Genomic DNA, 57,671 nt, shown 5'->3' with positions numbered 1-57,671 from the left:
GCGTTTTAACATAAGAATTCTCGATTTCGATGTTCAACTGCGACCGGGTTTGGTTTCGTAAAAGCCCAGCATATCCTTGCCACTAACAATGCTGAATTTCTCAGCTCGCACAAAACCATTAGTAGCATATGCCGTACCACTGGACTTGCGACACAAAGAACAATAACAGTGAATAATGCTGCTGACTTCTCCCTCAACAATGACTCGCACGGCGCCACATAAGCAACTCCCCTGGTACATTCCCTCTACCTTTTTATCCTTTAATTGTCGCGGTTTATCTTACCTAAAGCCTTATGACTTCACATGAAACATTCATTACTGGCAGGACCAATTAGGTAAGCAAATATTAACGGGGCGAGAATCCTTTCTCACAACTGGAAGGCAAGCATAAACCTATAGCATGTAAACTAGGACCCAATACCAAAATTCAGACTTTACATAAATCAATCCGATACTTAGTCGCAGAGTACCTTTGTAAGCGTTTGTTAATTTTAGTTTTTTATACTGATATGCAGGTACAATCGGCGGTTAGGAAGCATTCTCATATAAGGAGTAAACATGAGAAAATATCTAGCCGCGCTGTTGCCTATGGCATTACTGGGCTGCTCAGCCCCGCCATCAATTGATCCAGCCGCAACTATAGTCTTAGTGCACGGCGCCCATTTTAATGCCGCCGCCTGGCAACCACTGCAAAAAGAGTTAGAAAAACACGGCTTAGCCAGCAAGGCTGTTGATCTGCCAGGAAGAGGCAGTGACCCAGCCCCGGCAAGTGCCACATTGGAAAGTTCAGCAGCCGCGCTTTGCCAAAGCCTGACCGCGATTTCAGGCCCGATTGCCTTGGTGGTGCATAGTCAAGGTGGCGCCATAGCGCATCAGACCCTTAGCCAATGCCCTGCGGTTAGCATCACGGATATAGTGTATGTCTCGGCGGTCGCGCCCATAGAGGGTGCCAAGCCATTTGCTTTGCTAAGTGAAGCGGATGAAAAGCACTATTTTAGCGGCATAACCTATCAGGATGGCTGGATGAGGATCACCAACCCGCAGGCATTTGCTGAAACATTCACCGCAATCCCGGCCTATTATCCGCAAGTTATCAACTTAGCAGTGGATGAACCGGCGGCCACCGGCGACGGTCAGGTCAATCTTTCAGTCAGTAAGCTGGAGGCGATTCGTACCAGCTATATCTTTGCTGAGCAGGATCAAATCATCTCCCTTGCCAGCCAGCAAAAAATCGCTGCGTCTATTCAGCCTGATCAGCAATTTACCTTAGCCAGCGGTCACTTACCTATGCTGAGTATGCCAAAGGCTCTGGCAGAGAAAATTGTGCAAGCTATCCGTCAGGACGCTTAGCAACAGAGGCGAATTTGCCAATAAAAAACCCGGCCTTGGCCGGGTTTTATCATATCTAAACCAGTTACAGTTTACCCAGAATCTCATCACTAAGTTTCAGGTCATCATTCTTATTAACCTGCACCCCTGCGCCAATTACATCACGGGCAATATCCTGCGCTTCCAGTAAGGAATGCATCTCATAAGTACCGCACTGGTATTCGTTTAGTTCAGGTATTTCAGACTGGTTAGCTACCTCTAACACATCTTGCATGGCCGCCAGCCAGGCATCTGCTACGCGCTGCTCAGACGGTTCGCCAATCAGGCTCATATAAAAGCCGGTACGACAGCCCATAGGCGAAATATCAATAATTTCCACGCCGTTACCATTTAAGTGGTCACGCATAAAACCGGCGAACAGATGCTCCAGAGTGTGAATGCCCTTCTCGCTTAGAATATTCTGATTGGGAATACAAAAGCGCAGGTCGAATACCGTGATGGTGTCGCCTTTTGGGGTGCTCATGGTTTTGGCTACGCGCACTGCCGGAGCATGCATACGGGTATGGTCAACGGTAAAACTATCTAATAACGGCATGATACTCTCGCCTGAAAATTGTCTGGATTAGGTTAGGCGCAAGCATAGCATGCCACCGATTTTGCATAAACTCTGTCCTGCCTGAAGACTTACATTGCAGCCAAGTTTTGGCTAATCAGACAACAAACTTTGTGCTTCTAAAAAGAAGCGCCGATACATGGCACCAGCGTCCCCCATGGCATCAAGATCTTGTTCAAACTCAGCCAGCCGTTGCCTGGCCGCTTCTTTATCCTGGTCTGCCAGAAAGCGTATGGTCAACGCATGTAGCTTAAACTTCAGTAGAGGGTGTAGCTGCATGGTTTCCAGTCTGCTGCTCAGTGCAGAAAAACCCTCCGTTTGGTCTTTGCCTTGTTTCAGCCTGATATCCATTAATCCCATCTCGCTGGACAGACTCAACATGCCATCCTCACCTTCACTTTTTTGTGCCATCACCAGCGCACGCTGCATACCTTGTTCTGCTTCGTCCAACTGGCCCAACTTAGCCAGCAAAGTCGCATGATTGGCAAAGCTGGCGGCGGTGGCCGCGCCCTCGCCGACCAATGTCAGTTTCAATTGGGCAATTTCGCCAATTTCGCTGGCAGCACGCTGAATATCCCCTTGCCGTAAACTGATCTCGGCCAAAGCTTCCCGGCAGTTAAGCACATCCAAACTTGCACCCAACCCAATGGCCTCTGCGGTATTCACTGCATCGGTAAAAGCTTGTTGCGCCTGAGGCAACTGATCTAACTGCCTATGCGCTTGCCCCAGAGAGGCTTGCAACAGCATCCTAGTGCGACTGGGGTTGGGCCAGGATTGGCGAAGCTCAAGCAGCGTATCTTCAAGTAAGGTGATGGCTTGCTTAGGCTCATCACCTAAACGCAGTAACCTAGCCTCAAGGTCGCGGCTGCGTATCAATTCAATCTGATAGCGCTTGTCCTTTGACCAAAAGCGCTGAGCCTGCCCTAGCAACACAGCAGCTTCCGGCAGCTTGCCTGATAACTGCCATAAGGTGGCCAAACCAAAGGCCGCAGTGGCCTGAATATCTGCTGAAACCTGCGGGTTATCCAACAGCGCCTGATACATGCGCTGCGCCCCGTTGATATCTTTGACCAGGTTATATATTTCTCCTACCTGCAACACCATTGGCGCGGCGACATCCGGTTGTTGCTTGAGGCTGGTCAGTAATCTTTCCTCATGAGCCAGCAGCACTTCCTGGGGAGTAAGCTTAGTGTCAGGGCGACTGGCGAACAGACTAAGCAGAAACTCCATTACGCCAGCCTGCTTTTGCTCCTCAACACGCAATCTGTCGCGCTCAAGCGCCGCTTGGTACCCCTGATACAAACCATTGCCTAAAAACACCATAGCCAATAACGCCAGACCGCTGGAAAAGGGGTTGCGTCTGACAAAACAGCGAAACCTATAGCCCCAGCCACCAAATCCGCTGACCGGGCGCCCATCCAGCACTGCCGCCACGTCGGCTCTGAGGGCATGTACCGACTGATAACGTTGTCCCGGTGTCTGGCTGCAAGCCTTTTGCACTATAGCGCTAAGCTCACCAGGCAAGGCCGACAAGTCTGCCGGGCTTAATCTGGCTTTATCAAACAAAGTTTGCACCAATAAGCCGAGATTTGATTGCTGCTGACCCAGACACTTTCCGCTGAGCATGCTGAACAGCATCAATCCCAGACTATATACATCCTGATCGGCACAAGGTGCCCCCCCCTGCCAAACTTCAGGTGCGGCATAGGCGGGTGTGCCGCCCTCTTTACCAGTATGCTGACCCAGCTCGGCACTGATACCAAAGTCAATCAGCTTTAAATGCCCGCTGTTGGATACCACCACATTTTGCGGCTTGATATCCCGGTGGATGAGGCCAAAGCCGTGCAGATACGCCACTGCGTCGCAAAGTTGCAAAAACAACAGCATACGTGCACGCAAAGAGAGTTTATGGGAATTAATGTAGGCAATGGGATCTGTACCTTGCAGGTACTCAACCACCATATACAGGCTGCCGTCTGGCGCTTTGCCGCCATCAATAAGGCGGGCAATATTGGTATGGTTGAGTTTAGCCAGGCGTCGCCGTTCCAACGCAAAGTCCTGTTCCAGACCCTGCTGATCAAGCTTGACTAATTTCAGTGCGGCAGGTTCCTGATGAACCTCATCATCCCGTTTAACCAGAAACACCTGGCCGCTGCCGCCATCCCCAAGTAAGGACTCAAGACGCCAGACTCCCAGAACACTATAAGGTAATGAGGCAGGTAAATGCTCAGGATGCCGGTCTTCCGCCGCCAACATTCGTCGCACTCGAGCGATAATGTCCGGGCTTAAATCCTGTTGCTGTGACAGCCACTGCTCGCGCTCAGCAGAAGGCATATCTAAAAGTTTTTCAAACACGTCCATCAACTGAGCGACTTGCACAAACACATTCCATTGTTGTTTTTTTGTGCATGCATTGTGGAGCAAGTTCTGCGCAATTGACAAGCGTTTCCCGCCCCTCTGACCAATCACCATTCAACAATGTCCGCTTTTTTCCCTTTACCACGATTTAAGGCTTTGGAAAAAAATTCATGGAGTTGTAGAAATGAAAAAGCTACTTACCATCGGACTGGTCAGCTTGTTGAGCGCTTGTGGATCAGAATCAAGCCATTCTCCTGCCACCGAACCCGATGCAGCCAACAGCCCACCCATTGCCAGTCTGTCTGGACCAGAGCTAGCAGCATCCGGGCATAAGGTTGTCTTACAGTTGCAAGCTGAAGATAAAGACGGGCAGATAAGCGCAATTAAATGGGCACAAACTCAGGGGCCTCAGTTGGCTTTACAGTCAACCGAACTGACTATGCAGCAGCAACTGAACCTGCCCCAGTTAGCGCAGCAAACGGAATTTAGTTTTTCCGTCACTGTTCGTGATGACAAAAATGCCGAAGTCGTGGTAGCCCATAGTTTCACTGCGCTACCGGCAGCGCTCGCCATTACCTACCAACTGACGCTAACCACGCCGGATGGCACACCACTGAGCAACCAGGAAATATGGATTGGTCAGCCTCCCAGTTGGACTGCCTACCACACAGATGCTCAGGGTCAGTTACAAATTGACGATATGGCTGACACTCAGGCGCTAATAAAAATAGCCAAATCCGGATATAACACCTATCTGGCACCTCTTAAACAGGAGCTGAGCGAAGCATTCACCCTGATAAACATTGAGCTGCAACCGGTACAAACCCAACTCACCTTTTATGGCGGTCAGGCACAGCAATTGCGCGCTGAAAACGGCCTGAAGTTGAATATTCCGGCCAACGCCTGGCAGGTAGAAGGAACACCACGGGAAAACGAGCTGTTGGTGCTAAACATCAGCCAAAATCCCGACCTGCCAGCTCAGCAATTTGCTAATGCCCCCAGTCAGGTCACCAACCTCAGTTTTAGCACTCAGCAAGGTTCGCCTCTGAGCCTTAAGCCAGGCCAGTTTGTTAGCGTAACATTCCCTTATCCGGAAGGTGATGAGGCTTTACTTTCTTCTTTGGTTGAAGGTCAGCCTATTGTTCTTAGCAATCTGAACGAGCAAAACGGCCAGTGGCAGGAAGAAGTTACCGGTATCCTGCAACGAGATCCGCAAAGCCCTAGCGGCTGGTCAGTGACAGCAGACCTTCCCCACTTTAGCTATTGGGGTTTCGGTCAATTTAACCATTGGGTGATCGGACCGACGGATCCGGCCGGATTGTACTGCGTCGACTATCACAAACTATACGCTGGCGTGCAAAGTCTCTGCACCCGTGCCAATGGCGAGTGGCTGGTGCCCTTGATTGCCCCGCTCAAGGCCAGATACTGCATTGAACGTCGTATCAAGACCGGTTTAGATGCGAATGGCAATGCGATTTGGGGCACTGAAGTGGATTGTTACGGTGAGCACAGCTTCCAGTCCCAAGACATGCATGGACGCACTGGCTATGTATCCACAGTGGAAGCAGGCGTCACGGCTTTGGCCCCAGAGTCGAAACTCATCATCTCTCATCAAAAGCTGGCCAGGCTTGGCCAAACCTATTTCAACCGGCTGGAAACCCTGGGTATCAGCCAGCAAGGTCGCCAATACCAGGTATTAAATGGTAGCTTGCCGGCCGGTTTGCAATTTGAGCAAAACGCTATCCGCGGCACCCCGCAAACCCTGCAACCGGAACAGTCACTTTTAGTGCAGGTCAGCGACGCATTTGGCAATCAGGCCCAAGCCAGTCTGCAGTTGGGGGTGGCACCTCCTTTTGTCGCCAGTAACATACCGGCAGAGCATAAAATCCTCACCGGCAGTAACCTAAGTCTGAATCTGATGCCTTCCAGCGGCCTCTCTCCCTATCTGTTTACGCTGGTAAATCCAGACAATGGTATGCAGTTAGACCCCAGTTCCGGGCAATTCAGTTTCAGCACGGCACAAAAGGGCCAGTATCTGCCTTACATGGTGGTCTGCGAACAACAGGCCGATGCCTGCAGAGATGACCTTGGGCAGACGAACTACCGCCCAATGATCAGCGTTTATGAACCGGCCGTACTAGGGTTCAGCGAATTGCCAAGCGGACGATTAACGCAAAGTTATGAATTCACCTTGGTATACAACCAAAGCGACGACAGATTTATTTTTGCCGATCCGGTGCATAGTTGGCAGGTCAGTGGTTTACCGGCGGGATTAAGTCTGCAATCACGCACTAAACTGCAAAACTTCAAGCAGTTGGAATACTGGGTTATTGCCGGTACGCCCGAGCAAAGTGGTGAGTTTGAGGTGACGGTCAATCTAACCACCGAACTGGATGGCACCATTGCCCTGACCAGCCCTCTGCTCATTCGGTCGATAGCACCGGAAATCAGTGGCACCTTACCTGCCAGCCTGAATCTCGGCGAGCCGATGAGCCTGGCACTGCAAACCCTGCAGGGCAGCGTCTTAACCTGGCGCCTGGCCTCTGGCAGTATGCCAACCGGACTGATACTTAACAGCCAAACTGGCGTGATCAGCGGCACACCACAATCAGCGGGGTTTTACAGCTTTGTGGTGGAAGGTGAAGATGCCGCAGGGCAAGTGGCCAGCTTGTCATTGACCACCCAAGTTATTCAACCGCTTTTACCGCCCAGTTTAAGCGGCAGCCCTGGCAACGCTATGGTGAACCAGCCCTTTAGCTTCAGCCTGACCAATCAGGGAGGAGCTGTCAGCGCTTGGCAACTTCAAGGGACATTACCCAGCGGCTTGAATCATCAAAATGGCACCCTATCTGGTACACCAACGGTAAGTGGCAGTTATCCATTGCAGTTTACCGCCAGTAATGGTGCTGGCAGCAGCAGTCACAATGTCACTCTCGTTGTTCAGCCGACTCCCCCCGCTCTCGGTGGTCAGTTACCAGGCCAAATCCTGACTAACCAGATATTCAGTTTTGTCCCTTCCAACAGCGGCGGCCAGGCCGCGAGTTGGTCTGTAAGACAGGGCAGCTTGCCGACTGGCCTTAGCCTTAACACCCAAAGCGGTGAAATCAGCGGCACCCCCACTCAGCCAGGTAATCACTTTGTCGTGATTGCCGCAACTAATGGCGGAGGCAGCGACACCCTGGCACTGACCTTCACTATTGTGGATGGCAATCTTCCGCAACTGAGTTTGAGCATGGATCCGGTGTTCTTTATCAATCAGGCCATCGGTGTGCAAGCAATTAACAGCGGCGGCCATGTCGACACTTGGAGTATCAATGCCGCGCTGCCCGCTGGCTTGAGTTTCAACCCCAGCAACGGGCAAATTACCGGCAGCACAGCCACTGATGGGGATGTTCAGGTAGAGGTAAGCGCAGCCAATCAATTTGGCAGTGATACGCTTAGCTTTACCCTGCGCATTTTTGGCGTACCAGCGCAAATACAGCAGTTGTCAGCCGTCGGCTCGGATGGTGTGATTGATATCAACTGGCAAGCAGTGGCTCCCCGCCATGCGGCTGAAACTATAGGTTATAGGTTGTATCTGGCCGACGATGCCGGCCTCAACTCAAGCAACTATCAGGGACTGCCACAAGGCCAGATGCTGGATAACTTGACCGGTACCCACCAACAAATCTCGCTGGCGAACGGCAGTGCCCGCTACGCACTAGTAGTCGCCTATAACCTAGCCGGGCAGGGACAAGACAGTCCGCTGGCTTATGCCACCGCCCAGCAAACCCAGACCCTCAACCTGCGAGATAGCGGATATTTGTTATGTGCCAATGACGACGACAGCATGGCTGGCGGGCTGTCCCAACTGACATGTTCCACTGATCCCAACAGCAACGTGGTGCAAGGGCAGGATGGATTAACCGGGGCAGACGCCAAAGGCCAGCAAACACCGTCCCACAGTTTCACCAAGCTGGATAGCCAGGGCAATGCCCTCGCCCAGCAAAACCAGGCCTGGGACGACAATGGCTCTGAGGCAGCAGGCAGCCAATGGTCATGCTGGCGGGACGATGTCACCGGTCTTGTCTGGCAAGTTAAGCCAGGTGCAGACGGCATTGTGGGCAATGCCGGGTTACATGACGGCGATAATCTGTATGCAGTTAATGCAACGAACAGCGATCCACTGAATTGCCATTCAGACAGTCAGTGCAACCTGACGAGTTATATCAAGGTGACAAATCAGCAGAGCCTCTGCGGACTCAATAACTGGCGTTTACCGGCATTGAATGAGCTGATGAGCATCGCCGATATGCAGCATGGTAGCTTATTGTTCACCCCACCAGCCCTGGTAAACGGCAGTCCTCCTCCATTGCCAACCGGCAGTGACAGTCTGTTTGCTGTGGCCGATATCCCTTACTTCAGTCAGCAACCCAACAGCCAGGCACTAGACCTGAAAACCTTTGCACTGGAGCAAGATACTGACCTTAGCCAGCGCAGTGTATTGCTGGTTAGTGGCGCCCCTCCCAGCCTCTATGCTCAAACCACCAGTGCGCAGCCCCAAATAGATGGCAGTCAGGTCTGTGACAATCTACTGCCCAGCACGGCTGCCAGTGACAGGTTCCAAATAATCGGCGACGGCACCTTGCTGGACAGCTATACCAATTTGATGTGGCGCCGCTGTGCATTGGGGCATGACTTTGATGACGCCACGCAACAATGTGTTGTAAGTGGTGCCGCGCAAAGTTTCAGTTGGATTGAGGGACTGGCGCAGGTGGCCAACTTCAATGACCGTGTGGATGGCAGTAATCACAATCACAGTGACTGGCGCATGCCCAATGCCAAGGAAATGCAAAGCCTGACTGAATGGCGCTGCAATGTACGTATGAATCTGTCGGTATTTGCCAGCCCGGTTCAGACAATCTGGACCGCTACACCATGGTCGGGCATCGCGCCTTATACTCAAACCCATCAGTCACTGATGTTCGACAGCAGCGACGGCAGTCTCAAACGTGCTGACCGCACTGACATATTGGCAATGATGCTGGTGAGAGACAACGTGTCGCAAAACAACCTGCTGAACCAGTTGAACCTCCCCCTGTCAACTCAGGGTTTTGAGGCTGCCAATGTCAGTATTCAGGTACAGAGCCAGGTAGCAACCTGGCAGATGCTGCAACCAATGAGCCCGCAACCGGCTTCTACTGCGCTGCATTTTGACCCGCAGTCTTTAGGCGCACTGACCTGGAGCATAGGCAGTAATTTTACCCCACTACAGACCCCAGCAGAGAACCCGCTGCTGGGCACTATAGACTTTGATGGCCAGGGTAATCCCGTTGCCGGGCCCCCCATTACCCCCAACTTTATCCTGCGCCATGACAACACCGGCATCTTGTACAAATTGGCGTTGTACATCCAGTTGTCATCCAATGAGGATCCCTATCGGATCCTGGATGACAGCGTGATTTACCAATGCACCGGCAATGACATTGCCAGTTGCCCTTAACCCATGGGAGGCCGTCGCCTCCCTATAACTTTGGAGCTCATCCATGAAGAAAACCATCGCATCCGCGCTACTAGCCCTGTTAGCTGGCTGTAATCAGGCCACCAGTAGCCCCATAGACGAAAAATCAGCGTGTGAACTGCTGGACACTGGCAGTTTACAAAGTATTCTGGCTGCCAATATCGAATTGCAAACTACCCTGGTTGATGATTTTGAACGCCGCTTAAGCGGCGTGGCATCACGCTGTAAAGTGCTGTTTGTCGATGACCCGGCACCTACTACCTTTGCTGAACAGTTTAAGCAGCGCACCTTGGTTTTCAGCCTCTATACGCCGGAAAGCTTTGCTAAGGGCAACAGCCTGATGGAAGAAAAAGGTAAAAAACCAACACTGGACTTCGAACGCCACTGGAGCAATCTCAGTCGTAATCAAAAGGTTGACGATCTGGCCCGGGGCCAAGGCTTTATCCGTGAAGTGTCGGTAGGCAAAATGAAAGAAACTCAGGGGTTGCTGCGCCACGATGACCTGTTGGTGGTTATTTCAGTCGCCAATGCCCCTGCAGATACTGCCCAAAAGCTCCTCACCACTATCAGTGAACATGGCAAGTTCTAATGTCACGCAATCGCAGATATTGCTGCCTGACCCTGGCACTGGCGAGTAGCGCCGGTGCCTTGGAACAGCCTTATCAGGCCATCTCCCAGACAAAGTTACAGCAATGGCAGGGAGAGGGCTTTTTTACCCTGAACAAAGATTGGTTTAGCAACCATGATGGCAGTGGCTTTGATGCCAATGGTCAGTCCCTGGCTGCGCAGTTATCAGAGTTCAGTTATAGCTATCTGCTGTTTGCCAGCCAGGAAATTCCCCTGCCACGGGTTCGTTATCGCTTGCGTCTATGGCGCTACCCCGCTGAATCTATCCAATCTCCGGCCCTCAGCCGCATCGAACTAAGTCGCTTTAATCTGGGCCCTGCACTGCATAAACAGCTGGTGCTGGAACTGGGTGAAGCGCATGTCGCACCGCTTCAAGAGTTTGGTGAAGGGCCGCATATAAGCTGGCGCTTTGATATGATCAATTTGTATGGTGCGCCGCATGTAGTGGCGGCAAGTCGCAGGCAGTTTGGAGATGTGCAGGCCAGCACCGAGGATTGTTTGGGTTATTCATGCCTTACAATAACCCTGTCACCACCAAAAGCCATGCCAGATAAACCATTAGATCTACCAACATGGCAAGCCCCTTACCGGCAACAGCATGGCGTGAGCGAACCTTGGCTGCTGGATACCTTGTATCACACCCTGGCTCTGGCGAATTTAGAGCCGGGTGATTCACCAGATAAACCGCTACTGGAGATACTGCTTAGCACGGATGTTGAAGGGAATGATCCTGTCTGGCATGGTTTAGCCAGACAAACACAGTTGGGCGATGACAGCCTCAGTGAACGCTGGCGGGAACTATGGGTGTGGCCAGGTGGCGAGGTAGCCTTGCTCGGCTATGACCTGTGCCACCCGGACCGTCAGTCAGATTGCCAGCCTAAGGCAGACTGACGGTGACTCTTGCCAGTTCAGTCTGTACACCATAGTAATCGCTAACATACAGCACATCGTACTGCCCAGAAGAAGGTGCGGTAAGACTAAGCGGCGAGCGGCTGGGGAAGTCTCCGTCCAGGGCCCCGCCCCAACTGTCCTGACTATCTTTGGCCACCAGCACAATTTTATCCCCTTCGGCGCCCGGTCCCTGCCAGTCAATGCGGATTGTTTGTCCTTGAATTGATTGCACAGTCAGCGTGGTTTGCATGGGTACAATACTCAATGGCTGACGTAACATTTCCTCACTGTTTGCATGCCAGTTTGCCACTAATAGCAGATCATACTCGCCGCTGTCGTTCGCTAGCCGCAGCTCTCCTTGCCCATTGGTAAAACTGGCGCGAGATAAGGCTTGCGACATGGCTTGTCCTCGGCCAACCAACACCAGACTCAGTTCAGCATCGGTCTGAATATCACTGCTTATAATAAGATCACTGCCCGCCTTAGCCGGGTCCTGCCAGGTTAGGGTAGCGACCAGCGGCGTCACGGCCACATCCAGATGGGACAGACTTTCCCGCCTATTGTAACTGTCAAACAGATAATGCGCCTGATACTGGCCAGGCTCAGCAGGGGCCAGCAGCTCAACCTTGTCACGCCCGTAGGTTTTAGCTTCAGCCACTACATTACCCGGCGAAGGAGTGGCTCCTTGTTTAACCAACACCACCTTATCTTCAATCTGCGCCTGACCTTGCCAGCTTAGGCTGAACAGGCGTGTCGCCATGACCTCCTGCGCGCCGATTAGCATCATGCTTGGCGATGCGGGTAACTTAGCGGGTTGCTGAGCCTTATCAAGGGCCTCACGCAGAGCCTGCTCGTTGCCCGCATCAAAGTAACGCCCGCCAGTGCTGCTCGCCAGGCAGCTAAGCTGCGCTTTGTCGGCTTCCTTTTGTATATCAAACCCCACCACATGTGCGGTGAATTCAATGCCCTGGGCCTTTAGTGTGGCAGCCAGGCTACAAGGGTCGCGCTCGCAGCTTTCAATGCCATCGGTGAGCAGGATCACCGTACCGCCTTGCCCTTGCATGGCAGTAGCGGCTTGCTCCACCGCAGCGGTGAGCGGCGTGCGTCCTTTGGGCGTCAGACGATTAATCTTGTCTTTGAGCGCAGCGCTGTTCGGCTCATCAGGCGACGCAATTTGCTCGATGTCGTCACAGGAAGATTTCACTCGGTGACCATAGGCCCATAGCGAAAGCGGCCTATTCTGTGGCCAGCCTTCCAGCATACGTTGCAAGGCACTTCTGGCACTGTCAATTTTGGCCGTACCTTGCACTTGTCCCCACATGGAATTAGACACATCGATAACAATGGCGGTCGGTGCTTCTAAGGGTGGTTTGTCATCGGCGAAAGCCAGGGGTGACAAGAAAAGTGCAAACAGCGGGGCGGTTTTCATAAAGGCTATTCCTTGGCTGTGGACCGGTTACAACCGGCCGTATAAAAGTACTGTGCTAAACGCATACCGCTTTGAATCTCGTGCAGGCTGATGCCAACAAAAGGGCTTTCGAACGCAGCCGGGGCCTGATATCGCCAGTCATCACTTAACTGCGCTGTGCCATTTACTTTTAACACCAACATGGAGCGAAGCGCACTGTGCGTTGCGGGTAAATAAAAGTCGATGACCTGACCTGGCTTGATGCATTGCAGGCTTGGCAACAGCGGAATACTGTCATCGGGCAGCATGGCCGATTCAGGCGAAGGTGATGATGTGCTAAAAGGATCTGTATCAGTGTCATCCTGGCTGACATCCCCCTCTTCAGTCCCCCGCTGGCCATCAGGATCTGAGGGTTCCTGTGGGTTTACCTCATCTTCTGCAGTGCCTTCAGGGTAGTCATCTTCAGCGCCACGACGACGTCCGCGTTTTGCTTGTTCCCATTCAGGATCGGAGTCACAAGTTCCTACCCCAAGCATGGCACTGAGCTGAGCGAATTCTGCCAGGGTAGCTTCGGACGTATCTCCGGCAGACGAGACTAAGGCGCGGGCCAGTCCCAGATCTTGCGTATCAAAGCTGGCAGGTTTGGCGCGAAAGCGAAAACTGAACGGGGTAGAAGGCAAGATAGACTGCTGACCATTTAGCAGATGCCCTTCAATGGCCTGACCGGACATCACCCCCTCAATAAATCCCCCGGCTACTGAGGTGATGGTATAAGTCGGCGGGGGCGGCGCCACGGGCTCATCCTTTTTACGTTCAACGGCATCACACAGACCATCGCGATTCTCATCGGTACAACCACTGGTAAATAAGTACCGCTGACCTAAGGTCGCGTTCAGCACACCGCGCAGCGAACCTGGCCCTGGAGCCTGCTCAGAGTTAATCATCACGCTTGAATCTCCTTCACCCGCCTGAAGCATATGACCAACTGGTCTGCCCGGCTCATGAAAAGAGGTGATAGATACGTTATCTCCTTCCCATTGCTGTCCGTAAGCGTTAAAGCGCCACTCACAGCCACAGGACAAACGCATTTCCCGGCTTAGCACCAGCCCCTTTTGAGAGCGCACTTCAATCCGCACACTTTGCCCTTTTTGGGTTTTGGCCGGGGCTTGATAAACCCCCTGCCGGCTAATCTGACCTGGCCCCTCCAGCACCCGCCAACTCAATCCCTGCATGACTTTACCGCCGCTCACCGGTACCCGAAAAGTCACTGTACTGTCTGGCTCTATGCAGCCTTCTCCAGGCACAATTGCGGTTGGATCAATGCGGGCCTGCGTCTTAATTTCGGGGCGCTCTTTGAGCCAGGCAGACACATGGATAGGAAAAAGTTGTTCATTGGCCTTGGTGGACACATCCAGGGTATAGACCCACTGTGCATATCCATTGACGTTCATGCGTGTTGGCGTGCTGGACAACTTGTATTGATGAGTTGGCTGACTGGTTTGAAAATCGATGACAAACTGCGGCGGTAAGCTGGTCTCTTCGCCTCCCCAGGCAATAAACAGCCGGATAGTTTCACCAGGCATCACCACTGGGTTGCCAGGGTTGATATGCAGACCCTGACTTTCTCTTACCCGCACTTCATATTCTGCCGTGGCGTTGGTATTGCCGAACTTTCCGGAACGGGTATAAGCGTTAAGCAGCACACGCCCCGCAGCCATGGCACGATAGATCATCAGCCCTTCTTCGGGAAAATCCACCTCAACAACGCCAGTTCTGGACAGCTTGAGGTCAACGTAACCTCGCTGATAAATATTGACCGGCGGATAATCAAAAGGTGGGATCACGCCATTACCGGGCAGTTTTTCAATAATTTTGCCTAATATTGTCCATTTTGAGGTATCTAACAGACCTTCCAGCAGCCCGTCGTTACGCTGTGCTTTATACAGGGCTTTTTGAAACTGACTTTCGGCTGCGGCGCTAAGCCGACGGCCCATGCTGTCATTGGTGGCAATCCGGTTAACAGCCGATCCCGAACGCATACTAGCCAGCTTATTGACCGGTAGATACTGTAAAACAAAATCCAAGGCGATTTTGCTCATGTCCAGCCCTTTGGCCCTTGGTGTGACCCATATCGCGTTTACCACGCCCCCATCCGGCTTGGTATGCACATAAATAAGGTCGTTGGATGCGGCAATTTTCATATCCAGCAATTTATGCGGGTAAAGGCCGTCTCGCAGCTTGTCAAATATGGTCCATACGAATAGGCCCTGCCCGGCATAATCGTAAACCTTACCCAGCTTCTTATTGCCCGCCACCGTGGCCAAGGCACTACCCGCTGTGAATAAGGCACCAGCTGCATCACGGTAAATCTGCACATCCGGAAGCAAGCCCGTTTCAGAGTGAAACTGTCCATACATAGCCTCAGATAAGGACTTCGCATCAGGAAACACCGAAAAGTTAAACGACGGGGCAGGCCCTTTGCTGGTAGAGCCGACAGGCAAAAATGACCCGGCTTGTTCGGATGCTGGCTGATATAACAACGGCACTGGCGCCATCTCACTGCCATGCTGAGATTTTTCCAGCATGCGTAAAAGCTGTGTTTGTGGAGGTAGTGGCTCCGTGTTGTCTGGCATTCGCATTGCCGCCGCTCGGCTCGCCAAATCCTCATACATAGTTTCCAGCAGCCCGGTAGCGGCTAACAGCGCCTCCATCAGTGCCAGCGATTCACTCTGCTCGGGGTCGGCACGCATGCTCGCCAACAGATTGGCAAAACTCTGGGGATCGGCGTCATCGGCCAGTGACTGAGAAAAAGCCGATAAAATCTGCAAGGCGGGAATATCGCCATCCTCTTGCTCGCGCAGGCTGTCGACATTTTTACCCAGTGGCAAGGCTTCATTTTCCAATCCTTGGGTGAGCAGGGCCAACAACGCATCTAAGGCCCCATCAGCACGTTGCAGGGGGGCAATAGTTACACCAACCGCAGGGCAAGCCCATTCACCATCGGTGAGAATGATGTCGGCCTGCCCCCCTTGCCAGGGCGTATCCGGATGCCAAAGCAAATTAAAACGCAGGGCATCCGCATTGCCTTCCAGGGGTAACAGATAGCCTTCGCCTTGTTGCGCTTTTACCCAGGCAAACAATTGCTCAGGTTCGGATACTGGCACATCCACACTACCAATCACCTCGCCGGGCTCAAGTATTGGACCATTTTTGCCGGTAAAACTGCTGGGGCAACGCTCCGTGGCCAAACTCAGGTTTGACCAAGCAAGCAGCGAAACAAAGACAAGGCTAACTACGCGCATCTTCTCTTCCTTAGAACAGGTCTTTGAGGAAACCTTTTACTTTTTCCTTCACCTTTTCTTTGGCTTCTTGCTTCGCTTCGTTTTTGCTTTCATCTACCGCCTCACCGGTCGCCTCTTGCATCAAACACAGCGGGTTATACTCTGCTGCTTCTCCTTCACAATTCATGTTTTTGGTACCGCCGAGCATGCCCGAGACCATCGACAGATCCTGGATACGGGTATTGGCAGGCAGGGAATAGTAGTCGGCGCCTTTACTCACCTTGTTGACCTTCAGTAGGCGCATGTCATCGTCGAGCCTTAGCAAACCACCATAGCCGTCGAGCTGCTTTTCCATTTGGGCAAACTGCTTGGGCAGCACACCATCGGCCCCCACCATACTGGCCCACTTGGCGGTCATATCCAGCAGCGCGCGACGAATCTCAATCAGACGGGCATCTTTGGACAGCACCATCTCTGAGCGCACCTTCTTGCCGTTTTGCATATAGGTGGCAATAAAGATATTGCCGGGGAACCCCGCGACTTTCTCAGTTTTACCGGTATTTACAATCTCGGGTTTCATCTCAGTGGCAGCGGCTTCCGTACTTTGACCGCCGAAAGCCACACCGGCTATGTCCTTAAGTGATATGGCGATATAGCCTTGTTTGGGGTCGCCACTGACACTGTATACATCGTCGCCCTGACGCAATAAAAACTGACCTTGCGCAAAGTTCATGCGCATTTGCTGGTCGTTCTTTACCACGATATCCATTTGTTGCCCGGCGAAATCATATACCGCCTGAATATCAGCAAAAGCGCTACCGCTTAAGCAGCAAAGAGAGATGGCAAGAGTTTGATAAGCTTTCATGTTCTAGTCCCTTTTTTGGTTGTAACAGGGATAGATCGTGCTTAGGTGAAAAAAGCGGACACCACCGACAATAAATATTTTTGCCGGTGCGGGAAAAGGTCAGAAGCGATTAGAAGGGGTTTAGTGTATAGCCTTGTTGCTGCAACAGTGCATGCAAGGTCATAGCGGATAAGCCCAATTGCACCTCGGGCATTAGATTCTTTGCGCTAATCTCCATCGCAGCGGCAGACTGTCCGCAGAGCATCACTTGCACGCCTTGGTCTGCCAAGGCTTTAATTAAAGCGATATTAGCGTTGCTGTGGGAAAATTTCTGGCGATAGGCCTGCTCGCTAAGCAAATCAAACCCGGCTTTACCATGCACTACCAGCGCCAGTTGAATATTCTCTGCTTTAACACCATTGGCAACATGCATATTCACAAAGCGCGCCAGGGAATTAAAGCGCTTGTTGAGTTTACCCGGCTCAGCCTGTTCAGCCACATCAAAGGCAACCTTAAACTTTGCATCAGCCGGCAAAGGCAGCATGGCCTCAACTTTGGCATGCTGCCCAAAATCTGTGATTAGCGGTCCTTTATTAAAAACCGCTGGCTCGGCCAGTGTCAGAGAGGAAAATGCCAAGGCAGCCAGATATTTGTATTGCACGTTGCACCTTTTCAATGGCTTAAGCCCTTGATAAGTTCAAGGACAGATCTGAATTCAGGATGTTTTGCACTGCCCAGCCATTCAAACAGCAGCATATCGGTGTTGCTGAGTCTGGCCCCTTCTTGTGCCAACCGCGTTACTGCCAGTTGTCTGGCTTCGTCATAGCGCGAAGCAACAGCATCAACCGGCACATGCACCTGTTTACCCAGCGCCAATAGCCCCATGGCTGTTTGATAAACACAGACATGCGCCTCAATACCACACACCACCAGATGTTCGGCAGTTAACTCAGATAAACGCTGGTGAATGTCAGGTTCAGCGCAGGCATCAAAATGCTGTTTTATGATAGGTTGACGCCCCGCCAATAAGGCACTGAGTTCGGGCAAGGTTGCACCTAAGCCTTGCGGGTTTTGTTCCAACCAGATTATGGGGACACCCAGCTTGTCAGCCGCTTGCAACAAAGCACCTATGCGGGCCAACAAACCGGATACGTCCGGCATCATGCGCGCCAGTTTGCCCTGTACATCTATTAGTATCAGGGCACTATTGTGCGCGTTTAGCCGGACAGGCATAGCTATTTAAGCAGACGGATAGCGAAAGGTACGCGGAATTCCTTACCACTGGATACAGCTACCGCACCCAAAATACAGAAAATCAGGTGCACAAGGCCAATCACAGGAAGCAGTAATGCACCAATCAGGATCACGGTCAGGATCAATGCGGCAATATAGGCAAAAATAGCCGTAATGGACCAGTTCAAGGCTTCTTTAGATTGATCCAGTACATAGGCATCGTCTTTCTTTACCAGATAAAACACCAATCCCGGAATAAAGCCAAAAAAGATAGTGCCGATCCACAACAATAAGGCCAGATTCTTAGAATCCTGGCTAACTTCACTGGATTCAGTGGGTAGTGAGTCTGACATGATAATTTTCCTTTTGTTTTTGTTTAGATACCCGAAATCGAGACTCTACAAGAGATTCCAGAAATACACTACTACGACCAGCCGGGTTAGTTATTCTGTACTTTGAACGACACTTGAGCCCCGGCTTGAATGCCATTTTGGGCGAACCAGCCCTGATTCATTTCCCATGCGTAACTGGCTGGTTGTTCAGAATCAACCGGAGTCAAATCATGGGGCTGCATAGGCTTTATAACTAAGATTTTGCCTTGCTTATCGACAAAGGCTACGTCCAATGGGATCAGGGTATTCTTCATCCACATGCTGATTACCCGTGGCTCGGTATACTCAAACAGCATGCCGCAATCGGTACAAAGATGCTCTCTGTGCATCAAGCCTCGTGCTCTGGCCTCATAACTTTGCGCTAGTTCCAACTTTAGCTGCTTGTCAGCCACCAATACCTGCACCTGACCAAACAAGGATTCACCGGCCATTACCAGAGGGGCCAGACTCAAACCGCACAAGATCAGTATCCAACGCATGCCAATTTCCAAATAAATAAACGAGGTAACACGTTAGCGGTACATAAGACGCAATGCAACGATTAGGGTAAGTGGCTGATAAAGTCGTCCAGGTCAGTGCTATGCTCGGACAGCAGCAGGGGAATATGCACCTTTCCCTTTGCTGCACTGTTGATCAAATCCTTAAACAACGGCCCGACTTCACAGGCGATGCCAATACATCCAGCCAACTGTGCCTGGCAATAGGTGGCAATTAGCTCTGGCAAGGCATCATTGGTCAGGGCCGTGCCATTGCCCGCATGTTCATACAGTACCCAGTTACTCTTTCCAACGACTGCAGCCAGCACGGCTTGGCGATATTTCACCAAACCTTGCCGGTTAAAACTCCCTGTAGGAAAGGTATGTAATACCCGTCCTTTCAGGCTAAGGGTAAAAGTACCATGCTCTAGCATGCTTACATTCCGCGTTTCATAATGCTTTCAAGTATAACTCGTTAACAGATTAGGGTCTGTTGCGCCCTAATCTGTCATGACTGCTAACCCAGTGGCCGGCGATCACAGCACAAGCCAGCGAAATATCACCCGCCAGTACAGTAGCGGCAACAATCTCGGCAAACTTGTTGGCCTTGCCTTTACCGTAGCATCCCAATAAATTCAGGCACTCTTTTTGGGTTGGCAACCCGGTTCCACCACCATAAGTGGCGACAATTAATGAAGGTAGAGTGACCGACAAATACAGATCGTCGTTTTCCAGTAACTCATGGGACATATGACCAGCGTGAGACTCCACCACATTGGCTTCATCCTGCCCGGTAGCAATAAACAAAGAGGCAATACCGTTGGCTGAATGGGGACCGTTATAGGCAGCCCCGGCAATCCGGGCACCCACATTAGACAAAACGGCGGCCTTGGCCATCATGCGGCTGTCTACGTGCATAATCTTACGCAGCACCTCTTTTTTCAGCACAATCTCAGCAATCACCCGCCGTCCTCTGGAGTGGATCATATTCAGTTGCGAATGTTTTTTATCGGTATCCATATTGCCAGACAGCAGGTAATCGCAGGGGATAGGAGAATGTTGTTTGATCCATTCACTGGCGGCCAGCGTGGCTTTGCTCACCATATTCTGTCCGGCTGCATCGCCGGTGGTGTAGTTAAACCTCAGGTAGCGCATTTTGGCCACCGACCACTGTTCGATATGTTGTAGTTTGGCGATACTGCTGGTGCTTTCTGCCACTTCGGCAATGGCGGCAAAATTGGCACTGACCCATTGGCCAAAATCACGGGCCTGACGGGCATTTTCAAACAAGAAAGCCGGCGCACGCTGCATAAACTGTTCGACGACTGTGGTTGTCACGCCACCACACTCATTGATCACCCGCATACCGCGGCTGTAGCTGGCAACCAGGGTGCCTTCGGTAGTTGCCAAAGGTACATAAAACTGCCCCTGAGCATATTCGCCGTTGATTTGCACGGGTCCGGCAATACCCACTGGCATCTGCACAATACCGATAAAATTTTCGATATTGCCGGGCAATACACCTGGATCAATACTGAATTGACCTGTGTACTCCAGTGTTTCTCCTGTTTTATCAGCAAGAAAACTACGGCGTTTGTCGGCCATCTCCCGGCTGTAATCGTTACGTCTGTCCCTGGGAATACGATCGTCTATTTTCATGCTTAGTCCTTCAGTGCGCTCAGTTAAATGAGAATTTTAATTTTTAGGCTTTTATTACCTTAAGGTGTCATTTCGCCGTGATTTCACTACTATTTTTAGCATTATCTACGCCAGATACCATTAAACGTTGAGCAGATGGCAGAAACATGACAAATAACAACAGCTTGGTTGTCAAAAAGGTTGAATAGGCTAAAGCAGCAGTCAAATTTTCGCACCAACATGGTGCAAAAAGTGCAGACACTGCTCTGCAACGAGCAAGGAGAGCTAGCGAGTCGCAGTGATCTAAGAGGGGATAGCGAACGGAAAAGTTAGGGCAAATAAGGAGACAAAGCCGAGGAGTACTATAGCGTAAGGAACGCTATGGAACAGCTTTAGCTGGCCTGCGAAGCAGGTAAGCTACAGGGAGGCAGCTTATAGTTATCTGCCCGCCCATCCTTGGACATTGCCGGTGAAGGCTCCCTGCAACACCGGCATACGCCCGCCAGGGATGGCGGAAGTGCAGAAAACGCACGACTCCATGGATGGAGGAGGTAGAGCGACTCAGGAGACAAAGCCGAGGAGCACCATAGCGTAAGGAACGCTATGGAACAGCTTTAGCTGGCCTGCGAAGCAGGTAAGCTACAGGGAGGTAGCTTATAGTTATCTGCGCGCCCATCCTTGGACATCGCCGGTGAAGGCTCCCTGCAACACCGGCATACCGTCCATCCTTGGACATCGGCGCTCCTTGGCATCCATGCCACCGCGCCATACCACTCATCCTGAGCATAAAAAAGCCGGGACAAGTCCCGGCTTTTCAATGCTTAGTCAGCTATCAGGCTACATTCAAAGTAGGAATGATTTCTGCCTTGGCTTTTTGCTCAGCCTTTTTAAACTCGTCCATACGATCGAAGTTCAGGTAACGGTAGATATCACCTGCCATAGAATCGATCTTACTGGCGTATTGCAGATACTCTTCGGTGGTCGGGATACGACCCAGAATAGCACCCACTGCCGCCAGCTCCGCAGAGGTCAGGTACACATTGGCACCGTCACCCAAACGGTTGGGGAAGTTACGGGTAGAAGTAGACAACACAGTGCTGCCAGCGGCTACACGTGCCTGGTTACCCATACACAGTGAACATCCTGGCATTTCGGTGCGCACACCGGCACGGCCATAAATATTGTAATAACCTTCTTCCATCAGTTGCGCCTGATCCATCTTAGTCGGTGGTGACATCCACAGACGTGTGGTCAGGGCTTCTTTGTTCTGCTCCAGTAACTTACCGGCGGCACGGAAGTGGCCGATGTTAGTCATACAAGAACCGATAAAGACTTCGTCGACCTTGTCGCCAGCTACTTCAGACAGGGTCTTGGCGTCATCCGGGTCATTCGGGCAGCACACGATTGGCTCTTTAATATCAGCCAGATCGATTTCGATGATTTCAGCGTATTCCGCATCAGCATCAGCTTGCATCAGTTCAGGCTTAGCCAACCACTCTTCCATCTTACGTGCACGACGCTCAAGGGTACGGGGGTCACCGTAACCATGGCTGATCATCCAGCGCAGCATAGTGATGTTAGAGTTCAGGTACTCGGCAATAGACTCCTTAGACAGCTTGATGGTACAACCCGCTGCTGAACGCTCAGCAGACGCATCAGACAGTTCAAATGCCTGCTCAACAGTCAAATCTTCCAGACCTTCAATTTCCAGAATACGACCAGAGAAGGCATTCACTTTACCTTTCTTGGCAACGGTCAACAGGCCTTGCTTAATACCGTAAAGCGGGATGGCATGCACCAGGTCACGCAGAGTGATACCAGGCTGCATCTTACCTTTAAAACGTACCAGCACTGACTCAGGCATATCCAAAGGCATAACGCCGGTAGCGGCCGCGAAAGCCACCAAACCAGAACCGGCCGGGAAGGAAATACCAATGGGGAAACGAGTATGCGAGTCACCACCTGTACCTACGGTATCGGGCAACAACATACGGTTCAGCCAGCTGTGAATAATACCGTCACCAGGGCGCAAAGACACACCACCACGATTCATAATAAAGTCTGGCAGGGTGTGCTGAGTGTCAATATCAACCGGCTTAGGATAGGCCGCAGTGTGACAGAATGACTGCATGGTCAAATCGGCAGAGAAACCAAGACAAGCCAGGTCTTTCAGTTCATCACGGGTCATAGGACCTGTGGTGTCCTGAGAACCAACAGTGGTCATCTTAGGTTCACAGTAAGTACCTGGGCGGATACCTTCCACACCACAGGCACGGCCAACCATCTTCTGCGCCAGTGTGAAGCCTTTGCCTGTGTCAGCAGGTTGCTCAGGCATACGGAAGAAATCAGCAGGAGGCAACCCCAGTGACTCACGGGCTTTCTCGGTCAAACCACGACCGATGATCATATTGATACGACCACCAACACGGACTTCATCCAGGATAACTTTGGAGTTGTAGCTGTATTCGGCTAAAAGCTCACCAGTTTCGGCATTCTTGATCTTGCCTTCAAATGGGTAGATATCGATAACATCGCCCATTTCCATTTTGTCTACATCGGCTTCGAATACCAGAGCACCGGCATCTTCCATAGTGTTAAAGAAGATTGGCGCTACTTTAGAGCCAAAACAGATACCACCGCTGCGCTTGTTAGGTACGCCCGGCATATCTTCGCCGAAATACCACAATACCGAGTTAGTGGCAGATTTACGCGAAGAGCCAGTTCCTACCACGTCACCTATAAAGGCAACCGGATGGCCTTTGGCTTTAATTTCTTCGATCTGTTTTAGCGGGCCAACCTCGCCATGTATTTCAGGGGTCAGACCATCACGGGTCATTTTGTACATGGCGCGCGCATGTAAAGGAATATCTGGACGTGACCAGGCATCAGGTGCTGGGGACAGGTCGTCAGTATTAGTCTCACCTGTTACTTTAAACACAGTAACAGTGATCTTCTCAGCCAATTCAGGGCGGCTAGTGAACCACTCAGCATCAGCCCACGACTGCATCACATCTTTAGCATAGGCGTTACCAGCCTTTGCCTTTTCTTCCACATCGTGGAAGGCATCAAACATCAGCAAAGTATGCTTCAGCTCTTCTGCCGCTTGCTCGGCCAGCTCGTTGTCATCCAACAGCTCCACCAGCGTCACAATGTTATAGCCACCATGCATGTTGCCCAGCAGCTGTACGGCAGCATCTTTGCTGACCAGTGGCGAGCTGGTTTCACCTTTAACAATAGCGCTCAGGAAACCGGCTTTAACGTATGCCGCTTCATCCACACCGGGAGGCACACGCTCGGAAATCAGTTCAACCAGGAAGGCTTCTTCACCGGCAGGGGGATTCTTTAACAGTTCAACCAGCTCAGCGACCTGTTCGGCGCTCAGAGGTTTTGGCGGGACACCTTCAGCGGCACGTTCTGCTACGTGTTGACGATATGCTTCTAACACAGTTTGGTCCTCTTCTTGAGTTAGCTGCCCAAATGACTGGTTGCCCAGTTTGCGGCAGGAACATTAAAACCCGACAAGTATAAGGGTTTAGTATGAAGATTTAAATTTGCCCAACCTTTAGTTCACTTATAACCAGTATAAATTTCAGTGATGTTGATTAAAATTTAATAAACAAGGTGAATAAGATGGGAATAGTTCTCAATTGGCATCGCTTTCCATTTCACTATGAATAGCACGTAACGTTGCCAACTTAGCTTCGTAAAGACGCTTCTCCTTGGCGCGGTAGCTTAGCTCAATGGCTTTCTCCAGAGCTTTTGTGGCCGCTTCAATTTTGCCAAGTTTAAAATAGGCTTTTGCAAACCCTAAATGGACTTCTTCCAGATAAGGCGCAATGTTTTCGGCTTTACGGTAATAGCTTACTGAGGATTCAAAGTTTCCTTCGGCAAAACTTTGTTCTGCTAGCTTAAGCCACCGATAGGGATTATTGTCCTGAGTGTTGTCTAATTTTTTCGCTACTTGTGCCGCCTCTTTATTTCTTCCCTGCTTAATCAGCAACTGGCGATAATTATCTAATAACTCCAAAGACGTAACATCCCGCTCCATAGCATAAAGATAAACTTGTTCTGCCTGCTGCTGATGGCCCCCCCTGGCATAAATCACCGCCAGGGTAGCTAAACTGGACGGATTCAACTCATTTTGCGCCAGTGCCAGTCGAATCAAACCGTGCGCTTTGATTAAATCATTTTCTATCAGTGCATCGGCCGCCAGGTTCTGATAATACATGGCAATAACATCTTGTTCTGTCACACGTTTTCCATATCTGTCACCCGACCTTGGTAAATAGTCAATCAAGACCGCGGGCTTACTCAGATAGATCATCTGCTTTTCCGGAACAAAATCCGGATCATACACTTTGCTGCGCACATGGCGGGACAGTATTAAGAGATCCGTTTCAAGTCGGTAAACTGGTGCGGCATCAACTTGCTGAAACTCAATTTTCAACCCAGCAACTTTTGCTAGTGCACCGGTAATAAGCGCTAACGATAAACAATTCCCGGAATTACTGGCCATTGCTTGTTGCGCTGTATAGGTATTGCCGCGGTAATCAAAATTACCCAGTTTGTTTTCAAGAAAATTAGCCAGACGCCAATGAGGTTGGTGCTTTGCATTTTCGGGGGCATGGAAATACGCCAGAAAGTGTTGCTTTTGAGCATCTGATAATGCGAATAAATCGGCTTCAGTATGCTCTTCGGGGGCCTGCTCGTCGGTCGGCCAATTTGTTGGCAAAAAGCTCTGGTAAACCGGAGCCTGATACTCTGTCACTGGCGATGACTGGCATCCACACAGCACAAGTACGAGCAAAATGCAGATAAAATTGTTAATGCGCATAGCTTATCCCTGCTGAAAACGCCGCTAACTTTTAAAACAACTCGGGATTCATCATCGCCAGCAGTTTTTGCGCATCCATTCTGGTAAATTTAATCACGTCCTGAACATCTTCCTCAGCCAGCTTGAGCTTTTTCATTGCCAGCGGTGATAGCAGCCTATCCAGACTGTATCTGTCGTCCACCATATGCAGAGCCAAACGCACTGCCAACTGGCCGATGGCAATATCTTTACCGTCTTTGGCATGGATCTCTTTGTGCACATTGCTGATCACGTAGCAAAACTGTTCTGGCAAATGCCACTGCTCTAGAATCAACCCAGAGCATTGTGCATAGGTAAAGCCCAGCACCTGTTCCTGACGTTGCCAAGGTAGTTGCCCGGCTTCAAATACCTCACATTGGTGTGCCAGACTAGCGTCTTTGCTGGCCACAACCAGTTCGCTGAACTGATGCAACAATCCCATCACAAAGTACTGCTCGCTGGCACGAATTTTGGCTGTTTTAGCCAGATGTTTAGCCAGTAGTCCACAATACACACTCTGCTGCCAGAAACGGCGCAGATTTATCGCTTCGCTGGAAAAATGCCGGAACGCCGAAGTGGCGGTTTCTGCCAGGGCCAGGTTGTACAAAGCCTCACCACCGATAATACCAACCGCTTTGGGAATAGAATTAATCTGCGCGGGGAAGCGAAACAGCGCACTGTTGGCCAACTTCAGCAACTTGGAACTTAAAGAAGGGTCCAACGCAATAACGTCGGCGATGTCTGCCGAATCAGCACTGACATCATCCAGCAATGCCCGAATCCGGCTACAAGTGTCCGGTAAGGCAAAAGATTGGCTGGCGTATCTGGCTAAATCGGTAGCTCGCATCAGAACGGGTCCTCGTCAAAATCCAATAGTTGTTGATCTGGCTTCTCTCTCCCCTTGCCGGCCTGTGCAGCAGACATCGCACGGCGTTTCCGCATTTGGCAAGCGCGGATAATTTTACGTTTTACATCGGCATCCACCTGATGCCAATAAAGACGCTCTTCACGACTCCTGAAGCAGCCAATACAATACCCCTTGTCCCCGCTTTGGCATACGCCAATGCAGGGACTGGGAATGTCAAAAAACTCTAATTGTTGCACTCAGTATCGGTTACGTTGTGGCGCCTGCGTTCCAGCATATAAAAAATTACCGGAATCACAAAGAGCGAAACGAACGGCGCCAGTACCATGCCACCTAACATTGGGGCGGCAATACGCTGCATTACCTCATGGCCGGTGCCCTGTGTCAGCATAATCGGCAGCAAACTTGCCAGCACGGTAATCACTGTCATGGCTTTGGGACGGATACGCTGCACAGCGCCTGATACCGTTGCCTGATAAAGCCCCTGGTTATCCCGGCTGCTGGCATCCTGCCAAGCATGGTTCAAGTACAGATACATTACCACACCAAACTCGGCCGCTACTCCGGCCAATGCGATCATTCCCACAATTACCGCGATAGACAGGTTAAATCCCAACAACCAAATCAACCATAGACTGCCACTGAGACCAATAGGCAGAGTGAGCATCACCACCAGGCTTTGCCGCCAACTTGACAGGGTAAAGTACAACAACACCAAGCAAAGCAACAGCGTTAAGGGTACCAGTTGAATCAGCTTAGTCTCTACCCGTTTAATTGATTCATATTGCCCCGACCACTGTACCGCATAGCGCGGTGGCAGTGTCAGCTCCTTATCCAACAAGGCTTTGGCTTGATTCAGGTATTCTCCTACAGACAAATCCTGAATATCCACAAACACCCACCCCACCTGGCGGGCATTCTCGCTCTTAATCATGGCCGGGCCATCTTTGAGATGCAGACTGGCCAGGGCTGAAAGCGGTACAAATACCCCCTGAGCCGTGCTGATCGGCAAGCTGGCTAAGGCATCCAGGTCTTCACGGTACTGCGCATCGATACGCACGTTAACCGGGTAGCGCTCGTTACCTATCACCATATCCGTGACCTTAGCACCGCCGACAGCCTGACGTATGATGCTTTGCAGTTGCGACAAACTGATACCATACTCGCCCAAGGCTTTAAAATCCGGTTCGATATCCAGATAACGCCCTGCCGCTACCCGCTCGGAATATACAGAACGAGTGGCAGATAGTTGGTTCAACAAACGCTCAACATCCTGACCTATGGATTCGATTTGGGTCAGCTCAGGCCCGGTAATTTTAAGCCCCAGGGGGGTTTTTATACCGGTAGAGAGCATATCAATACGCGTCTTGATAGGCTGTACCCACGCATTGGTCAGGCCAGGAAACTTCACTGTTGCCTGCAACTCGTCAATCACTTTATCCAGCGTCATACCTGGACGCCATTCCTCACGAGGCTTGAGCTGAATAGTGGTTTCGAGCATAGTCAGCGGCGCTGGATCGGTAGCCGTTTCGGCGCGCCCTATCTTGCCAAATACCCTTTTTACTTCGGGGACTTGTGCAATCAGCCTGTCGGTTTGTTGTAATAGCTGGGCGGCCTTACCGGCACTGATACCTGGCAGCGTGGTAGGCATATACAGCAAATCACCTTCTTCGATTTGCGGCATAAATTCCTTACCCAGTTTGGACAATGGATAAGCACCGCTGAGCATTAACAGCAAGGCAATAAACAAACAGGTTTTCGGCCAGGCCAGGGCTTTGGTCAGTACCGGGCGATACATGGCTATCAGGAAGCGGGATAAGATATTTTTGTTTTCAGGCACGATTTTCCCCCGCACCCAATATCCCATCAGTACCGGCACCAAGGTCACGGCCAACAAAGCAGCAGCGGCCATAGCAAAGGACTTGGTCAACGCCAGGGGCGTGAATAATCGGCCCTCTTGCCCTTCCAGCACAAAGACCGGGAAAAAACTGGCTGTGATAATCAGCAAAGACATAAACAGTGCCGGTCCCACCTGCTTACACGCTTGGCTAACCAACTGCCAATGCTCGGTGTTATTGGGCCTTCGCCCTTGTTTATGTTCGAAATGCTCGAGATGCTTATGCAAATTTTCAATCATGACGATGGCGGCATCCACCAGCGCACCTATGGCAATGGCAATTCCTCCCAAACTCATGATATTGGCGCTAATATCCAGCATTCTCATCAGACCGAAAGCGGCCAGCAATGCCAGTGGCAACACCAGTACCGCCACCATGATGGAGCCTACGTGCCACAAGAACAGCATCAGCACCAGCGACACCAGAATCATTTCCATCAGCAATTTGTCCGACAGGTTGTCTACCGCGCGCTGAATAAAATCAGCCCTGTCGTAGGTAGGAACAATTTCCACCCCATCCGGCAGACTGCTCTTTAGTTCTTCCAGGCGCTGCTTCACTTTGTCGATAACCTGGCGGGCATTCTCTCCGCTGCGCATCACCACAATGCCGCCTACAACTTCGCCTTTACCATCCAGTTCGGCAATACCGCGCCTAAGCTGCGGCCCTAATCTTACTTCAGCGATATCCTTCAGATACAAAGCCACATTACCGGCGTTACGTTTACCTAGGGGTACACTCTGAATATCCTCGATAGTCTGCAGATAGCCACGCACCCGAATCATGTATTCGGCTTCGGCCATCTCCACCGAGGCGCCACCGGTTTCACTGTTGTGATTCTTAAGCGCCTGAATGACCTGCTCCACCGACATCTGGTAACCAGCCAGCTTCAGCGGGTCGAGCACAATCTGATAAGTACGGGTCATGCCACCTACGGTCGCAACTTCAGAAACCCCGCTAACCGATTGCAGTTCCTGCTTTAAAAACCAGTCTTGCAGGCTTTTCAGATCGGATAAATCCCACTGACCGCTATGATCTACCAGCGCATATTGGTACACCCAACCCACCCCGGTAGCATCCGGTCCTAATTGTGGCTGTACGCCTTCTGGGAGCTGGCTGGCTGCCTGATTCAGGTACTCCAGCACCCTGGAACGTGCCCAGTAGATGTCTGTGCCATCTTCAAACAATACATACAGGTAAGAGTCGCCGTAAAAGGAAAATCCACGCACGGTTCTGGCGCCAGGCACTGCCATCATCATGTTAGCCAGTGGATAAGTGACCTGCTGTTCGACCAGCTCCGGGCTTTGTCCTGGATAGGGGGTTTTGATGATGACCTGAACATCCGACAGGTCGGGAATAGCATCAACATTTAAGCCCCGCATGGCTTGCCAGCCCGCTAAAGCTAGCAGCGCGCTAAATAGCAGCACCAGCATGCGCTGGCGTACTGCCAGTTCTATTAGTTTGCTAAGCATGTGGCCTCCTAGTGATTATGGCCGGCGTCATCAAGACGCTGCAGCCCAGCCGCCAGACTGGCCTCGGAATCAAGTAAGAACTGGCCGGACACCACGACTTCGTCACCTTCGGTAAGCCCGGACAGCACTTCGACCTTGCCCCTCGCCTGCATACCAGTTTGCACTTTGCGCACGGCAAACTGCTGTTCATCAGTTTTGACTATGACGCGACTACCCTGCCCGGTCTGAATCAAGGCTTGTTTATCCATCACCAGTACATCACGCAGCGGACCACCAAATATGGCCACCTCGGCGGTCATCCCCGGCTTAATACGTTCCAGAGGATTATCCAGACTCAAACGCACTTTCATGCTACGGGTTATAGGGTCGAGCTGTGGGTAGATGTAGTCGATGTTAACTTCCATACCATGTACGCCAAGCCCAGCCAGACTAACTTCGGCCGGTTTACCCAGTTTCAGCCAGTCAAACTGATTTTCGAACACATCAGCAATCACCCAGAGCTTTTTCAGGTCTGAGATTGACAGCATCTCAACATTAGGCGTGACATACATACCATGACGCACATTCAGTGCTGTTAGCACACCGGATTGCTGAGCGTAAAAAGGTACGGTGTAAAACGACTGGCCATTTTTCTCCAGCTCACTAATCACCTTTTCATCGATGCCAAGCAGATTCAAACGCAGTCTGGCTTGCTTGATTAAACGATCACGAGAAGAACCCATCGCACCTTTCAGCACTTGCAAGTAATCATCCTGTGCGACTACCAGTTCCGGCGAATACAAAGTGAACAACAACTCACCTTTTTCAACCCGTTCTCCCACTGCATGAGCGGTGAGTTTTTCCAACCATCCAGATACCCGGGGATGTACATGGGAAATAGCCGACTCATCAAAGCTAACTGTGCCTAAGGTTTTGATAAACTTCCACATATCATCCCTTTGCACGGTTTGAGTGCGAATTGACATGGCCTGTTGTATCTGACCGCTGACATGAATAACCGGGCCATCCTGCTGAGCATTAGTATTCAGACTGACAGGCTCTAATGCCATCCCACATATAGGGCAGTTGCCAGGATGGTCTTTAACAATATGGCTATGCATGGGACATACATAACGAACTTCCCCAGTCACCGCATCTTGCTGTGCCTGAGTTGGCATCTGATGCGCACTATGATCCTGGTTTTGTTGGGCTACAAGTGGCGAGCTAAGCAGTACAGTGCCAAGCAAACCTGCAAAAATAAAAGGTTTCATAAAAACTCCTGAATAAGCAAAAACGAAAGAATCGGGCTTACTCAGGCGTTAGGAGGACGGAATAAATTCGAAGGCAGGCGACGCAATTCAGCAGGAATCAGGTTCAAACGCTCCTGCGTGGCCAAGGGCGGCGAGCTAACCAAGCCGGCCAGTAAACCGCCATGACTGACACAATGGGTGGCACAGTCGCTCTGACCACATTCATCACCACAGGCCTTGTCTTGCATGTCCATACTGGCGAGGTGTTCACCATCGTCACAACAATCATGCTGCATTTGCATATGGTGCGACTGCGCGGATACCAACGCATCATCCTGGCTTGGCACGTGGGTGCCCACCATCAGGGTAACGATAAGTATCAGACAAGTAAGTAGTTTCACTGGGATTTCTTGTATCAAGCCCGTAACGATTTATAAAAAACAGACAACTTGGACTGCCCTAAGGTGCTAAGAGTAAACAACCTCAGAGGCATTGCCAAGTGCCATAAACTCTAAACCTTAACCTTATGGCAAGGTCAAGCTTTTAGCTCTGGGTATTTTCAGGTACAGATTAAGCAAATATAAGCTGTCGAATATTTGCACAATAACTATTTTTCGATGACTATAGGAAAAGGATGATTGTGATCTAAGGCGAATCTGTCAGAAGGAATGCGACAGCTTCGTCATGAGGGAAATCATGAAGAAAAAACATAACAGAGAAACAGAAGACGCCAACATTGATATGACCCCCATGTTGGATATTGTATTTATCATGCTGATCTTCTTTATAGTGACGACCTCATTCGTCAAAGAGAAAGGCTTGATAGTCAACCGTCCAGACGACGCACAGAAGAGCAACAAGCCGAGTAAAAACGTCTCTATCAAAATCGATGCTAACGGCTTTGTGTATATGAATGGCAGGCAGATTGATATAGAACGCGTTGAAGCGAATATTCAGAGCTTCCTGGCCGAGAACATCACTGAAAACGCGGTGATTCAAGCAGATAAAGAGACTAAGCACGGCGTTGTAGTGAGCGTGCTAGACCAAGCTGCCAGAGCCGGGTTACCCAAACTGTCGGTGATGGTAGATAATTAACTCAGAACAATAATTGGTAACCCAACATCAATTGGCGACGCTCCCCAGGCATGGCTAACCCGGTCAGCCTGGGCTCATAAACTTGGAATTCTTTATCCAATAGGTTGGCCACAGATAAAGTCCAGGCCTGATTGTCCCGCCATTGCCAGCGCCCTTGAAAGTTCAGTAACCCATATGCAGACTGAACAAAGGTATCTTGAGAGACTTTTGTGCGCCACAGCACATCCCAGTTGAGACTGAAGATTTCATCCTGATAACCCAGCCTAAGATTCCCATAACGCTTAAAACTGGTATTAAAAGGCTCATCAAAGAGCTGCGTGTAGGATACTTGCGTTTCCCAATGGCTGCCAAACTTGATGTTCAGACTGGACTCGATACCCTGAATGCTGTGCTTGCTGGTATTAGCAAAGGTAAAACGGCTGTCCTGCTGCGTCTCCACCTTGTTGACAAAATCGCGCATATCATTCTGAAACAATACGGTTTCCAGTTGTGCCTGCTCTCCCTGCCAACGCCAGATAGCTTCCAAGGTAGCGATTTTTTCCTGTTGTAACTCTGGGTTACCCTGCGTAACCGCATCGCTGGAGAATAGCTCATTTATCGTTGGGGTACGGAAGGCTTCGCCATATTGCAAACGAACACTGTGCTGTGCATTTACTTGATGAATAAGCGCCAGCCTGGGGGACCAGTTTGTGGATAAGCGCTCAACTCTGTCCACCCGGCTCCCAAGATAAACTAACCAATCCGCTGCGGCCTGCCATTTAAGTTGTACATAGCCACTGCGGGAGTCCTGGCTGGCAAGCAAGGCATCAAATTCATCCACCTGGTCAACGCTGCGGATCCCACCAAGATAAGCACGGTCATCTAACAAAAACACCCCATCTAGCAGGTGGCTGGTCATGGCACCTGCCTGAGTTTGCTCAGCGTCCAGCCAGGCAAATCCTGCACTTAATTCCCAATCATCGTTGATAGGTTTGACCCAATCAGTGCTGAATTGTACTGTGCGCGTCATCCAATTAGGGCCATTAAAAAAATCATCCGATAAGCCAGATTGCTTCGTGGTCAGTAACAAACCCGCGCTGGAAATTCGGTGCTCACTAACATCCACTGTGCTGGTCAGTATGCCGTTCTCTCCTTGCCACCACTTCACGCCGCCTTCAATGCCAATGTTCTCCGATTGATAACGGTTATCTTCACTGGCGCCCCCCAGATTGATATAGCCGTTCATCCTCGCCTTGGAATAGCGGCTCGTTAGGTGCCAGACTTCACCTTGCACACCCAACTGGGCGAAAACATAATGACGGGGATCCTTAACCTGGGAATAGTTAAACCTGTGGCTGGCTGGCCCTTGCTGGTCTACATCCAGTAAAAACTGCCAATCCAATCCGTACCAGTTAGGAAAATATGCCACTGATAGTCCCTGACTCCCTCTGACACCTATACGTGGCGCCAGCATATTGTCTTGTTTACGAGTGATAAGATTCACCACCCCCATAAAGGCATTGCTACCATACAAGGCTGAGCCAGGTCCCCTGATAACCTCAACGCGTTCGGCAATACTTAATGGAATAAACGGCATATACACTGACGCTTTGCCAAAAGAGATTTCGTTAACTCTCTGTCCGTCTACCATAAACAGCACGTAACCGTTATCCAGATAGACACCTCTGGCATGTTCTTTAGGCACGGCCCCTACCCAGTCCCCCCTTGTCACCTGAAAGCCAGGCACATAGTTAAGTAAGTCATAAAGATTAGACACAGCCAGACGATCCAACATCTGACGGGTAAACAAGGTAACGGTAGAGGGGCTGGCGTCCAACGCGACCGCGTCGCGTGACGAAATGCTGACCTGCTGTTCCAGCAGCTCATCAAAAGTAAGATTAAAAAGCGCTTCGACGTCCTGTGCGAAAGCGTCCTTGCAGACTAGGTTGCTTGTTATGATAAGCAGAGCTGCAACAGGACCTACAACACGCATCAAGTTGTTAAAACCTTTTACAAATACACCATTAGTCTGAGTCTGTAGCAGATTTCATAAAATTACAACATGGTAAAAAAACGGCGGACTGATTAGTCCGCCGCGAATCTTAGCTGTTCTGCTCGCTTAAAGTTTGCGAATGCCCATATTGTAAAGGGCAAAGGCATACATGTCCGCGTACAGTTCAATCTGCTTAGCTGTGGGTGTACCGGCACCGTGACCAGCATTGGTTTCAATGCGGATAAGCGCTGGATTAGCACCTGATTGCTTGGCCTGAAGCTCGGCGGCAAACTTAAAGGAGTGGGCAGGTACCACGCGATCATCATGGTCGCCGGTGGTGACCAGGGTGGCCGGATACTGCACGCCAGCTTTGACATTATGCACCGGTGAATAACCCTTGAGGTATTCAAACATGGCTTTGCTGTCTTCGGCCGTGCCGTAGTCATAAGCCCACCCCGCTCCTGCGGTAAAAGTGTGGTAGCGCAGCATATCCATTACACCCACTTGTGGGATAGCCACTTTCATCAAATCAGGACGTTGGGTCATCACCGCACCAACCAACAACCCCCCATTGGAGCCACCGCGAATCATCAAATGATTGGAATCAGTGTATTTGTTATCAATCAGGTATTCTGCTGCAGCAATAAAATCATCAAACACATTTTGCTTTTGCATCTGGGTACCGGCTTTATGCCAGGCTTTGCCGTATTCGCCGCCGCCACGCAGATTAGCTACGGCCACAACACCGCCCAAATCCAACCAGCCAGCCCAGGCAGAAGAAAAGCCTGGGGTCATGCTGGCATTAAAACCACCGTAACCATATAGCTGGGTGGGATTGGTGCCATCCAGTTTAGTGCCTTTCTTAAAAGTGATAATCATAGGTACTTTGGTACCGTCTTTGGAATGATAGAACACCTGTTTAGACTCATAGGCGTCACTGTCAAAGGCCACTTGGGGTCGGTAATACACTTCTGAGGTACCGGTTTGTGGCGTAAAGGCAAAGATAGTATTTGGCATGGTGTAGTTGCCAAAGGTGAAATACACCACCTTATCATCCTGCTTGGCACTGAAGCCCCCCACGCTGCCTACCCCGGGCAACTCAACGGTACGTACCTGTTTGCCCTGATAGTCGTACTGAATGACTTTGGAGATAGCATCCACCATGTACTCGGCATACAAATAACCCGCACCAGTAGTGATGGTCAGTACATTGTCGGTCTCGGCAATAAAATCCTGCCAGTTTTCCACCCCAGGCTTGGCGGCAGATACTTTAACGACTTTCTTGTTTGGTGCGTTGAGGTTAGTCACCAGCAACAGCTCGTCACCTAAGCTCTCCAACACAGAAGTATCTGAATCCGTGTGATCCAGCACTGTTACCAGTTCGCCATCCGGCTTGGTCAAATCACGGATATATAACTTATTGCCCGAAGTAGATACGGCAGCTTCCACCACCAGATACCTGTCATCTTCAGTCACGTAGGCGCCGACATAACGATGCTTCTCGGCATCAGTGCCGCCGAAAACCACACTGTCTTCGGTCTGCGCTTGTCCCAGCTTATGGTAGTAAAGCTTATGCTGGTCGGTTTTCGCCGATAATTCGCTGCCATTGGGTTTGTCGTAGCTGGAATAATAAAAACCTTCATTGCCATACCAGGCAATGCCACTGAATTTAATGTCTACCAGAGGTGCTTCCAACTGCGCCTTAGTTTCGGTGTCGATAAGGATAACCTTACGCCAGTCACTGCCACCTTCGGATATGGAATAGGCTAATTTGCTGCCATCTTTGGAGAAGCTCAGGCCGGCTAATGAAGTGGTGCCATCCTCGCTGAACTGATTAGGATCCAGAAATACGTCGGTATGCCCCTGACTGTCAGTGCGGTACAGCACAGATTGATTCTGCAGTCCGTCGTTTTTAAAGAAGTAGGTGTAGTCGCCTTCTTTAAAAGGTGCGCCGACCCGCTCGTAGTTCCACAACTTAGTGATGCGCTGTTTAATTTCATCACGATAAGGGATCTGCTCCAGATAACCGAAGGTCACCTCATTTTGTGCTTTAACCCATTGAGCTGTTTCTTCGCTGCGATCGTCTTCCAGCCAGCGATAAGGATCAGGGACTTGCACATCAAAATAGCTATCCACCTGATCGGACTGCCTGGTTTTTATATATTCAATCTTTGGTTCAACTGCTTGCATTGATTGCTCTGTGGGTTGCTCGGCTTGCTGCGTACAGCCAGCCAAAATAGAGGTCGCCAGAATAGCGGGAATAAACGGCTTCATTTATGTTCCTTTCTTATTTTAGTTCTCGTAATTTACCTGGATTGAAAGGATTTAAAAGTAAAAGAAAGCAAAAAGGCGCCCTTGGGGCGCCTTTTACAGTAAAGCAATGCTGACGATTACTTCTTCTTCGCCTTTGGATTAGGCAAGTCAGTGATGCTGCCTTCGAAAATTTCAGAAGCCAGACCAATAGACTCGTTCAGCGTTGGGTGAGCATGAATAGTCAATGCGACATCTTCGGCATCTGCGCCCATTTCGATGGCCAGACCGATTTCACCCAGCATTTCACCGGCGTTGATACCCACAATGGCACCACCTACTACGCGACCGCTGTCTTTTTCGAAGATCATTTTGGTCATACCTTCGGTACGGCCAGAAGCGATAGCGCGGCCAGAAGCAGCCCATGGGAAGGTCGCAGTTTCAACGTTGATGCCCTTCTCTTTAGCTTCTTTCTCGGTCAAACCTACCCATGCAATTTCTGGATCGGTATAAGCCACAGAAGGAATGCAACGCGGATCGAAGTAGTGTTTCTTACCAGCGATCACTTCAGCAGCCACATGACCTTCATGTACGGCTTTGTGCGCCAGCATAGGCTGACCAACCAAATCACCAATGGCATAAATGTGGTTAACGTTGGTCTTCATCTGTTTGTCTACGCTGATAAAGCCACGTTCGTCTACTTTCACGCCAGCTTTGTCGGCATCTACTAAACCACCGTTAGGACGACGGCCAACCGCCACTAGCACTTTGTCGTAACGCACGGCTTCGGCAGGGGCTTGCTTGCCTTCGAAACTCACGTACAAACCATCGTCTTTGGCTTCAACACCTGTCACTTTGGTTTCCAGCATGACGTTGAACTTGTCTTTCACGTACTTCTGGTAAACCTTGATGATGTCTTTATCCGCTGCAGGTACCAATTGGTCAAGGAACTCAACCACATCTATCTGCGAACCTAGTGCTCTGTAAACAGTGCCCATTTCCAGACCTATGATACCGCCGCCCAGTACCAGCATTTTGCCTGGAATGTCTTTCATTTCCAGTGCGCCGGTAGAGTCAATAACGCGAGGATCGTCTTTAGGAATGAACGGCAGAGATACTGGCTCAGAACCCGCAGCGATAATGGCGTTGTCAAATTGGATGGTGGTTTTGCCATCTTTACCTTCAACCACTAAAGTGTTGCTGCCGGTGAATTTGCCATAACCCTGAACGTGTTGAACTTTACGCATTTTGGACATGCCGGCCAGACCTTTGGTCAACTGACTGACTACGCTGTCTTTCCACCCGCGTACTTTGTCCAGATCGATTTGAGGCTCACCGAAACTCACACCATGGGCAGCCATATCACGCGCATCGTCAATCACTTTGGCAACGTGCAATAGTGCTTTAGAAGGAATACAGCCCACGTTAAGACATACGCCGCCCAGGGTTTCACGGGCGTCGACGATAACAGTTTCAATGCCTAAGTCAGCCGCGCGGAAAGCGGCGGAGTAACCACCCGGTCCTGCACCAAGCACAACCAGTTGCGTTTTAATCTCGCTCATTAGTGACCTCAATCGTTCAGGGGTAAAAGTTGTTCTATCCTTTGCAGACCGGCGAATGATACCTACGCAGGCCCTGCTTGGCAAAACCTGCGGTGTCAAACTTTAGTGCAACACCGCAGGTAGCATGGTCGGGTAACCCGACTACAGCAACATCTGACGGATATCGCCCATTACACTGCTTAAATGCACGGCAAAACGTGCCGCCAACGCGCCGTCAATTACGCGGTGATCATAAGACAGTGATAACGGCAGCATCAGCCTGGGTTCAAATTCCTTACCGTTCCACTTGGGCTTAATGTCGCTCTTGGACACGCCAAGAATTGCTACATCTGGTGCGTTGACGATAGGCGTAAAGGCCGTACCACCAATGCCACCCAAGCTGGAAATAGTAAAGCAGCTACCCTGCATGTCGGCCGCTTTAAGCTTACCGTCACGGGCTTTGATGCTGATTTCCATCAGTTCTTGCGAGAGCTCATAAATGCCCTTCTTATTGACATCACGTACCACAGGCACTACCAGCCCGTTGGGCGTATCAACGGCAATACCGATATGGATGTACTTTTTCATAATCAGGCTTTCACCTGATTCAGACAGTGAACTATTAAATACCGGGTAGGCTTTCAGTGCATCTGCCACGGCCTTCATGATAAACACCAAAGGCGTAATCTTGAAACCCAGCTTTTTCTTATCAGCCAGCAGGTTTTGTTCCTTACGGAAGGCTTCCAGCTCAGTGATATCCGCTTCTTCGAACTGCGTCACATGCGGAATGGTTACCCAGTTACGATGTAGATTCGGGCCAGATAGCTTCTGAATGCGCGTCAGTGCCACCTCTTCCACTTCACCAAACTTGCTGAAGTCGACCTTGGGCTGGGCAATGACTTGCAAGCCACCACTGCCTGCGGCCACCGCAGAGCCGACACTGGCTTTGGGGCGCGACAGCTCGTACTTCACGTAAGATTGCACGTCTTCTTTAAGGATACGGCTCTTAGGGCCAGTGCCGCTAACCAACGACAGGTCAACACCGAACTCGCGGGCTAAACGACGCACAGCCGGAGAAGCATGCACCTTGCCGGATGATTTAATTTCACCGGCACTGGGGTGATGCGGTACAGGCGGTGGACGCGAAGCGCTGGCTGGCGCTGCGCTGGGCGCAGGGGCCGCTGCGGCTTCCTGTTTAGCTGGCGCTGGCTGTGCAGGCGCAGAACCCGCAGTTTCAATCAGGGCAATCAAGCTACCTTGGCTAACCTTATCACCCGTTTTGATCTTCAGCTCTTTGATGACACCAGCAAAAGGCGCAGGCACATCCATAGTCGCCTTGTCGGTTTCGAGGGTAATCAGGCCAGCTTCGGCTTCAACCTTATCACCTACGGCAACCAGTACCTCAATAACATCCACGTCGGAGGCATCACCGATATCCGGTACTACCACTTCCTTCACTTCGGGCTGCCCCGCAGGCGCGGCGGCAGGCATAGCCTCAGCGGAAGTTGCAGGAGCAGAAACAGCCGGGGCCGCCTCAGCATTGCTGCTTACACCCACTTCCAGCAGCAGAATCAACGAGCCCTCGGAGACTTTGTCACCGGTTTTAATTTTCAGCTCTTTCACCTTACCGGCTTTAGGCGCAGGCACATCCATGGTGGCTTTATCGGTTTCCAGCGTAATCAAACCGGTTTCGGCTTCAACCTTGTCACCCACAGCAACCAGCACTTCAATGACATCCACATCGGCGGCATCGCCAATATCCGGTACTGTCACTTCAATAATCTGGCTGGCGCCGCTTGCAGGAGCTGTCGCGGGAGTGTCAGCTTGAGGTGCAGGCGCACTGGCGGCCGGTGCAGTAGGAGCCTCCTGGGCAACAGGCGCTTCAACCGCAGCAGCGGCTTCGGCAGCTTCCACTTTCAGGATGAGCTTATCCTGACCGACTTTATCGCCTACCTTCACCAGGATCTCTTTTACCGTACCAGCAAAAGGCGCGGGAATATCCATACTGGCCTTGTCACTTTCAACCGTAATCAGCGACTGTTCGGCTTCGATCTGGTCGCCAACGGCGACACAGATCTCAATGACTTCGACTTCATCCCCACCGACGTCGGGAACCAGGACATCTTTCAAATTAGACATGCTCTTCCTCCCTATCAGGCGTACAGCGGGTTAATTTTCTCGGCGTCAATACCGAACTTGGCAATAGCCTCGCTCACTACCTTACGCTCAAGCTTACCGGCTTTAGCCAGTTCATGCAGACTCGCCACCACGATATAGGCAGCGTCCACTTCAAAGTGGCGACGCAGATTGGCGCGGCTGTCTGAACGACCGAAACCATCTGTACCCAACACCTTGAACTGGCCTGGAACGAACGCGCGAACCTGATCAGCATAAGACTTCATATAGTCGGTTGCGGCAATAGTCGGGCCGTCCACACCCGCATTCAGCACCTGGGTGATGTATGCGACTTTCTCTTCAGCTTGCGGGTGCAGCATGTTGAAACGCTCGCAATCCAGACCATCACGTGCCAACTCGTTGAATGACGGCACACTGTAAACGTCTGAACTGATGGCATATTCTTCTTTGAGAATACGGGCCGCTTCGCGCACTTGCAGCAAAATGGTACCAGAGCCTAGCAGTTTGACGCTGTGCTTAGCCTTCTCTGCCTGCACGGATTCAAGCTTGTAGATACCCTTAATAATGCCCTCTTCCACACCCTGCGGCATAGCCGGTTGCACATAGTTCTCGTTCATTACGGTCAGGTAATAGAAGACGTTTTCCTGCTCTTCGAACATGCGACGCATACCGTCTTGCACGATAACAGCCACTTCATAACCGTAAGTTGGGTCATAGGTAATACAGTTAGGAATACAGCCTGCCTGGATATGGCTGTGGCCATCCTGGTGCTGCAAGCCTTCACCATTTAGCGTGGTACGACCGGCAGTACCGCCGACCAGGAAACCGCGACACTGGCTGTCACCTGCGGCCCATGCCAGGTCACCCACACGTTGGAAACCAAACATGGAGTAGTAGATATACACTGGAATCATGGGCAAATCGTTGTTGGCGTAGGACGTACCCGCCGCCAACCAGGATGCCATGGCACCCAGCTCATTGATCCCTTCTTGCAATACCTGGCCCTTCTTATCTTCACGATAATAGGCGACCTGATCGGCATCCTGAGGCTCGTATTTCTGCCCCTGGCTGGAGTAAATACCTACCTGACGGAACAAGCCTTCCATACCGAAAGTACGAGCTTCATCCGGAATAATAGGCACTACGCGCTGGCCAACCTGCTTGTCTTTGAGCATAGCGGTCAGTACCCGCACGAAGGCCATAGTGGTAGAGATTTCGCGATCACCGGAGCCTTTAATGATGGCATCAAAAGCACTTAAGGCTGGCGCCGGCAGATTCTCTGCACTCAGCGGTTTGCGCACTGGCATAAAGCCATTTAGCGCTTCACGACGCTCACGCAGATACTTCATTTCAGCACTGTCATCAGCGAAACGGAAGTACGGTAGGTCGGTCAGCTTATCATCGGAAACTGGGATATTGAAACGGTCACGGAAGTGCTTAATCGCATCCATATCCATTTTCTTAACCTGGTGAGCAATATTCTTACCTTCACCAGCAGACCCCATACCATAACCTTTAACGGTTTTAGCCAGGATTACCTGTGGACGGCCTTTGGTTTCAGTGGCGCGCTTATAGGCAGCATAAACTTTTACCGGATCATGACCACCACGGTTCAAACGCCAGATATCTTCATCTGACATATTGGCAACCATTTCCTTCAGCTCAGGATACTTACCAAAGAACTTCTCGCGGGTATACGCGCCGCCTTTGGCTTTATAGTTCTGGTATTCACCGTCAACGGTTTCGTTCATCAGGTCAATCAGTTTACCTGTAGTGTCACGGGCAAACAGCGGATCCCAATAGCGCCCCCACAAAACCTTGAACACTTCCCAACCTGCGCCACGGAAAGTACCTTCCAGCTCTTGAACAATCTTGCCGTTGCCACGTACCGGACCATCCAAACGCTGCAGGTTACAGTTGATAACAAAGGTCAGGTTATCCAGGCCTTCGCGGGCAGCAAGGCCGATAGCACCCAAGCTTTCTGGCTCATCACATTCGCCGTCGCCCATAAAGCACCATACGCGCTGGTTGGAACAATCTTTCAGGCCGCGATCGGTCAGATACTTAAGGAAGCGAGCAGTATAAATCGCCTGCATTGGTCCCAGACCCATAGATACGGTAGGGAACTGCCAGAAGTCAGGCATTAATTTAGGGTGAGGATAAGAAGACAAGCCCTGACCATCGGCTTCCTGACGGAACAGATCCAGTTTTTCTTCGCTCAGGCGACCTTCAACAAAGGCGCGGGAATAGATACCAGGTGACACGTGACCCTGAATATACAGGAAGTCACCGCCGTCCCTATCACTTGGAGCGCGGAAAAAGTGGTTGAAGCCCACATCGTATAACATGGCTGAAGACGCGAAACTGGAGATATGTCCGCCCAGCTCAAGATCTTTCTTAGACGCCCGCACCACCATCATCAATGCATTCCAGCGAATGGCACTGCGGATCCTGGCTTCGATAGTCTGATCGCCCGGCATGGTTGGCTCCTGGCCTGCCGGAATCGTATTCACGTATGCGGTTGTCGCCGTATAGGGCAAATACGCACCGTTACGACGGGCTTTTTCAATCAGAGATTCAAGCAGGAAATGGGCTCGCTCAGTACCTTCGTTTTCCAGTACCGCCTCGAGTGCCTCAAGCCATTCTTGTGTTTCCTGGGGATCCACGTCTGGCTTAATCAGTTCTGCCATAGCGCTTTCCTTTCATTGATGAATGGGGCTAGTGGATAAAGATAGTGCAAAACACCGCTTTATCCGCCGACATTCTGTTGTTTATTCTGGCATTTCTATGCGACGCAGGGTGCGTTGCATATTGGTATTCTGCCGGTTGATATCGAGCAGGGTCTCTTCAATAAAGGCCAAATGCTCGTTGCTGGCCAGCCTGGCCTGTTCAGGATCACTGGCCACAATCGCATCCAGTATTCTTACCCTTTGCCTGTCTATTTGCTCACTTACCTCAGGGTAAGTTGACAGCACTTCCAGGTTTCGCCTGATGTTATCCTTAAGCAAGGGCTGTAAGCCCCGGAATATATGTAGCATTACCATGTTGTGTGAGGCCTGAATCACTTCCAGATAGAAACTCGCCAGACCTTGGGCCTGCGCTTCAAAATCCAGTCTGTCGTGATCCTGAGCTTGCCTGACCCTATCATAAGCTTGCTTTATAGCGGCAATCTGCTCTTCATTACCGCGCAACGCGGCGTAATAGGCCGCCATGCCTTCCAGTGCCAAACGAAACTCCAGTAAATCAAACTGGGATTCAGGCCTGGATGCAATTAGCTCCAGTAAAGGCGCGTTTTCCAGAAGTGCCAACTTAGTCTGTACAAAGGTGCCACCACCTTGCTTACGTACCACTAAGCCTTTTACTTCCAGCTTCTGTATAGCTTCGCGCAACGAGGGCCGGGACACGGCAAAACGCTCGGCTAAATCACGCTCAGACGGCAAACGCTCGCCAGGGGCGAGCTTGCCGTCGAGGATCATGGACTCCAGTTGTTCCATAATCACATCGGATAATTTAGTCGTACGAATTCGTTGCATTACACTCATTCAAAAATGGTAATACCAATTAACCTATAAGCATAGTGCAAAACCACAGGCAGGTAAAACAAAGATTTTAACCCTGTCAGTTTAATACTTTTATTCAATATTAATGCGGTGAAGTAGCAATTTGACTGGCTAAGCAACATTGGTAAGACCAATTTATACTCAAGAAAAAATGCTAATAGTTAACTGATCAGAGCAGTCAATAACTGAGTAAATCACAAGGTTAAAAGGAGCTGGCTGGACGATAGTGACCAGCCAGAAAACGTGCTAGCGTAACACCCCGCCAAGGGTCAAGACGGCCACTACAACCAATAGGAACATCATGTTTCGCTTCACCAGCCTTACCATAGTGCAAGGCGCTTCGGTACAGGTAACATTGTCGTCTTCCACATACTCTGCCGCCTCGGCCACATCCGTCACCAGGCTTCTTGCCGAGCCTCGAAGGTCAAACGCATGTCCCAGCCAAACGGGTAGCGCACGGGAAAAGTGCCCCACCACCAACAAACCCAGGCTGGAAATCCTCGCCGGTATCCAGTCAACGGCATCCATCACCTTCTGCCACTGGGGGTATAACGCGGATTGCTGCCGAGATAAATATCCAAGCGCAGCACGAGTCAGCACATAAAACATCGCACCTGCCCCACCCAATGCAATAAACCAAAGACTGACCGCAATATAGTGGCGATAATTTATCCAAACCAGGCACTGGCCAAAGCTATTGTTGCTGTCACAAGGATAACCGAGTTGCTCAGCATACAAATGGGTAGCTTCTGTATCGCCACGACTGGCAGCCTGCAGGTAGCCACGGTAGCTTTCCCTTAGCAGCGGACAACCAATACACACCATTAAAATGGCTGTGTTAACAATGAACTCAAGCAAAAAGGCATCGAGACTATACAGGAGCAGCCCCACCACTAATGCAGGTAACATCATCGCAATCGCCATACTGGCTAGGTTACTTTGTGCACTTATTAAGTTTTTGTTTTGCAGAAACTGGAGATATTGGTCGACATAAAATTCCGCCTGCCAATATCGGGTTTTGTGTGTAGACCTTTCTAAGGCCAATACCAGTAGCAAACTAATCAATGTCATTTCAGTTCCCTCAATGCCGCTCGGTACCTCTGCCAGTCAAAAGCTGGGCCAGGGTCAGTTTTTCTGCCAGGAGCAATGTCACAATGTCCGACAATTCGCCCCAGACTGATGTCCGGACAGACCGACATAATAGCCTGAGTTAAGGTCACCAGACTATTATATTGGTCAGATTCGTAGGACTGATAATCTGTCCCTTCCATTTCAATACCGATGCTAAAGTCGTTGCAATTCTCCCTGCCCTGGAACACAGATTTCCCGGCATGCCAGGCGCGTTCACCAATAGGCACGTGCTGCACAATGCTACCGTCCCGATAAATAACGAAGTGACTGGATACTTTCAGTTCCCGCAGGCTCTCAAAGTCAGGATGGCATGCGCAATCCAGGGTACCACTAAATAATGCCTCTATATGAGGCTGCCCGAACTGCCCGGCAGGCAACGATATGTTGTGAATCACCAACAAATTGGCCGGAATATTCTGTGGGCGCTCATTACAATGGGGAGAAGGGCAATGACGTGCCTCAAGATACCACCCTTGTGGGTCGAACATAGATGAAATTCCAACGAGGTTTTAGGTACTATAGCGCTCCTGAAATCTGGATAACAGATGGAGAATGCATGGCACGATGGATGTGGATACTGACCTGGGTAAGCGCAATCGGCTTACTCACCCTGTTGTTTGATAAACAGCTGGCACGTCAGTTTAATCCAAACGAAGCCCCCAGCTCAGTTGTTCAAGGCAACCAAACCAGCGTTAAACTCAAACGTAACCGCCAGGGACACTATGTTACTAGTGGCTTGATAAACGGAGAGCCCGTGGTTTTTCTTTTGGATACAGGTGCAACGCAAGTTTCAGTACCTTCGCATCTTGCCCAGGAACTGGGACTTAAAGCAGGCCAACGCTTTTTAGTCAGCACCGCCAATGGGCGTATCGAGGTTGCCTCAACCCAATTGGACAGCGTGCAAATTGGTAATATTGAACTTAGAAATATCAGCGCAAATATCAATCCCGGCATGCAGTCTGACGAGATACTGCTGGGCATGAGTGCACTGAATCAACTTGAATTCAGCCAGTCCGGAGACGTACTGACACTGACTTACAGCTATTAATGAGAACATGACATGTTGAATCTCGAACAAGAAATCACCCGTAACGTGAAGGCTGCACTTAATGAAGACCTGGCTTACCAAGCTCCAGAGCAAGGTGATATCACTGCCAGTCTGATTCCTGCAGAGCAACAGGCTGTAGGCCGGGTAATCTGTCGTGAACCCTGTACAGTGGCAGGCAGGCCTTGGGTAGACGAAGTATTCCGTCAGTTGGGTGACGAGGTGCAACTGACCTGGCATGTTAAAGATGGCGATAAAGTTAATGCCAATACCTGTCTTTTTGAACTGAAAGGTCCCGCCAGAGCCATCCTGACCGGAGAGCGAAGCGCACTAAACTTTCTGCAAACGTTATCTGCCACCGCTACTCAGGTAACCCAGTACGCCGAGGTTTTAAAGCATACCCAAACTCGAATTCTTGATACCAGAAAAACGCTACCGGGTTTACGAGCAGCACAAAAGTATGCGGTTACTTGTGGTGACGGCAAAAACCATCGCATCGGTTTATTCGATGCTTTCCTTATTAAAGAAAATCATATTCTGGCTTGCGGCTCTATCAAAAAGGCCGTCGACGCAGCTCGCCAGCAACACCCGGATAAGCCCGTGGAGGTGGAAGTTGAAAACCTCGAAGAGCTTCAACAAGCGCTGGATGCAAGGGCAGATATTATTATGCTGGATAACTTCGATCTTGAATCTATACGCAAGTCCGTGCAGATTAACCAAGGACTAGCCAAGCTGGAAGTATCGGGAAACATCACTATTGAGCGTCTTGCCGAATTAGCTGAAACCGGCGTGGATTATATATCCAGCGGGGCTTTGACAAAAAACGTACAGGCTATCGACCTGTCATTGCGGTTAGTCACTGAATCCAAATAAGCAGGATGAGGAAGCAGACAAGTGCGCCAAGTTCCACACTTGAGTATTAATGCCTATACTTGTCCACATATCAAACCTGCCTATACTGGATATCGGAAAACAAGCCAGCTTGCAGATTTCTGTGAATGGCTTACTTGTTTAGTCAGCAACGTAAAGCATTCCGGGAATGCATTGGAGATAAACCATGAAAGTACAGCAAACTAACCAAAAGGGTTTCACCCTGATTGAATTGATGATCGTTGTAGCCATTATCGGTATCCTGGCTGCAATCGCTCTGCCTGCTTATCAAACCTATACACAAAAAGCACGCTTCTCAGAAGTAACATTGGCAACTTCTGGATTTAAGTCAGCTATCGAAGTATGTGCTCAGACCGAAGGCGATCTGACGTTATGTGCACCATCATCTAATGGCGTACCAGCTAACATTACTGCCCCTCAGGGTCTTCTGGCCAGCATGACTTGGGCCCCAGCAAGTGCAACTACTGGTACCTTAACTGCAACAGCTGTTGCAACTGGTGGTCTGAACGGTCAGGTTTATGTCCTTAACGCCTCATTGGCTAACGGACAAGTGATTTGGACTGAGGATTGTACAAACGCTGGCGGCTTGTGCTAATCATTAAAACTGCATAGTTTATTAAAAAAGCCCAGGTTAACTGGGCTTTTTTGTCTAAAAATCGGGTACTAAATATGGCAAAAGAACAGTCCCTAGATGTCTTTGTTTGGCAAGGGAAAAACCGCAAAGGGCAGCAGATCAAAGGTGAGATAAGCGCAAAGTCCATCAATGAAGCTCGAAATCTGCTCCGAAGACAAGGTATTTCGGCTACCAAGGTTAAGAAGTTTGCCAAGCCACTGTTCGGCGGCGGTGACAAGATAAATGCTGCCGATATCTGTGTAGTATCTCGTCAAATTGCTACCATGCTAGCAGCGGGCGTTACCCTGATTCAAACCATAGATATGATTGCCCAGGGCCATGCCAAGGCCAGTATGCGGAAAATGCTAACCGAAGTGGGTAATGAAGTTAAAGCTGGTAACCCGCTATCAAAAGCCTTGCGCAAACATCCCGAGCAATTTGAAGATCTATACTGTGATTTGGTCGAAACCGGTGAACAATCCGGTGCACTGGAAACCATCTACGACCGCATTGCTACGTATAAAGAAAAAGCCGAGGCACTAAAATCAAAAATTAAAAAAGCCATGTTCTACCCTATCGCCGTAGTGGTAGTGGCTTTTATCGTCACCACTATTTTATTGGTCTTTGTAGTTCCGCAGTTTGAAGAGATTTTTTCCAGCTTTGGTGCCGAGCTGCCAGCTTTTACCCAATTTGTTTTAGGCATATCCAGATTTGTTCAGGACTACGGTTTATATATAGCTGGGGCGGTATTTGTTGCAGCAGTACTATTCGGCAGAGCGTACAAAAAATCCAAAGATTTGCGCGACTCGTTGGATAAAAAGATCCTAAAAATTCCAGTTATTGGCGAAATTCTAAAAAAAGCCTCCATCGCCCGTTTTACCCGCACGCTATCGACCACCTTTGCTGCCGGCGTTCCATTAATTGGCGCTTTGGAATCTGCAGCAGGCGCTTCAGGTAATGCAGTATTCCGTGATGCCATTTTGTATATCCGTAAAGAGGTCGCTGGCGGTATGCCGATGCATACATCAATGCGTGCCACTAACGTATTCCCAGATATGGTCACACAGATGATTGCCATTGGTGAAGAATCCGGTGCCGTAGACGAGATGCTCGGCAAAATCGCTACTATCTATGAGCGGGAAGTCGACGATATGGTGGACGGCCTAACCAGCCTGCTGGAGCCGATGATTATGGCAGTACTAGGTGTGGTTATCGGTGGTCTGATCGTGGCAATGTACCTGCCAATCTTCCAGATGGGTAACGTGGTTTAACACCTTGCCTTAGCAAAGAAAAGTCTGTTGACTTCACATCATTAAGACAACAGACTTTTCTGGCTGTCGGAAATAAGGGGTTTTCCCAGTTTTCTGACAACGGATAATTAGCCAATAATTATAAGAGTCCCATGCCTGATATTGTTCTTTTACTGCAAAGTTCCCCAACTTTTTTGACTATCTTCGTGCTGCTAATCGGTTTGATGGTGGGTAGTTTTCTGAATGTTGTTATTCATCGTCTGCCCATTATGATGGAGCGAGGATGGAAACAAGAATATCAAAGCTACTTTCATCCAGAGCAAGCGGAGGCGCTTGCGCCATATAATTTAGTCAAACCTGACTCGCAATGCCCCAAATGCGGGCATAAGATTCGCGCTTGGGAAAACATTCCCCTTATCAGTTGGCTTGCACTTGGGGGTAAATGTAGCCAATGTAAAACGCCAATTTCAGCGCGTTACCCTTTGGTCGAACTATTAACCGGATTGCTATCTGGCTGGATGGCCTGGCATCTTGGATTTGGCTGGCCACTTTTGGCAGCGTTAGTGTTCACTTGGCTATTGGTCGCCATGACCTTCATTGACCTGGATAAAATGCTGTTGCCAGACCAGTTAACCCTGGCACTGCTTTGGGTTGGACTACTGGCCAGTACCCAGTCGCTATTCGTATCCCCCGCCGACGCTATTATTGGCGCTATTGCCGGTTACCTGAGTTTATGGTCAGTGTATTGGGGTTTCAAACTGCTGACCGGCAAAGAAGGTATGGGTTATGGGGACTTCAAACTGCTGGCAGCCCTAGGAGCCTGGCTTGGCTGGCAATATCTCCCTATGGTTATACTCGCTTCTTCTTTGGTGGGTGCCATTATCGGCGTGCTGATGCTGAGCATTCAAGGGAAAGACAAAGGCCAGGCGATACCTTTTGGCCCCTACCTCGCCATCGCTGGCTGGCTAACCTTTTTATACGGTGAGCCGGTAGCCGAGTATTATTGGGGCTGGATCTTATCGTGACTGCTCATCGTCCTTTGGTCATCGGACTGACAGGCGGTATTGGCAGCGGTAAGACTAAAGTGTCTGATATGTTTGCCAGCTTAGGTATAGATATTATTGACGCGGATGTACTAGCTCGTGAAGTGGTCGAGCCAGGCACCCCAGCACTTAAAGAGATCACCGAGCATTTTGGTGCCTCCATACTACAAAACGATGGTCAACTTGACCGCCGGGCCCTGCGGGAGCGCATATTTGCCAACCCGCAAGAAAAGTCCTGGCTGAATAACTTACTGCATCCATTAATTCGCCAGTTAATGCAGACTCGTAGCCGTCAAGCCCAAAGCCCTTACTGCATTCTGGCCATTCCTTTGCTGGTTGAAAACCAATTGCACAAGCTTGTGGACAGAATTCTGGTTGTGGATGTCAAAGAGTCCATACAATGCAGCAGAGTCGTCGCCCGGGATCTGGTTAGCAAAGCGCAAGCGGAAGCCATTCTGGCTTCCCAGGCGAGCCGCCAACAACGTTTGGATGCTGCCGATGACGTTATCGACAATAGTGGCCCGATAGAGGCATTAATCCCACAGGTAAATAAGCTACATCAGCGGTACCTGACTCTGGCCAATAGTCTAAAAGCTTGAAATAAATCAGCATTTGCGTTGTAGTGCTAGTATTATGCTCAGCCCATGAATTTCATGGTGAAATTTTGAGGCAAGAGCAAAGCAAAACTACGAGGTAAAGCAATGAACCAGGCCGTGTATGAATTTCCGCTCAATGAAAAGGTGCGCACCTATTTGCGCCTTGAGCAGTTATTCAAACAACTTGGTCAAAGTATTAATGCCAATGAGGATTGGCAATACGTACGCTTTATCGAATCGCTATTCACTTTGCTTGATCTAGCCGAACGTGTCGATGTTCGTACTGACCTAATCAAAGACATCGAGTTGCACGAGCGCAATCTTAATTATTGGGCACAACATCCCAACATCGACCTGGACGCGTTAAAGCAAGCCCAACAAAAAGTCGTAGCCCTTCGCGATGAGTTGAAAAATGCCCGCAAGTTCGGTTCAGCCCTGCGGGATGAAAAATTTCTGATGTCTATTCGCCAGCGCTTCAGCATTCCAGGCGGTACCTGCAGTTTCGATTTACCCAATTTGCATTATTGGTTACGTCAGGATGCCAGCGTTAAACAGCAAACCATCAAAGGTTGGTTTAAAGAGTTTGCTTTAATGCAAAACGCTATTGATATGACACTGGCTTTTCTACGTGAGCGTGGGCGCTTCGAAACCATAGATGCAGAGAAAGGCTTCTATCAGGGTGTCGCTGACGATAAAAATGAAGTTATCCGCGTATACTGCCGTACAGATCAGGGTTACTTCCCCACATTAAGTGGTAATAAGTACCGCTATGCCATCCGCTTTATGATGTTTAATCCGGAAGAAGCTGGCCAGGTCGCCATGGAAACCATGGTGCAATTTAAGCTCGCGTGTTGTTAATCAACACTTAGTTAGCATTCTGATAGCACTACGCAAGATGTCATCCTGAGCGCTGCACATACAAATCTATTCCAATCTATGGAATCTAATGGGAATCTGACTTTGTGCTACAATCCGCTTATTGCCGGATGTTTAGGCCAAACCAGAAATGAAAGTTACCTGCCCAACCTGCCAAACCCAACTAGAATGGGGGCCACAAAGCCCACACCGCCCTTTCTGTTCCAAACGCTGTCAGCTGATTGATTTGGGGGAATGGGCTGAAGAACAAAAAACTATCCCCTGCGGCGCCAGTAAAGACGCCGAAACTCAGTTACCCGATATTGAAGATATCGAAGCCATGCTGGCCCAACAGGAAGATGCGTTTTTTAAGCAATAATCACAGTGAAAAACGCGGCTCACTTAGCAACTTTTCAACGATTGCTTTGTTAGCTTCGGGAAAGCCATAGTCAGGCAGGCTCTGCAACGCTACCCACCTTCCTTGTTGCCCCTCACGTCCGTGAGGTTCACCAATGAAGTCCATGACCAAATGGATATCCAGCTTCACCTGTTTGTCACCATAATCATGCTCAACCAGCATAAATGGCTGGGAGGTATTCACCTGAATATCCACTTCTTCCTGAAGCTCCCTAATCAGAGCCTGAGTAACAGTTTCCCCCGCTTCCACCTTGCCACCAGGGAATTCCCATTTTCCGCCCTGATGTAAGCTTGCGTCCCGCAGAGTGATAAAAACCTGTTGCCGGCGCAGGATCACGCCCACTGCCACATGAACCACTTTCATGCTTGTATTCTCCAAATATAAAGGCCGGGATATCCCGGCCTTGTTAACATTTTCAGATGCTTAAGCTTGCAAGCCTATGACAGCTTGCCGTGGCATTGCTTGTACTTTTTACCTGAACCACAAGGGCAAGGATCATTACGACCAACCTTAGGTCCTTCGCGCTCTTCGACCTGGGTTTGAGACACTGACTCATGCTGCGCTTTCATACGCAGACGCATCGCTTCTTCTTCGCGACGACGCTGTTCTTCCACCGCTTCAACGTCGGATTCAGCACGCACCTGTACTTTACTCAGAACGTTAACCACTTCGGCTTTCAGATTATCCAACATTTGGGCAAACAGCTCGAAAGACTCGCGCTTATATTCCTGTTTAGGGTTCTTTTGCGCATAACCGCGCAAATGAATGCCTTGACGCAGATGATCCATCGCAGCCAAATGCTCTTTCCAGTGACTGTCCAGGCTTTGCAACATAATGGCTTTTTCAAACTGACGCAGTACAGGTGCACCAACCATTTCTTCCTTGGCTTTATAGGCAGCGTTCACATGCTCGTGAATCCTTTCTCGCAAGGTTTCTTCAAACAACTTGTCGTCTTCATCCAGCCAGGTCTGAATCGGCAGATCGATTAGATAATCGGCCTTAATGCGCTCTTCCAGACCGGAAACATCCCACATTTCAGCCAGTGATTGAGGCGGAATGAACTGACTGATGGTTTCTTCCACTACATCATGACGAATAGCTTCAATGGTGCCGCTGATGTCGCCTTCGTCCAGCAGGCTGTTGCGCTGTTCATAGATAACTTTACGCTGGTCATTGGCTACATCATCATACTCAAGCAATTGCTTACGTATGTCGAAGTTACGCTGTTCAACCTTACGCTGCGCGTTCTCAATAGCTTTGGTCACCCATGGGTGCTCGATGGCCTCCCCACGCTCCATACCCAGGCGTTTCATCATATTAGCCATGCGCTCTGAGGCGAAAATACGCATCAGCGAATCTTCCAGCGACAAGTAGAATCGTGATGAGCCTGGGTCGCCCTGACGACCAGCACGACCACGCAACTGGTTGTCGATACGTCGGGATTCGTGACGTTCTGTACCGATAATATGCAAGCCACCGGCAGCTATCACTTTGTCATGATGTTCCTGCCACTCGGCTTTAATTTTTTCAACCGTGCCAGGTTTAGGATCGTTAATCTTATCCAGCTCCGCCTGCCAGTTACCGCCAAGCACGATATCGGTACCCCGACCCGCCATGTTTGTGGCAATAGTTACCGCACCGGGCCGCCCTGCCTGGGCAATAATATCGGCTTCCTGAGCGTGGAACTTGGCATTCAGTACCTTGTGCGGGATCTTGCCCTTTTTCAGTACATTTGACAGCAATTCAGAGTTTTCGATAGACACAGTACCAACCAGAACCGGGCGGCCTTTTTCTACGTTCTCTTTAATGTCAGCAATAATAGCTTCGTACTTTTCTTCCGCTGTCAGGTAAATCAAATCCGCACGGTCATCACGAATCATCGGCTTGTTAGTGGGGATAACCACAGTATCCAAACCGTAGATTTGCTGGAATTCAGCCGCTTCTGTATCAGCGGTACCTGTCATACCCGCCAGCTTGTCATACAAGCGGAAGTAATTCTGGAAAGTAATAGAGGCCAGCGTTTGGTTCTCGTGTTGAATACGCACGCCTTCTTTGGCTTCCACGGCTTGGTGTAGACCTTCAGACCAACGACGACCTTCCATCGTACGGCCCGTGTGCTCATCAACAATGACAATTTCCCCATCCTTGACGATGTAATCTACGTCACGATGGAACAGTTTGTGCGCACGAAGTGCGGCATTGACGTGATGCATCAGGGAAATATTGCCGGCTGCATACAGGGACTCACCCTCGGGTAGCAGCTCATATTTATGCATGATTTCTTCGATCCTTACCTGACCACGTTCGGTAAGGTGGATTTGCTTTGCCTTCTCATCAATAGTGAAGTCGCCGTCGCCTTCCTGGCCTTCTTCATCTTCTTTTTCCTGCAGCTTTAGTTCAGGAATAATGGCATTGATACGCTTATACATCTCTGAACTGTCTTCGGCCTGGCCAGAGATAATCAGCGGGGTACGGGCTTCGTCAATCAGGATAGAGTCAACTTCATCCACTACAGCATAATGTAATGGGCGCTGCACACGGTCTTCCGGGCGGAAAGCCATATTGTCACGCAAATAGTCAAAACCAAACTCGTTATTGGTGCCGTAAGTAATATCAGCGGCGTAAGCGTCACGCTTTTGATCGTGGCTCATGCCGGGCACGTTACAACCAACGGTCAGCCCCAGGAATTCAAATAAGGGGCGGCTCCAGTCCGCATCCCGGCGAGCCAGGTAGTCGTTGACGGTAATAACATGTACGCCTTTGCCTGTTACTGCATTCAGGTAAGAACTCAAGGTACCTGTCAGCGTTTTACCTTCCCCGGTACGCATTTCGGCAATCTGGCCTTCCTGCAGCACCATACCGCCAATCATCTGCACGTCAAAATGACGCATACCAAATACGCGCTTACTGGCTTCCCGGACTACGGCGAATGCCTCAGGCAGAATATCGTTAGTGGTCTCGCCCTTTTCCAGCCGCTCTTTGAACTCACTGGTCTTGTGCTTTAACTGCTCATCGCTGAGGCCTTCATATTCGGCTTCCAACTGGTTAATCTGCTCAACGACCTTGCCCAGTTTCTTCAGCGTGCGTTCGTTTCGGCTACCAAAAATTTTCGTGAGGATACTTGAAAACATGCTTCAACGGCTTCCAATTCTTTTAATCTAATTCCAAACAAAACAATCGGCCTCGGGCTGTATCACCCTCTGCCGATTGCAGCTTATGAGGATCAGGAAAATCCTATAAGAGTAAGTCAGGCCTACTCCGGTATCGTCAGGGTTATCCCTGAGACTTACGATAGACAAAGGGCAATGGGTCTATCTGTCTGCCATGTTGCATCACTTCATAATGCACATGAGCGCCGGTAGAGCGTCCTGTACTGCCCATAATGGCAATAGTTTGCCCTTTGGTCACCACATCACCGACTTTCACTTCCAGGTCTTTGTTATGCCCATAACGAGTTACCAACCCGTTACCATGTTCAATTTCGACCAGATTACCGTAGCCATAGCGTTCACCGGCCCAGGTTACTAACCCGGCCCCTGTTGCCACCACTTCATCACCTTCCTGACCAGCGAAGTCTAATCCTTTATGCATGGCGGGCATTCCGGAGAACGGATCTTTACGTACGCCGTAGTAGGAAGACAACCAACCACTGTTAATCGGTCGACCAGCAAGATAGCTCTGAGCTTCAATATGGTGATTAAGCAAGATAGATTCAAGGGCTTGAAGTTGCTTGGCTTTACCGTCTAGTTGCGCCAGCATTTGATCAATTTGAAACATTACATCACTGGCGGCCTGCACTTGAGTTTCCACCAGGTCCTGAGCAGGGCCACCGACAGCAGGTAGTTCTGAGAAGTTAAATTCTTCGCTGTTAAGGCCCGACTCGTTCGCCAGGCGCTCGCCCAGCGCATTCAGACGATGTAATTGCCCTTGCACTTCGCCCAGCTTCATCAACATACCAGTCAGTTGCTGCTGGGTGGTTTCCTTGAGAAGTTCAACTTCTTCTTTTTGTTTTATTAACCCGGTTTGCGTATACGCAACCCGGGCCTGCGCTTCGGCAGGATCCTGAGTAGAGCGACCAGCAATCAGGGTCAGCCCAAGTGTGACCGCCAAAGCGGCACCCAACTGCCGCTTCGATAGGTTATATCGAAAGCGCACCTTTTTGCTTCTGACTACTAGGGTTAAACTCATCGGATCTCTTACTCACTGCGGCGTCGACCGATTCTAAACCGACTCAAGGTTAAAAAAAAGCTAATAGACGAATTCAGAACCATAACCAGGAATAATCCATCAAACGTCAATTTTTTCGTTTTCAACTTAGTCCTATGCATTGAACAAGCCAGTTAGTCATCTCACTGGTATCAACAGCCAAGGGGCTAAAAACAAAAATGCCGCAGTTGCGGCATTTTTCTATCTACAAATGGCTAGTTCGCCAACAATGGCGCACCGAATCGGATAGGCATTTTTTCTTCCGATTCGTAGCTGACAAATTCCCAGCAATCCTTCATGGCCAACAACTTATTCAATAGTTTGTTGTTCAATCCGTGCCCGGTTTTGTATGCGCAAAGCTCACCAATAATGCTGTGTCCGCCTAAATACAGGTCACCAATAGCATCCAGAATTTTATGCTTGAGGAACTCGTCTTCGTAGCGCAGTCCTTCGTGGTTAAGCACGCGATACTCGTCCAACGCTACGGCATTTTCCATGCTGCCACCCAACGCCAAGTTGTGGGCGTGCATGTACTCGAGATCTTTCATAAAGCCAAAGGTTCTGGCCCGGCTGACTTCGTCAATATAAGACGCCGTATCAAAGTCCATCACCAAATGTTGACGAGTCTGACTGATGACCGGGTGTTCGAAATCAATGCGAAAGTCCACACGAAAACCATCATAAGGGCGAAGTTCTGCCCATTTATCGCCATCTTCGACACGAACCGTTTTGGTTACACGGATGAATTTCTTCGCTGCGCCTTGCTCCTCTATTCCTGCTGATTGCAGCAGGAAAATAAAGGGGCTCGCACTACCATCCATAATTGGCAATTCATTGGCATCGACTTCAACAATAATGTTGTCAATACCAAGACCAGCAAGCGCAGAGGCTAAATGCTCTACGGTAGAAATGCTGGCGCCATCCTGATTGCTAAGACAAGTACAGAGCATCGTATCCCCGACTGCATCAGCACGGGATGGAATGTCCACATAAGGCTCTAGGTCTACGCGACGGAACAGGATCCCCGTGTTCACAGGCGCGGGCCGGAGAGTCATAGTGACCTTATCACCTTTGTGCAGACCAATTCCTGTCACCTGCACTGACTGTTTAAGGGTACGTTGTTTGATCATCTCGCCTTAGCTCAACAATTAACCAAAACTCAAAAGGGCCGGCATTTTAGTGGTTAGACCACCAATTGTCAAAACATCAAGTGTAGGCAAGACCAAGAAATGCAAAGACTTCTTGCCACAAATGACAGTTTTATGACTACCCTTTCTGCTATTGCTAGTCCGCTTGCTTACGCAAAAACGCTGGTATATCTAAATATTCCAGGTCGTTATTAGACTCGGGTTTCTCTTCTACATTGTGCGCTCGCGCAGGTTCACGCATGGTGGTGACTCTCTCACCAGTCCCTTCTGCCGGACTCAATTTAAAATCATTAGGTTCAGGCATATAGCGATTATTTGCACTTTGCTGACGGTTGCTGACCAGCGAAATTTCTGGCTTGCGGTCAGCGCCAATACCCGTAGCAACCACGGTAACGCGCAGTTCGTCAGACATCTCCATGTCGATAACAGTTCCCACTACCACAGTAGCATTTTCTGATGCGAAGGCTTTCACAGCATTACCCACAGTCTCGAACTCATCGATAGCAAAGTCAGGACCTGCAGTAATGTTGACCAAAATACCGCGTGCACCAGACAGATCGATATCTTCCAACAAAGGGCTGGCGATTGCCGCTTCGGCCGCTTCTTCTGCACGATCTTCGCCCGTTGCTGTACCACTACCCATCATGGCTTTACCCATTTCAGACATTACGGTGCGTACGTCCGCAAAGTCGACGTTGATAAGACCTGGGCGGGTAATTAACTCGGCAATCCCCTGAACCGCGCCACGCAGTACATCGTTAGCGGCACTGAATGCTTTTAACAGTGGTGTACCGCGCCCCATGACTTTCAGCAGCTTTTCGTTGGGAATAGTGATCAATGAATCCACATACTTGGACAGCTCCTGGATCCCTTGATCTGCATATTCAATACGCTTACGCCCTTCGAAAGGGAAAGGCTTTGTCACAACAGCTACGGTCAGAATGCCCATTTCTTTGGCAATACGTGCCACCTCAGGTGCAGCGCCGGTACCTGTACCACCACCCATACCTGCAGTGAT

The 57,671-nt window shown here is 50.2% G+C and carries 45 protein-coding genes and 1 pseudogene (2 of these 46 cut by a window edge); 13 read left to right on the top strand and 33 right to left on the bottom strand.

Annotated features, from left to right (window positions below):
- Together KJY73_RS01065 and KJY73_RS01060 are read right to left on the bottom strand one after the other, a co-directional pair.
- A protein-coding gene (locus tag KJY73_RS01065; RefSeq protein WP_214339413.1) for a penicillin-binding transpeptidase domain-containing protein crosses the window boundary here: on the bottom strand, positions 1–12 show its 5' portion. The gene continues 795 nt to the left of window position 1, outside the view; the window shows 12 of its 807 coding nt (coding positions 1–12); it begins with the start codon at positions 10–12; its stop codon lies beyond the left edge, outside the window.
- 24 nt (positions 13–36) lie between these two features.
- A pseudogene (locus KJY73_RS01060) lies at positions 37–240 on the bottom strand (GFA family protein); the annotation flags it as partial.
- 318 nt (positions 241–558) lie between these two features.
- On the opposite strand from KJY73_RS01060, the gene KJY73_RS01055 reads away from it, so the two are divergent.
- Positions 559–1,350, top strand: a complete 792-nt coding sequence (locus tag KJY73_RS01055; RefSeq protein WP_214339409.1) for an alpha/beta fold hydrolase — start codon at positions 559–561, stop codon at positions 1,348–1,350.
- Between the two features lie 64 nt (positions 1,351–1,414).
- Here KJY73_RS01055 and luxS read toward each other — a convergent pair whose 3' ends face one another.
- Together luxS and KJY73_RS01045 are read right to left on the bottom strand one after the other, a co-directional pair.
- A complete protein-coding gene (gene luxS / locus KJY73_RS01050; protein WP_206592120.1) occupies positions 1,415–1,924 on the bottom strand; it encodes an S-ribosylhomocysteine lyase in 510 nt (169 codons plus the stop codon).
- Positions 1,925–2,035: 111 nt separating this feature from the next.
- On the bottom strand, positions 2,036–4,321 hold the full coding sequence (locus KJY73_RS01045) for a serine/threonine-protein kinase (RefSeq protein WP_214339408.1): 2,286 nt from the start codon (positions 4,319–4,321) through the stop codon (positions 2,036–2,038).
- Between the two features lie 163 nt (positions 4,322–4,484).
- Here KJY73_RS01045 and KJY73_RS01040 point away from each other — a divergent pair, with 163 nt between their 5' ends.
- The 3 genes from KJY73_RS01040 to KJY73_RS01030 are packed head-to-tail and all read left to right on the top strand — an operon-like array spanning position 4,485 to position 11,318.
- Positions 4,485–9,782 (top strand): putative Ig domain-containing protein, encoded by a 5,298-nt coding sequence (locus KJY73_RS01040; protein ID WP_214339406.1) that lies wholly within the window; start codon positions 4,485–4,487, stop codon positions 9,780–9,782.
- Positions 9,783–9,825: 43 nt separating this feature from the next.
- A complete protein-coding gene (locus KJY73_RS01035; RefSeq protein ID WP_214339404.1) occupies positions 9,826–10,389 on the top strand; it encodes a hypothetical protein in 564 nt (187 codons plus the stop codon).
- Positions 10,389–11,318, top strand: a complete 930-nt coding sequence (locus tag KJY73_RS01030) for a hypothetical protein (RefSeq protein ID WP_214339402.1) — start codon at positions 10,389–10,391, stop codon at positions 11,316–11,318. Before KJY73_RS01035 ends, KJY73_RS01030 begins: the two co-directional genes overlap by 1 nt.
- Here KJY73_RS01030 and KJY73_RS01025 read toward each other — a convergent pair.
- The 16 genes from KJY73_RS01025 to KJY73_RS00950 all read right to left on the bottom strand — a co-directional run bounded on the left by KJY73_RS01025 (position 11,305) and on the right by KJY73_RS00950 (position 31,304).
- Positions 11,305–12,747 (bottom strand): vWA domain-containing protein, encoded by a 1,443-nt coding sequence (locus KJY73_RS01025; protein ID WP_214339401.1) that lies wholly within the window; start codon positions 12,745–12,747, stop codon positions 11,305–11,307. The two genes, KJY73_RS01030 and KJY73_RS01025, sit on opposite strands and share 14 nt — an antisense overlap.
- Positions 12,748–12,752: 5 nt before the next feature.
- A complete protein-coding gene (locus tag KJY73_RS01020) occupies positions 12,753–16,028 on the bottom strand; it encodes a hypothetical protein (protein WP_214339399.1) in 3,276 nt (1,091 codons plus the stop codon).
- Between the two features lie 10 nt (positions 16,029–16,038).
- Entirely contained in the window at positions 16,039–16,872 is an 834-nt protein-coding gene (locus KJY73_RS01015) for a hypothetical protein (RefSeq protein WP_214339397.1), read from the bottom strand.
- 109 nt (positions 16,873–16,981) lie between these two features.
- On the bottom strand, positions 16,982–17,512 hold the full coding sequence (locus tag KJY73_RS01010) for a DsrE family protein (protein ID WP_332874145.1): 531 nt from the start codon (positions 17,510–17,512) through the stop codon (positions 16,982–16,984).
- A gap of 11 nt (positions 17,513–17,523) precedes the next feature.
- A complete protein-coding gene (locus tag KJY73_RS01005) occupies positions 17,524–18,084 on the bottom strand; it encodes an isochorismatase family protein (RefSeq protein ID WP_214339393.1) in 561 nt (186 codons plus the stop codon).
- Between the two features lie 2 nt (positions 18,085–18,086).
- Positions 18,087–18,437: a DUF4870 domain-containing protein gene (locus KJY73_RS01000; RefSeq protein ID WP_206592111.1), complete on the bottom strand. Its 351-nt coding sequence runs from the start codon at positions 18,435–18,437 to the stop codon at positions 18,087–18,089.
- Between the two features lie 86 nt (positions 18,438–18,523).
- Positions 18,524–18,955, bottom strand: coding sequence for a DUF192 domain-containing protein (locus KJY73_RS00995; RefSeq protein WP_214339391.1), 432 nt, complete (start codon positions 18,953–18,955; stop codon positions 18,524–18,526).
- Positions 18,956–19,017: 62 nt separating this feature from the next.
- Positions 19,018–19,386, bottom strand: coding sequence for a hypothetical protein (locus KJY73_RS00990; RefSeq protein ID WP_214339389.1), 369 nt, complete (start codon positions 19,384–19,386; stop codon positions 19,018–19,020).
- A gap of 49 nt (positions 19,387–19,435) precedes the next feature.
- Complete coding sequence (locus KJY73_RS00985; protein ID WP_214339387.1) at positions 19,436–20,611, bottom strand: hydroxymethylglutaryl-CoA reductase; 1,176 nt, start codon at positions 20,609–20,611, stop codon at positions 19,436–19,438.
- An 811-nt stretch (positions 20,612–21,422) separates the two neighbouring features.
- Positions 21,423–24,035 (bottom strand): bifunctional aconitate hydratase 2/2-methylisocitrate dehydratase, encoded by a 2,613-nt coding sequence (gene acnB, locus KJY73_RS00980; protein ID WP_214339378.1) that lies wholly within the window; start codon positions 24,033–24,035, stop codon positions 21,423–21,425.
- A 198-nt stretch (positions 24,036–24,233) separates the two neighbouring features.
- Positions 24,234–25,424, bottom strand: coding sequence for a tetratricopeptide repeat protein (locus tag KJY73_RS00975; RefSeq protein ID WP_214339376.1), 1,191 nt, complete (start codon positions 25,422–25,424; stop codon positions 24,234–24,236).
- Between the two features lie 31 nt (positions 25,425–25,455).
- Complete coding sequence (locus tag KJY73_RS00970) at positions 25,456–26,289, bottom strand: HDOD domain-containing protein (protein ID WP_214339374.1); 834 nt, start codon at positions 26,287–26,289, stop codon at positions 25,456–25,458.
- Positions 26,289–26,546 carry a DUF1289 domain-containing protein gene (locus KJY73_RS00965; RefSeq protein WP_214339372.1) on the bottom strand — a complete coding sequence of 86 codons (258 nt, stop codon included), beginning with the start codon at positions 26,544–26,546 and terminating at the stop codon, positions 26,289–26,291. The genes KJY73_RS00970 and KJY73_RS00965 overlap by 1 nt, the downstream gene beginning before the upstream one ends.
- Positions 26,534–29,674 (bottom strand): efflux RND transporter permease subunit, encoded by a 3,141-nt coding sequence (locus KJY73_RS00960; protein ID WP_214339370.1) that lies wholly within the window; start codon positions 29,672–29,674, stop codon positions 26,534–26,536. The genes KJY73_RS00965 and KJY73_RS00960 overlap by 13 nt, the downstream gene beginning before the upstream one ends.
- Positions 29,675–29,682: 8 nt before the next feature.
- Positions 29,683–30,924: an efflux RND transporter periplasmic adaptor subunit gene (locus KJY73_RS00955; RefSeq protein ID WP_214339368.1), complete on the bottom strand. Its 1,242-nt coding sequence runs from the start codon at positions 30,922–30,924 to the stop codon at positions 29,683–29,685.
- A 41-nt stretch (positions 30,925–30,965) separates the two neighbouring features.
- Positions 30,966–31,304: a hypothetical protein gene (locus KJY73_RS00950; RefSeq protein WP_214339366.1), complete on the bottom strand. Its 339-nt coding sequence runs from the start codon at positions 31,302–31,304 to the stop codon at positions 30,966–30,968.
- 292 nt (positions 31,305–31,596) lie between these two features.
- Here KJY73_RS00950 and KJY73_RS00945 point away from each other — a divergent pair, with 292 nt between their 5' ends.
- Positions 31,597–31,998: an ExbD/TolR family protein gene (locus tag KJY73_RS00945; RefSeq protein ID WP_214343161.1), complete on the top strand. Its 402-nt coding sequence runs from the start codon at positions 31,597–31,599 to the stop codon at positions 31,996–31,998.
- A gap of 1 nt (position 31,999) precedes the next feature.
- On the opposite strand, the gene KJY73_RS00940 is transcribed toward KJY73_RS00945, so the two are convergent.
- From KJY73_RS00940 to ampD, 8 genes are all read right to left on the bottom strand, one after another.
- On the bottom strand, positions 32,000–33,970 hold the full coding sequence (locus tag KJY73_RS00940; protein ID WP_214339364.1) for a TonB-dependent receptor plug domain-containing protein: 1,971 nt from the start codon (positions 33,968–33,970) through the stop codon (positions 32,000–32,002).
- 126 nt (positions 33,971–34,096) lie between these two features.
- Positions 34,097–36,244 (bottom strand): prolyl oligopeptidase family serine peptidase, encoded by a 2,148-nt coding sequence (locus KJY73_RS00935; protein ID WP_214339362.1) that lies wholly within the window; start codon positions 36,242–36,244, stop codon positions 34,097–34,099.
- A 116-nt stretch (positions 36,245–36,360) separates the two neighbouring features.
- Positions 36,361–37,782, bottom strand: coding sequence for a dihydrolipoyl dehydrogenase (gene lpdA / locus KJY73_RS00930; RefSeq protein WP_214339361.1), 1,422 nt, complete (start codon positions 37,780–37,782; stop codon positions 36,361–36,363).
- 141 nt (positions 37,783–37,923) lie between these two features.
- Positions 37,924–39,900, bottom strand: coding sequence for a pyruvate dehydrogenase complex dihydrolipoyllysine-residue acetyltransferase (gene aceF / locus KJY73_RS00925; RefSeq protein ID WP_214339359.1), 1,977 nt, complete (start codon positions 39,898–39,900; stop codon positions 37,924–37,926).
- Between the two features lie 14 nt (positions 39,901–39,914).
- Complete coding sequence (gene aceE / locus KJY73_RS00920) at positions 39,915–42,587, bottom strand: pyruvate dehydrogenase (acetyl-transferring), homodimeric type (RefSeq protein ID WP_214339351.1); 2,673 nt, start codon at positions 42,585–42,587, stop codon at positions 39,915–39,917.
- Positions 42,588–42,668: 81 nt separating this feature from the next.
- Entirely contained in the window at positions 42,669–43,430 is a 762-nt protein-coding gene (pdhR, locus tag KJY73_RS00915; RefSeq protein ID WP_214339349.1) for a pyruvate dehydrogenase complex transcriptional repressor PdhR, read from the bottom strand.
- A 273-nt stretch (positions 43,431–43,703) separates the two neighbouring features.
- Positions 43,704–44,528 carry a beta-lactamase regulator AmpE gene (gene ampE / locus KJY73_RS00910; RefSeq protein WP_214339347.1) on the bottom strand — a complete coding sequence of 275 codons (825 nt, stop codon included), beginning with the start codon at positions 44,526–44,528 and terminating at the stop codon, positions 43,704–43,706.
- Positions 44,525–45,076, bottom strand: coding sequence for a 1,6-anhydro-N-acetylmuramyl-L-alanine amidase AmpD (gene ampD, locus KJY73_RS00905; protein WP_214339345.1), 552 nt, complete (start codon positions 45,074–45,076; stop codon positions 44,525–44,527). The genes ampE and ampD overlap by 4 nt, the downstream gene beginning before the upstream one ends.
- A 68-nt stretch (positions 45,077–45,144) precedes the next feature.
- On the opposite strand from ampD, the gene KJY73_RS00900 reads away from it, so the two are divergent.
- The 8 genes from KJY73_RS00900 (at position 45,145) to yacG (ending at position 51,260) form a co-directional block, all read left to right on the top strand.
- Positions 45,145–45,636 carry a retropepsin-like aspartic protease family protein gene (locus KJY73_RS00900; RefSeq protein ID WP_232848360.1) on the top strand — a complete coding sequence of 164 codons (492 nt, stop codon included), beginning with the start codon at positions 45,145–45,147 and terminating at the stop codon, positions 45,634–45,636.
- 12 nt (positions 45,637–45,648) lie between these two features.
- Complete coding sequence (nadC, locus tag KJY73_RS00895; RefSeq protein ID WP_214339343.1) at positions 45,649–46,506, top strand: carboxylating nicotinate-nucleotide diphosphorylase; 858 nt, start codon at positions 45,649–45,651, stop codon at positions 46,504–46,506.
- 184 nt (positions 46,507–46,690) lie between these two features.
- Positions 46,691–47,119: a pilin gene (locus KJY73_RS00890; RefSeq protein WP_214339341.1), complete on the top strand. Its 429-nt coding sequence runs from the start codon at positions 46,691–46,693 to the stop codon at positions 47,117–47,119.
- 74 nt (positions 47,120–47,193) lie between these two features.
- Positions 47,194–48,408: a type II secretion system F family protein gene (locus KJY73_RS00885; protein WP_214339339.1), complete on the top strand. Its 1,215-nt coding sequence runs from the start codon at positions 47,194–47,196 to the stop codon at positions 48,406–48,408.
- 131 nt (positions 48,409–48,539) lie between these two features.
- Positions 48,540–49,412: a prepilin peptidase gene (locus KJY73_RS00880; RefSeq protein WP_214339337.1), complete on the top strand. Its 873-nt coding sequence runs from the start codon at positions 48,540–48,542 to the stop codon at positions 49,410–49,412.
- Positions 49,409–50,029 carry a dephospho-CoA kinase gene (coaE, locus tag KJY73_RS00875; protein ID WP_214339335.1) on the top strand — a complete coding sequence of 207 codons (621 nt, stop codon included), beginning with the start codon at positions 49,409–49,411 and terminating at the stop codon, positions 50,027–50,029. Before KJY73_RS00880 ends, coaE begins: the two co-directional genes overlap by 4 nt.
- Positions 50,030–50,131: 102 nt before the next feature.
- On the top strand, positions 50,132–50,884 hold the full coding sequence (gene zapD, locus KJY73_RS00870) for a cell division protein ZapD (protein ID WP_214339326.1): 753 nt from the start codon (positions 50,132–50,134) through the stop codon (positions 50,882–50,884).
- A gap of 148 nt (positions 50,885–51,032) precedes the next feature.
- Positions 51,033–51,260 carry a DNA gyrase inhibitor YacG gene (gene yacG, locus KJY73_RS00865; RefSeq protein WP_206592087.1) on the top strand — a complete coding sequence of 76 codons (228 nt, stop codon included), beginning with the start codon at positions 51,033–51,035 and terminating at the stop codon, positions 51,258–51,260.
- Here yacG and mutT read toward each other — a convergent pair whose 3' ends face one another.
- The 5 genes from mutT to ftsZ form a co-directional block, all read right to left on the bottom strand.
- Positions 51,261–51,662, bottom strand: a complete 402-nt coding sequence (mutT, locus tag KJY73_RS00860; RefSeq protein WP_214339324.1) for an 8-oxo-dGTP diphosphatase MutT — start codon at positions 51,660–51,662, stop codon at positions 51,261–51,263.
- A 74-nt stretch (positions 51,663–51,736) separates the two neighbouring features.
- Positions 51,737–54,430 (bottom strand): preprotein translocase subunit SecA, encoded by a 2,694-nt coding sequence (gene secA / locus KJY73_RS00855; RefSeq protein ID WP_214339322.1) that lies wholly within the window; start codon positions 54,428–54,430, stop codon positions 51,737–51,739.
- Between the two features lie 142 nt (positions 54,431–54,572).
- Positions 54,573–55,487 (bottom strand): M23 family metallopeptidase, encoded by a 915-nt coding sequence (locus KJY73_RS00850; RefSeq protein ID WP_214339320.1) that lies wholly within the window; start codon positions 55,485–55,487, stop codon positions 54,573–54,575.
- 233 nt (positions 55,488–55,720) lie between these two features.
- Positions 55,721–56,635 (bottom strand): UDP-3-O-acyl-N-acetylglucosamine deacetylase, encoded by a 915-nt coding sequence (gene lpxC, locus KJY73_RS00845; RefSeq protein WP_206592083.1) that lies wholly within the window; start codon positions 56,633–56,635, stop codon positions 55,721–55,723.
- Positions 56,636–56,789: 154 nt separating this feature from the next.
- Positions 56,790–57,671 carry the 3' portion of a cell division protein FtsZ gene (ftsZ, locus tag KJY73_RS00840; protein WP_214339318.1) on the bottom strand. It continues 300 nt past the right edge of the window, so 882 of the gene's 1,182 nt are visible here — the last part of the coding sequence; its start codon lies beyond the right edge, outside the window; it ends in the stop codon at positions 56,790–56,792.

The sequence above is a fragment of the Bowmanella yangjiangensis genome (assembly GCF_018531185.1).
GTDB classification, from domain to species: domain Bacteria; phylum Pseudomonadota; class Gammaproteobacteria; order Enterobacterales; family Alteromonadaceae; genus Bowmanella; species Bowmanella yangjiangensis.
Note: the sequence above shows the minus strand (reverse complement) of the source record. Positions and strands in the feature narration are given on the sequence as shown.

What these genes read in the sequence shown, in the direction of transcription:
- KJY73_RS01055 (WP_214339409.1), top strand. Translation starts at nt 559, where the DNA reads ATGAGAAAATATCTAGCCGCGCTGTTGCCTATGGCATTACTGGGCTGC.
- luxS (WP_206592120.1), bottom strand. Translation starts at nt 1,924, where the DNA reads ATGCCGTTATTAGATAGTTTTACCGTTGACCATACCCGTATGCATGCT.
- KJY73_RS01040 (WP_214339406.1), top strand. Translation starts at nt 4,485, where the DNA reads ATGAAAAAGCTACTTACCATCGGACTGGTCAGCTTGTTGAGCGCTTGT.
- KJY73_RS01035 (WP_214339404.1), top strand. Translation starts at nt 9,826, where the DNA reads ATGAAGAAAACCATCGCATCCGCGCTACTAGCCCTGTTAGCTGGCTGT.
- KJY73_RS01030 (WP_214339402.1), top strand. Translation starts at nt 10,389, where the DNA reads ATGTCACGCAATCGCAGATATTGCTGCCTGACCCTGGCACTGGCGAGT.
- KJY73_RS01025 (WP_214339401.1), bottom strand. Translation starts at nt 12,747, where the DNA reads ATGAAAACCGCCCCGCTGTTTGCACTTTTCTTGTCACCCCTGGCTTTC.
- KJY73_RS01020 (WP_214339399.1), bottom strand. Translation starts at nt 16,028, where the DNA reads ATGCGCGTAGTTAGCCTTGTCTTTGTTTCGCTGCTTGCTTGGTCAAAC.
- KJY73_RS01015 (WP_214339397.1), bottom strand. Translation starts at nt 16,872, where the DNA reads ATGAAAGCTTATCAAACTCTTGCCATCTCTCTTTGCTGCTTAAGCGGT.
- KJY73_RS01005 (WP_214339393.1), bottom strand. Translation starts at nt 18,084, where the DNA reads ATGCCTGTCCGGCTAAACGCGCACAATAGTGCCCTGATACTAATAGAT.
- KJY73_RS01000 (WP_206592111.1), bottom strand. Translation starts at nt 18,437, where the DNA reads ATGTCAGACTCACTACCCACTGAATCCAGTGAAGTTAGCCAGGATTCT.
- KJY73_RS00995 (WP_214339391.1), bottom strand. Translation starts at nt 18,955, where the DNA reads ATGCGTTGGATACTGATCTTGTGCGGTTTGAGTCTGGCCCCTCTGGTA.
- KJY73_RS00990 (WP_214339389.1), bottom strand. Translation starts at nt 19,386, where the DNA reads ATGCTAGAGCATGGTACTTTTACCCTTAGCCTGAAAGGACGGGTATTA.
- KJY73_RS00985 (WP_214339387.1), bottom strand. Translation starts at nt 20,611, where the DNA reads ATGAAAATAGACGATCGTATTCCCAGGGACAGACGTAACGATTACAGC.
- KJY73_RS00975 (WP_214339376.1), bottom strand. Translation starts at nt 25,424, where the DNA reads ATGCGCATTAACAATTTTATCTGCATTTTGCTCGTACTTGTGCTGTGT.
- KJY73_RS00970 (WP_214339374.1), bottom strand. Translation starts at nt 26,289, where the DNA reads ATGCGAGCTACCGATTTAGCCAGATACGCCAGCCAATCTTTTGCCTTA.
- KJY73_RS00960 (WP_214339370.1), bottom strand. Translation starts at nt 29,674, where the DNA reads ATGCTTAGCAAACTAATAGAACTGGCAGTACGCCAGCGCATGCTGGTG.
- KJY73_RS00955 (WP_214339368.1), bottom strand. Translation starts at nt 30,924, where the DNA reads ATGAAACCTTTTATTTTTGCAGGTTTGCTTGGCACTGTACTGCTTAGC.
- KJY73_RS00940 (WP_214339364.1), bottom strand. Translation starts at nt 33,970, where the DNA reads ATGCGTGTTGTAGGTCCTGTTGCAGCTCTGCTTATCATAACAAGCAAC.
- KJY73_RS00935 (WP_214339362.1), bottom strand. Translation starts at nt 36,244, where the DNA reads ATGAAGCCGTTTATTCCCGCTATTCTGGCGACCTCTATTTTGGCTGGC.
- lpdA (WP_214339361.1), bottom strand. Translation starts at nt 37,782, where the DNA reads ATGAGCGAGATTAAAACGCAACTGGTTGTGCTTGGTGCAGGACCGGGT.
- aceF (WP_214339359.1), bottom strand. Translation starts at nt 39,900, where the DNA reads ATGTCTAATTTGAAAGATGTCCTGGTTCCCGACGTCGGTGGGGATGAA.
- aceE (WP_214339351.1), bottom strand. Translation starts at nt 42,587, where the DNA reads ATGGCAGAACTGATTAAGCCAGACGTGGATCCCCAGGAAACACAAGAA.
- pdhR (WP_214339349.1), bottom strand. Translation starts at nt 43,430, where the DNA reads ATGCAACGAATTCGTACGACTAAATTATCCGATGTGATTATGGAACAA.
- ampE (WP_214339347.1), bottom strand. Translation starts at nt 44,528, where the DNA reads ATGACATTGATTAGTTTGCTACTGGTATTGGCCTTAGAAAGGTCTACA.
- ampD (WP_214339345.1), bottom strand. Translation starts at nt 45,076, where the DNA reads ATGTTCGACCCACAAGGGTGGTATCTTGAGGCACGTCATTGCCCTTCT.
- KJY73_RS00900 (WP_232848360.1), top strand. Translation starts at nt 45,145, where the DNA reads ATGGCACGATGGATGTGGATACTGACCTGGGTAAGCGCAATCGGCTTA.
- nadC (WP_214339343.1), top strand. Translation starts at nt 45,649, where the DNA reads ATGTTGAATCTCGAACAAGAAATCACCCGTAACGTGAAGGCTGCACTT.
- KJY73_RS00890 (WP_214339341.1), top strand. Translation starts at nt 46,691, where the DNA reads ATGAAAGTACAGCAAACTAACCAAAAGGGTTTCACCCTGATTGAATTG.
- KJY73_RS00885 (WP_214339339.1), top strand. Translation starts at nt 47,194, where the DNA reads ATGGCAAAAGAACAGTCCCTAGATGTCTTTGTTTGGCAAGGGAAAAAC.
- KJY73_RS00880 (WP_214339337.1), top strand. Translation starts at nt 48,540, where the DNA reads ATGCCTGATATTGTTCTTTTACTGCAAAGTTCCCCAACTTTTTTGACT.
- zapD (WP_214339326.1), top strand. Translation starts at nt 50,132, where the DNA reads ATGAACCAGGCCGTGTATGAATTTCCGCTCAATGAAAAGGTGCGCACC.
- yacG (WP_206592087.1), top strand. Translation starts at nt 51,033, where the DNA reads ATGAAAGTTACCTGCCCAACCTGCCAAACCCAACTAGAATGGGGGCCA.
- mutT (WP_214339324.1), bottom strand. Translation starts at nt 51,662, where the DNA reads ATGAAAGTGGTTCATGTGGCAGTGGGCGTGATCCTGCGCCGGCAACAG.
- secA (WP_214339322.1), bottom strand. Translation starts at nt 54,430, where the DNA reads ATGTTTTCAAGTATCCTCACGAAAATTTTTGGTAGCCGAAACGAACGC.
- KJY73_RS00850 (WP_214339320.1), bottom strand. Translation starts at nt 55,487, where the DNA reads ATGAGTTTAACCCTAGTAGTCAGAAGCAAAAAGGTGCGCTTTCGATAT.
- lpxC (WP_206592083.1), bottom strand. Translation starts at nt 56,635, where the DNA reads ATGATCAAACAACGTACCCTTAAACAGTCAGTGCAGGTGACAGGAATT.